Source organism: Tenacibaculum lutimaris (assembly GCF_003610735.1).
Lineage (GTDB): Bacteria > Bacteroidota > Bacteroidia > Flavobacteriales > Flavobacteriaceae > Polaribacter > Polaribacter lutimaris.
The window spans coordinates 403,101-460,771 of sequence record NZ_RAQM01000007.1; the positions used below are offsets into that span (position 1 = coordinate 403,101).

The window sequence follows — 57,671 nt, forward strand, 5'->3', positions numbered from 1 at the left end:
ATTAGTTTTAATGATGCCTTTGTTGAGGTAGTAATCAAGGTTTTTTTGATTGTTTGAAATCATAGCGTAGATACGCATTTTTAAATCACCCGATTGTTGTAAGCTGTCAATTAATTCAATAACTTCTTTATCTAAACCGGCATCGTCAACGGTTGTTAATCCTAAATCAAAACAGATTTTTTCAGCATCTTTTAACGCTTGAATCTGTTCCCTTTTTGATGGTTTCGGATTATTGATAAAATTCATTGCATTATCAATAAGTACTCCTGTTAGTTTACCATCTTTTTTTATAAACTCACCACCATCTACTTTAGAATCGGTAGTAATTCCAGCTAAATCAATAGCAGCTTGATTTACTAACATAGCATGACCATCAATCCTGCGAATAGCTACTGGGGTATTAGGGAAAATACTGTCTAACTTTTTTTTGGTAGGGAATTCTTTTACTTCCCAGTCGTTTTGGTCCCAACCACGACCTGTGATATAAGTGGTGTTTTTCTCTTTTTGAAAATCTATTAAACGTTGTAGTACTTCATCATAACTTTCTGTTCCTACCAGGTTTACTTTTTGCTGTTGTAAGCCCAAACCATAAAAATGACAATGTGCATCAATAAAGCCAGGATAAATAGCACCGTTATTTGCATCAACAGTATTTAAAGAAGTGTATTTTTCTTGAATTTCTTCATTGCTTCCTATGGCTATAAACTTTCCATCTCTTATAGCAAAGCTTTCTACTTTGTCAAAATTAGTATTCACAGTGTAAGCATTTGCATTGATGACAAGCAAGTCTACTTTTTCTTTAGGTTTACAAGAAAACAATAGGCTAAAAGCTAGTAATGGAAGTAGTACTTTTTTCATTAGTGTGTATAAATTAAATAAGCGATATATAATAGTAAAAATTGAAGAGGAACTCTTATAATAGCTGTTTTCTTAGATCCAATAGCTGGTTTTTCTCTGAAAACATCCCAAATGTGGATTGGTAAGAAAATCCACATAAGTATAAACATAGCTAAAGCTGCTTGTTTGTTGGTTTGACTGATTAGTAATCCTATACCAATTGCTAACTCTAATAAGCCAGCTATATAATTTACAACTAATTTTGGAAGAAAATTAGGGATAAATCGATTGAAAATTTTAGGCTTTACAAAGTGCATAATTCCTGCAAAGGCAAAAAATACTCCAAATAAGAATCTTAAGACTATGATAAGAGTATCCATGGATTAAGGTTTTAGAGTTTCTTCGTTGTATAAATATTTATCCATTAAATATATAATACTAGCCATAGAAGCACTTCCTAATTCTAATTCGCGTTTATTAACCTTATCAAAAGTGTCTGTAGCTGCATGATGATAATCGAAATAGCGTTGCGAATCTGGTCGGTAACCTACTAAGGTAACATGGTCGTCTTTTAAAGGGCCAATATCAGCGCCACCACCACCAGCAGTAATATCGTGTAAACCGTAAGGAGCTAAGAGTTTTTTCCAGCTTTGTACAAGCTGTAAGTTTCTTTTATTCGCATCAATAGAAAAACCTCTTGGCGTGTGTCCACCTGCATCAGATTCTAAAGCACCAATGTGTAGTTCACCATTTTCTTTTGCTAAACGAGCATATTCAGTAGCGCCACGTAAACCGTTTTCTTCATTCATAAAAAAGACAATTCGGATGGTGTTTTTAGGTTTGATATTATTCTTTTTGAATAAATAAGCAACTTCTAATGACTGTACAATTCCGGTTCCGTCATCGTGTGCACCCTCACCTAAATCCCAAGAATCTAAATGTCCGCCAACAACCATTATTTTATCAGGATATTCACTTCCTTTAATTTCACCAACTACATTGTGAGAAGGAGCGTCTGGAAGGTTTTTACAGCTTTGTTTAAAGTAAAATTGTAAGTTCGGATTTTCTTTTAAATGCTTGCTCAAATTTTCTGCAGCACGAGAACTAATAGCTGCTGCAGGAATATATTCTTCTTTTGGAATATCACCATACCCCATAGAACCTGTATGTGGATAATCGTCAATTCCGTTGGTCATAGAACGAACAATGACTGCTTTCGCTCCAAATTTCCCAACTATAGAAGCTCCTCCATAGCGTTGACTTACGCAACCTCCATAAGCTTGAAAGGTATTGATGAGTGTATTATCAAAAGCACCGTTAAAGAATACAATTTTCCCGTTAGCTTTATCTCCTAAATTTTTGGCTTCTTCAATGTTTTTAACTTCAATAACTTGTGCAGTAATTCCGTTAGTTGGAGTTGCAATTGAACCTCCTAAGGCACAAATAGGAACATTGATTTTTTCTCCGTTGAATTCATAATTAGCTATTTCTTTTTCACCTCGCACCCAATGTGGTACCATAATAGGCTGTAGCCAAACAGAATCTAAACCAACTTCTTTCATCAATTTTTCTCCCCAAATCACCGATTTTGCTGCTCCTTCAGATCCTGATAAACGGCTTCCGATATTTTGAGTTAGGTCACGTAACCACTCGTATGATTTTCCTTCAGTTAATGCGGAATTAAATAGTTGTTTTACTTGAACAGAGTCTTGTTTGTAGGCTGTTTTATTATAGGTTGTAGTTTGTAAGTCTTGCTTTTGTTCTGTTTTACAAGCAAAGCAGAAGATGCTTGCTGTAAGTAGAAAGGTTAGTTTTTTCATATTATAGTGTAAATTAGGGAGATAAATCTACACAAAAAAGAATAAAAACTTAGTTAATTTGAAGATGAATATGGTCGTCGTGTCTTACCGCTTTACATCCTTGAAATCTAATTTTAGAGCTTTTTAGATGTAAACGTGTTTTAAGATGTGGTTCAATAAATACTTTTTGAGTTTGTTGTAGATTGGTAATTATTTCTAAAAAATCTTTATTCACTTTGTTAGAAAAGGTGAGGTTTTTATTGTTAGTTCCAAGTGTTAGGTATTTAGGATAATCGTACTGCCAGTATCCTTTTTCTTTGCAAATAGCTGTAGTGTTGGTTTCTTTTTGTGAAGGAGTTTCAAAAATACCATAACCACTATTAGAAGGTTTACTGTTTGTTGCTTTTCCTGAAGAATCCTTATAAATAAAAGAAATGTCAACTTTCTTTCCGTCATTATGGCTTAAGTGAGGAAAAAGCGGGAAGCCATCAAAAAAAGGGAAGTTTGCATCTAAATAAATAACTTTAAGGTTGGGATGTTTTTTATTGAGTTGATATCCAATTTCCTTGAGCACATTATTTAACTCAGGTTTTACATAGTTTCTATTACATAAAACAGTTAATATATTATGATAATTAACTAATTGATTATTTTCAATTTTAACCCTTCCAAACGCTTTTGAAGAAACCCAAGGAACTATTGTGAGAATAGTGACTAAATAAATTGAACAAAACAAAAGAAAACTACCTAAAATTGGGAGTCTTTTTAGTTTAGCAATGATTATAGCCAAAAGATAAACAAGACCACCAATTTGTGTAAGGGTAGTTAGTACTATAAAAAGTGTTAAGTGTAGTAAAAACTTCACTTTTTTAAAATAATGTATCAAACTTCCAGGTTAAGCCTCCCATGGCTTGAAACCCTTGTACGTTAAAATTATTAAATCGTTGATAGCTGTTGTTTAGTACATTGTTAAGGTTTAAAAACACAGAAAATGAGTCGTCAAAATGATAACCACCGTTAAAGTTTACATCAAAATAGCTTTTTAAGTCTGTTGCTGTATATGTGTTGGCAGGTAAGGCGTCATACACACGTCCTTTTCTGTTTCCTACAAAGTAAAGATTTGCGCCAGCATACCATTTATCAGTTTTATAAGTTCCGAAAAGCTCTCCTTTTATTTCAGGAGTGTTCCAAGCTTCTTCTGTTTCGTTAGTTAGTGTAAATTTGTTGAATTGTGCATTGGCTCCAATGTTAAGGTTTTTGATACCATCAAAAGCAATTTCTCCAAAGAAAGTTAACAGTTTAATATCGTCATAAACTACTTTAAAAGAGTTTCCGTATTCATATCCGTAGAAAGTAAATCCATTTGTTCCGGCAATATTATCACCATCAGATTTTGATTGATTTAAAGCAAAAAATGGATTATTTTCAATATCAGCATAACTTACTTTTGTGTTATAACTAAATTGATGACTTAGCTTTCCTTTAATTCCTCCGAAAATATCAAACTTTTTGTTTGTTTGACGCATATCAAGGGTAGGAGATACATAAGGATTGTCATCGGTAAAAGATTGGAACATGTTTGTGGTTAAATCACCTGAAGCACCAACAAATACATTTGCAAAATCTTTTACGATAGGATATGAGATTTCAACATCAGGATAAATAAAAAAGTTAGATTCACTATTTTCTGTATCCATAGAAAAATAACTTTTTGCACCTAGTTTAATGGCTAAATCTTGTAGATTAAACTTGTAAGTAGGGTGTACTCCTAAAGTAATAAAGCTATAATTTATAGAAGTAATAGCATCGTAAGCATAAGCGTAGCTTCCTCCTAAATAACTAACCGTAGTGTTTACGTATAAGTCATTTAGTTGACGATGAAAATTATCTAAAGGAAAACGGAATTGTGCATTTCCATCTATCAAAAATTCTGAACTCTCAAAAGAATCAGAAAAATAAGAGATAGCTCCGTTAGCTTCATCTAAATAAGAATCATCTGGTTTTATTTGTCCGAAGATTTTAAAGTGATTATAGCTTTGAGATTCTTCAATAGTACTCAAGGTAAACTCGGTAAACGTGATGTTGGATGGTAAACCATACCAGTTGTATTTATCTTTTTCAGCGTCTAAACCAGCAGACCATTGAAAATAACGTTCTTGTTGTGTGTAATTTAAGTTTAAATCGATGTTATAAAATGTACTGCTTAGTTCAGTATCAGTAACTGGATCAGAAGATAGTAGGAATTTTACATGAGCTCCTAATTCACTGTTGTAGCTTTGGCTTCGTCTCATATAGGCTTCTAAAAAAGGTGACAATACATTTCCAAAACCAACAGACACGTAGTTGTCGTATAACTTTTCTCTTTTTCCTAAGTCTACTTTTTTCATGGTACCACTTTTAGGAATAAAAGTAGAAGCTACAGGAACAGAAAATATTTGATACTCTAATGCTTTTTTCTGAGTTTCTTTAGTGTGTTCAATTACTGGTTTTTGCTTTATTTTAAAAGCATCGGTAATTTTAGGAACATACGAAGTTACTACGTTTACAACTTCTGTTTTTATAATAGTATCTTTTGCTTTGTTAGTGACATTTTTTTCTTGTGCATTTGCATAGGCTATCACAAATAAAGCAAGTAAACTTAGGTGCTTTTTCATCGATCTAATCATTTAACTTTCGTTTGTTGTTAACAAATTTTAGTTTTGGGTAGTTACTGATTCGTTTGTTTTGGCTTCTTTGTTTTTAATGGTACGAAGCTCATTTTTAGCTTCTTCAATTACATCTTTATACTGAGTAAAGTTTTTAATAATATTCTCTAAGATGTAAGTTGCTTGGTATGCATCTTTCAAAGCATAATAGTTCTTCGCCATGATAATATAGCTTTTTACTCCCCAGTATTTGTATGAAGAATAATTGGCAATTAAGTTTTGAACAGCTTTGGTAGAAGCTTCGTATTCTTTATTCTCATGTAAAAAGAAAGCATTGTAATATAAACACTCAGCTTTTAATTCGCCTGTAGCTTTTTTGCTAGCTTCATTAAAGTATTCTTCGGCAGTTAAAAAGTCATTCTTTTTAAAAGAAGAACGTGCTAAAATTATTTTAGCATCTTCTGCAATATTAGTGTCAACTTTACCTGTAGTTAAAACTTTTTCAGCATAGACTATTGCATTAGTATAATCATTTTTGTTGTAATATCTTTTCATTAAATTACTTTGAGCAAAAATGATGTTTTGTGGATAATTAGCATCTTTCTCTAATTGTTGAAGTGTTAAAATACCATTATTCCAATCTTGTTTTTCTAAATAGATATTAGCAAGTTTTGTTAATGATTCCTCTGTAAATTCATTCTTATTTTGTTTTGTTACATAAGAGTAATGAGGAATAGCTTTGTCAAATAACTTAGTGTTGTTATAGGCTTGTGCTAAATAAAAATGAGCTTTTAATACATTTATTCCGTTAGGGAATGATTGTAAATACTTGTTGAATCCTTCAATAGCTTTTGGGTTGTTGTTTTCTAAGAATTTGTTCTCTGCAGATTGGTAAGTAGCATTATCTAATTCGGCGTTGGTAACATTAGCAAAAGGTATGTTTTTAACCCAAGCAGCATATTCGTCAACTTTTCCTAAATCGATATATACATTTTTAATGTTCGTAACCGCTTGTCTTGCTTCGTTAGAATTTGGATGTTTTGCAACTACTTCTTTATATTTTTCAATAGCTTTTCTATTGTTATTACTACCATAGTATAACAGACCTTGACGTAATAATACATTAGGAACGTAATTACTTGTAGGGTAATTCGCTAATAAACGCTCATAGGTTTTTTGAGCTTTTGAGGTATTGTTTGTAGTAGTATATGTAGTAGCTAATTGAAATAAAGCATCGTCTTTTAGCTGAGATTCGCTGTATTCATTAATTAATGTTTCTAGATCTTGAATTTTAATGTCATTCTTACCTAAGAAACCGTTACTCATTGCTGTTTGATATTGTGCATAATCTGACCCTACACCACCTTCTTGAATTACTTTGTTATACGCTTTTATAGCATTTGAATAATTTTTTGAAGCATAAAAAGAATCTCCTAAACGATTAGAGGCATCATCATTCAAATCATTATCATCTAAATTCTGCTCCAAGAATTGTTGAAAGTATTTTGCAGCGTTTGGATAACTTTTTAATTTGAAGTTCGTGTATCCAATTTGATAGTTAAGCATCTTAGCTTCTTCTATTTCTTTATTGGTAACAGAAAGGAAGCTATTTAAGGCTTTTTGATAGTTTCCTAAAGAGTATTCGGTTTCGGCTAACCAATAAAAACCTTTGTTACTTACAGTTGTATTTTCTGATTGAGTAGCGCTAGTAAAATAAGGCTTAGCTTCGGCAATTTTATTTTCATTAAATAACTGAATGCCTCTGTATAACGATACTTCATTAATAATACTTTTACTTTCAGGAGTTTCAGAAGTGCTTAAAAAGTCTAAAGCACCTTGATAGTCTTGTTGGTGTAAGTATGAAGTAACTAATAAATTACTAATTTCAGCAGTATTAGGTGAAGTAGGATATTTAGTTAAAAAGCCTTTCAAAACATCAGGAACACTTTCGTAAGGGTTACCTTCTTCGTAGCTTAACTTAGCGTAGTTCAACGAAGCGCTTTCTGTAATTTTAGCATCAAAATCCATTTCACTAGCATTTTTAAATGCATTTAAGGCTTCTAGTTTTTTATCTAATTCTAAATAACATTCAGCTAAGTGATAATAAGCATTTTGAGCAACTTTATTGTTTCCTCCAATAATTTTGTTGAAGTTGCTAATAGCAGTTTCGTAATCTTTTTGTTGATAATAAGCATATCCTAAATAATAATAGTCAGTATTCGTCCAACGACCATTCTTGCCTTTATATTCTGTTAAGTATGGAATTGCTTTGTCGTATTTTTTAAGGTTGAAATAACTTTCACCTACTATTTTAGAAATTTCTGAAATTTCTTTTTTGTCCTTAGTCGTTTCTAATAATTTTTCTCCAATTTGAATTGACTTATCAAATCTTCCTGCTTTAAAACTAATATCTAAAATGTAGTAATTTGCTTTTGCTTGGTAGGTAGCGTCGTTAGCTAATTGACTTAAATTGTCTTCAGCCTCCCCAAAATTTTCTTGTTTGTAAGCAATAAAACCGTAGTAATAACGAGCATCATTACCATAAATAGGATTTCCTAATAAAGTTTGAAAACGTTCTTTAGCATCTTTTAAATAATTAGATACTAAAAGCGCATACCCCATTTTATAGTTTAACTCATTTCTTTCTTCCGGATTTAGTAATTTCTCATTTACTTTTTGATACCATTTTAAAGAGTGAGCCGCTTTTCTATTAGCAAAATAGTAGTTGCCTACATTTAAGTACGCTTTTTCTGTTTTGTTATTGTAAGGGTAATTCTCAACGAATTGAATAACTCTACTGTCAGCATCATCTTGTTGTAGTTTTATAGCACACATAGCATCATAATAATCAGCATCTGCCTTTAGGTTATGATGTTTTTCTGAATTATATGAAATCTTTCGGAAAACTTCCTGAGACGCAGCGTAAGCCTTATTATTATACAAACGCATCGCTTTATGAAAATCGGCATTTGCATGACTATTAATAGCCGATTCTTGTGCTGTTATTATCGTTGTAAAGGTTAAAAAAAGAAATAAAAAGCAGCTTTTTTTGAAACAATTAAATCTCATATTTTTTAGTTATCTAGAAACTATAACGTTAGTTTTTTATTTTTGTTGGGAGACATTTTATCAAAAGTAAGAAATGTTATAGAATTACGTTATAAAATTTTAGATTTGTAAAAAACATATACTCCATGGAAAATCCTGTTTTACACCTTGAAAATGCTGATATTTATCAACAAGACAATTTAGTGTTGTCAAAAGTGAATTTTACGTTGAATAAAGGTGACTTTTATTACTTAATCGGAAAAACAGGAAGTGGTAAAAGTAGTTTGCTTAAAACCTTGTATGGCGATTTACGTTTGCAACGTGGTTTGGGTAGTATTGTTGATTTTGACTTAAAGAAGTTAAAGGAAAAAGATATTCCTTTTTTACGAAGAAAACTAGGAATCGTTTTTCAAGATTTTAAATTGTTAAATGATAGAAGTGTTTTTGAAAATTTAGAGTTTGTATTAAAAGCTACAGGTTGGAAAGATAAAACTGAGATGAAAAACAAAATTCATGAGGTTTTAGATAAAGTAGGAATGAAGGAAAAATACTACAAGCAAACCTTTGAGCTTTCAGGAGGAGAGCAACAACGTGTAGCAATTGCAAGAGCATTATTAAATGACCCGGAATTAATTCTTGCCGATGAACCTACTGGGAACTTAGACCCGAAAACATCACTTGAAGTGATGGAATTGTTGAACGAGATTCACCAGAGTGGGAAAACGATTCTTATGGCAACTCACGATTATCAATTAATTGTAAAGTTTAAACAAAAAGTGATTAAGTGTGAAGGCGGGGAGTTGTTTGAAGTAGTTCAACAAGCGGTTTAGTATAAAAAAATAAACCCACTTCAAGAGGATGAAGTGGGAAAATTGCTATGAAAAACTATGAAAAGAAACACTACTAATGTTTCTCTACTATAAAGACGTTTAGATTCTAAAAATCTTACATTAGCGTAATAACTTTAACATTTTTTTATAAAAAAATCCTGAACAAAAAATTGCTCAGGACTTTTAAAATTATGTACTCTTAACTTCTTAGAAAGTTAACGCAGCGTTGTTGTTTTTAACTGCTTCAGCTGAAGAAGTTAAAGCTTCTTTTTCTTCAGTACTTAAGTTAATTTCAACGATTTTTTCAATTCCGTTTTTACCTAATACTGCTGGCACACCGATACATAAACCAGATAAACCGTATTCACCTTCTAATAAAGCTGAACAAGGGAAAATCTTTTTTGTATCACAAGCAATAGCTTGTACCATTCCAGATACAGCAGCACCAGGAGCATACCAAGCAGAAGTACCTAATAAACCTGTTAAGGTGGCACCACCCACTTTTGTATCTTGTTTTACTTGCTCTAATCTTTCTTCTGATAAGAATTCAGAAACAGGAACAGAGTTGCGAGTAGCTAAACGAGTTAAAGGAACCATTCCTTTATCAGAGTGACCACCAATAACCATTCCGTCAACATCAGAAATAGGAGCTTCTAAAGCTTCAGCTAAACGATACTTGAAACGAGCAGAGTCTAAAGCACCACCCATACCAATAATTCTGTTTTTAGGTAATCCAGTTGCTTTGTGAACTAAATAGGTCATAGTATCCATTGGGTTAGATACTACGATGATGATAGTGTTAGGAGATTGCTCTACTAAGCTAGCAGCTACAGTTTTAACAATGCCAGCGTTGATGCCTAATAACTCATCACGAGACATTCCTGGTTTACGTGCAATACCAGAAGTAATTACACAAATATCAGACCCAGCAGTTTTGCCATAATCACCTGTAGTTCCTGTAATTTTAGTGTCAAAACCATTTAAAGAAGCAGTTTGCATTAAATCCATAGCTTTACCTTCAGCAAAACCTTCTTTAATATCTACTAAAACAACTTCAGAAGCGAAATTTTTAATAGCAATGTACTCGGCACAACTTGCACCTACAGCACCTGCTCCTACAACTGTTACTTTCATTTTATATATGTTTTTTTGTAATTAATATGTTTATAAGTGCGTATTACGCACAAGATGCACAAAAATAGGTATTTGGCTATGGATATAAAAGAAAAACCCGATGATATTTCAGCGGGTTTTTATGTAGTATTTTTTTAAGAAATGTTTTATCTAAAACTAAAAGCAATACCAGCATTAACAGAATTGTATTCTTGTAAAGTATAACTTCCGAAAAGTTTAAAGAAACCTAAGCTTAAACGAGCGCCTAATGTAGTGTTAAAGCTACCAGAGCTAGTGCTTAGCGATAATGGGTTTGTTCCTAGGTCTACTCTTTCATTACCTAATGGAGTAGAGTAATTAGCAAAAAAGCTATCTCCTCTCATATCTAGGCTTGTATTACCTCCATTGTAACCCACACCTCCGTAAATGTTAATTACAGGAAAATTTAAAGAAGCGATAGCTTGAACTGTATAAGAGTTTAATCTAAATTCAGTAATAGCATTTCTAGCTTCAATATCTCCATCAACATTACCAATAGTATAATCTACATTCATATTTGTATAGGCAGCTAGTAAAGAAATATGTAGAGGAGTTTTATCCATTGGTCCAAACCAATCAGTAATTTCTTTTTTTACACCAATACCAAATAAACCACCTTTTACATCATCTGAACCTACTTTAGGAGAATATCTAAGCATTGCTTCAAATTTAAAAGGAAGACCAAGACCAACTTGAACAGAAGGAGCAGGAACAGCGTTTGCAGGTAAATCTTCTTTAATACCTTCTGGCATGGTAAAGTTGGCTTGTGCCTGTTGTCCGTTTATAGTAGTGGTATATGTTAACTCAGCTGGAGTTGTAGAATTGCTACCAGCAACTGTAGCTGTAGTATTTTGGTTATAGGTTGTATTATTAGATAAACCTAGTTTAGTTAAATTAAACATTTCATCTTCAGAAGGGATGAAAGAGGCATTAGCTCCGATAGAAATGTCAAAACCAAACTTTTTATGAACTTTTGCAGTGTGATACCAACCATTGTTCATACTGTAAATGAATCCTTTCATGGCAGGATCTAAATAAGCGTTGGTTAGTTTGTTAGCGTCATCTTTGGCTAATAAAATAGTTTCTAATTCTTGAGCTTTAGCACTAAAACTTATAATTAAAGTAAATAGAGGTAATAGTATTTTTTTCATAATGTGGGGTTATGTTTTCAGTTGATAAAAGTATAAAATAAAAAAAAAGCTCAATAATATTATTGAGCTTTTTTAAAGTTAAGAAATCGGTTTAAGCATCAATATTTGCATATTTTGCATTCTTTTCTATGAATTCTCTACGAGGAGGAACCTCATCTCCCATTAACATAGAAAATACTCTATCAGCTTCTGTTAGGTTGTCAATAGTTACTTGACGTAATGTTCTAAATTCAGGGTTCATTGTAGTGTCCCATAATTGCTCAGCATTCATCTCTCCAAGACCCTTATAACGTTGTATAGAAACTCCACCACCCATTTTTTGAGCAATTAAGTCACGTTGGTTATCGTCCCATGCATATTCACGTTTTTGTCCTTTTTTAACTAAATATAAAGGAGGGGTGGCAATGTAGATATATCCTTGTTCAACCATTTCACGCATATAACGGAAGAAGAATGTTAATATTAAGGTAGCAATGTGAGAACCATCTACATCGGCATCACACATAATAACTACTTTATGGTAACGTAATTTTGATAAGTTTAACTCACGAGGATCTTCTTCAGTACCGATAGAAACACCAAGTGCTGTAAACATGTTTTTGATTTCTTCGTTTTCAAAAACTTTGTGTTGCATTGCTTTTTCTACATTTAAGATTTTACCTCTTAATGGAAGGATAGCTTGGAAATTACGGTCACGACCTTGTTTTGCAGTACCCCCTGCCGAGTCTCCCTCTACAAGGAATATTTCACATTCTGCAGGGTCTGTTTCTGAACAGTCAGATAATTTACCAGGTAAACCACCTATACTCATCACAGTTTTACGTTGCACCATTTCACGAGCCTTACGAGCTGCATGACGTGCTTGTGCTGCTAAGATTACTTTTTGTACAATAGTTTTAGCATCGTTTGGATTTTCTTCCAAATAATCCGTTAGCATTTCTGAAACTGCTTGAGATACAGCAGCGCTAACTTCACGGTTACCTAATTTAGTTTTAGTTTGTCCTTCGAACTGAGGTTCAGCAACTTTTACCGATACAATAGCTGTTAATCCTTCGCGGAAATCATCTCCTGAAATTTCAAACTTTACATTTTTAAGTAAACCAGAATCATCTGCATACTTTTTTAAGGTATGAGTCAACCCACGACGGAAACCTGATAGGTGTGTACCTCCTTCGTGTGTGTTAATGTTGTTTACGTATGAATGTAAGTTTTCAGCATATGAATCGTTGTATACCATTGCAACTTCTACAGGAATTCCATTTTTCTCTCCTTCCATAGAAATTACATCTTGAATTATCTGCGTTCTTGTTCCATCTAAAAATTTCACAAATTCTGATAATCCTTCTTCAGAATGGAATACTTCAACAATATCATTCCCTTCATCATCTTTATTACGTTTATCTGTTAACGTAATGGTGATACCTTTGTTTAAGTACGCTAATTCACGCATACGAGTCGCTAGGGTATCATAATTAAATACTGTAGTTTGTTGAAAGATAGATTTGTCTGGTAAAAAGGTAACGATAGTTCCTGTAAAATCAGTTTCTCCAATGGTTTTTACAGGGTATAAAGTTTTACCTCGTTCGTATTCTTGTTGCCAAATTTTTCCTTCTTTGTGTACAGTAGCAGTTAAGTGATCAGAAAGTGCGTTAACACAAGAAACCCCAACACCGTGTAATCCACCAGACACTTTATAAGAATCTTTATCAAATTTACCTCCAGCACCAATTTTGGTCATTACAACTTCAAGAGCAGAAACTCCTTCTTTTTTATGAATCCCTACAGGAATACCACGACCATTATCTTTTGTGGTAATTGAGTTGTCTTCATTTATGGTAACCTCAATGGTATCACAATGACCAGCTAAAGCTTCATCAATAGAGTTATCTACTACCTCATATACCAAGTGGTGTAAGCCACGTACCCCAACATCACCAATATACATCGACGGACGCATACGTACATGTTCCATTCCTTCCAGTGCTTGGATACTATCGGCAGAATAATTATGTTTTTTTTCTTCGCTCATTATCAAGTGAATTAAATTAAAATCTTTTCATGAAAAAATCGCCCGAAAGCGACTCTTGTAGTCTTACAAATTTACGATTTTTTGATTTTAAAATAAAGTTTTTAAGTGGTTTTAAATAGAAATTATCAACATTTGTTAAAAAGACAAAAGTGCTTTAAAACGTCTAAAAACAAGGTTAAATAAAGAGAGTTGCTTTTTGTCTTTAGCCGCTGAGGTTGATAAATGTAAAAAAGCCTTAGAAGTTGTTTTTTTTAAAGGGAAAAGGAGTTGATTTGATAAAAAATATAGAGAATAACGACTTTTAGGAGGGTTAGATATAATACGGGATGTTAAGCTCTTCTTGCTGTTTCTGTAAGGTTGTGGGAGAAATTCCAAATTTCTTTTTAAAACAATTAGAAAAATAAGAAGAACTATTGAAGCCTACCTCAATAGAGGTTTGACTTATGTCAGAAGTTCCTACTGTTATTGATTTTATAGATTTTAGGAGTCTGAATTCTTTAACTATTTGATTGATGGATTTTCCTGTTGCTGCTTTACAATTTCTATATAGTTTGGTTTTACACATCATCATAAGAGAAGCAATATCTGGAATGTTAAAATTAGGGTTTTGATAATTTTTTGAAATTGTGTCTAATAAAGAAAGTAAGAACTTTTCAGTTTCAGAGTTTAGCCTGAAGGATATATTGTCATTTTTAAAATATGTATATTCTGAGTATGCACTAGAGTTTACTATTTGTGATGAAATAATGAGTTGCTTTTTAGTTTTTATAAAATAAAGTACCTCAATAAGTTTGCTGATAGTTGAATGTGAAAAACTGGTTTCTTGATTATAATCGTAAGGGTGTAAAATAATTTTAACAGGAAAGCAATCAATTTTTTTATTTAGTCTTTTTTGAATCGAAACAGAGCAATCAAAAGCTTTTTTAAAAGAAGGGAAACAAGCTATAAAAGCCTCTTCTTTAGTTTCGATTTGACTTCCACCATATGAGTGAATTAGATTTTGAATAATTGTTTTTTTATATAATAATGTTTCATGAACTTTATGCTTTTTTAATTTACATAATAGTAATTTTTTATTGAATGCTTTTGCTAAAAATAAAACAGAATGCTCGTGAAAATTATAATTAAATTCTGACTGTATAATATTAAGTTGTTGCTCGCTTTTTAAAAGAGCATAAGCTAAATGACTGTTTACAGATGAAATTTTATAAGGATGTAGATTAATAGATTTGTAATATAGCTTTTTGATGTCATTTTTGTCAGTTGCTTTTATCAGATAAAAAACACTGTTCTTTTTGTAGTCAACCCAACAATTGATACACTTTTTAAAAAGTGTTACTTGAAGTTTGGAATAAAAAGCAATAGCTAAATCTACTGCTGTTTTGTTAGTTGTTATATGTTGAATAAGATAAACAGCCATGTGTAAAGTTAATAAATAGATGGGTACAGTATAGTTAACTAGATGTTAAACAGGGAAAAAACGGGTTGTTTTAGGAAAATTAAAAAAGCATTTTACAATATTGTAAAATGCTTTTTTAATTTTGAGATAAGTTTTAGTTAGCATTCAGTTTAGTGAATGTTCCCTTCATAATCAAGTTTTAGGTTTTTCTTCTCACCATCTTTTCTTATCTGAACTTTAAATACTTGTTTAGATTTGCTATTGTCTCTATAGGTAACAAGGTATACGTCTTTGTATATAATCCATCCAGGATATTTATTATTAATAGCTGTTCTAACTGTTTTTGGAAGTAAAACGTTTTTGTAACGTTCAATAGAACTCATAATTTTACCTTTAGAGTCATAAGTAGCAGTAATTAAACCAGATGTTTCATCATTTTTTGATTTAAAGATAACTTCATAAGCTTCAAATTCTTTGTCAAAAATTGGGTCTTCAGTAATATCATACCTAGCAGCTTCATTTTGTAGGTTTACAGTAAATTCAGGAGTGTCTTCACGTTGAACTTCCTTAAGGTAGCTTAAATTTAAAGGTTTGATGGTAACAGGTTCTAAAATAATGTTTTTTTGCACATCATTTTGGGAGTGTGCTAGGTTGGTTAGACCTAGAAGAAATAAACCAAATACTAATTTTTTCATGGTACTAAGTTTTATGGTTAAATAATAAAAGGGGAGAGTGAGTGATAGTTAATTTAAGGGAGTAACAAAATTAAGGACTTAACTTAGACGCGGGTATCAAAATTGTTCTTTTTAATATTAAAAATGATTCATAAAACATTAATAGATTAGATTTAACAGGATTTTAAGGTTGTTTTAGTTTTAATCTCAAATTAAAAGTTCCAGTTTATGATAGGGAGCGAGCGCTTTTCATTTTTATTCCATAAACCAATTTGAATACCTTTTAATGATTTTGTGTTGTTAATTAATCCAATTTGAACACCTTGAAGGTCTTCTGTGTAGTTCAAAACTCCTATTTGGGCTCCATTAGTTAAGTTTTGGTTTTTGTTGTTGTTATTTTGGATTCCAATTTGGATTCCATTGGTGAATTCTGAAACGTTAAATCCTCCAATTTGAGCTCCGTTTAAAGTTTGTGTATGATTTCCAATGAAGCTCCCGCTGAGACCATTCATAACGTAGCTGTCATTTCCTAAAATACTTAATGCCATTCCGTTTTGTTTTTCAATTATATTTCCTATTCCTGCAATTGCTATCCCGTTCATTTTTATGAAATACTGACCAATGAAAGCACCTGAAATACCATTAACTTGAGTTTCTGCTGTTGATCCAGATGATAGATTTATTCCATATACAATTTCTGAAGGTTCTGAATCAAGTTTATTTTCAAATTCTGTTAAACTGGTTGATAAAGGAGATTTAGGTATAAGTGGCAGAAGTATACCAAGACCGGGAATCTCTAATCGTACCCCGAATGTTCTGGTTAGTGTAGAGTCTGTAAAAATTGATTTTGGAAAAGTGCCGATTGATACACCAGCAATATCTGTGTTTTTAGAATGAGTTGTCCAAATAGGGGCTCTAAATTTTCTGCTTTGCGCTTGTGTAGTTAAGCAACAAACTAGTAATAGTAAGTAAATATTTTTCATAATTTATTGATTTTGTTTATGGTAAAATTATTGTGATTAATCAAGTTTTAATTGTTTGATTAGCGGTTTTATAAAAATATTTTTGTGATTATCACAAAATGATTATTTTTAAAAATGTTTCAGAAGGTTTTATTAGAGCGAATAAAAAAAGAGTTAAGAGGCAAATCACTTAACGATACATTGGCTGTTGTTTTACAGATTAGTTATGATGCTGCGCACAGAAGGACGAGTTTAAAAAGCAAGATTTCTTTAGATGAGGCAGTTTTGTTAGCTAAACATTTTAACTTTTCATTAGATACATTGTATGGAGAAGTAGTGAAAAATTATGTGTCAGTAGAAAAGACACTTCAAATAAAGGATGAAGATAGTTTACGAGAATATTTTGATACCTCTTATAACTTATTAGTTGAAACAGCAAAAGATAAGAGTTTTAAAATCTACTATTCAGCAAAAGACATCCCGCTGTTTTATTTAATTGATGATTCGCTATTAAGTAGATTTAAAATGTATGTTTGGATGAAGTTGCTGTGTGTAGAATTTAGAAATGTTCGTTTTGATAGTTTCTATCCTAAACTATCTACTATACAATCAGGAAAGCGGCTTGGAGATTTTTACAGCTTTTTGAATGTGTCTGAAATTTGGGATACAACAACTATCAATAGTACGCTAAAGCAGATTTACTTTTATTATGAAGCAGGGCAAATCTCTGCGATTGAAGCAATGAGTCTTTGTAGAGAGTTAAAGGTGTTGTTGAATAGTATTTCTGAAAAGGTTTTAGAAAATAAAGGATTTGAACTTTACTATAATGAACTTTTATTGATGAATAATAATGTACTGGTGTTTAACCAAGAGCAACAGCTTCTATTTGTCCCAAATTCTATGCTTTCATATTTTAAAACAGCAGATAGCGAAACATGTTTAGAAGCTAAAAACTACATGGAGAATCAAATTAAGCATTCGAAACTTTTAAATACCTCTGGAGAAAAAGAGCAAAATAAGTTCTATAATAAAATGATGCAGAAAATTAATGCTCTGATCAGTTTAATAAAAGCAGATAGTATTTTAGATTTTGAATAAAAAAACCTCACCAATTGGCGAGGTTTTACACAACTAAAATCTGAACTAAGATTTTTCTTAGTAAGCATCTTCATGTACAGCTTTGATGGCTCTACCAGAAGGTTCGTTTTGGTTTTGAAAACTTTTATCCCAAGCTAATGCAGTTGGTGTACTACACGCAATTGAAGGCACAGAAGGCACAGTTAATGCAGCAGCTTCACTAGGAAAATGTTCTTCAAAAATGGTACGATAGTAATATTCTTCTTTTGCTCTTGGTGTTTGAGTAGGGAAACGGTGTGCAGCATTTTCCATCATTTCATCAGTAACCGCAGCCTCAACAACTTCTTTTAAAGTGTCAATCCAGTTGTACCCAACTCCGTCAGAGAATTGTTCTTTTTGTCTCCAAGCAACTTCTTTCGGTAAATAACTTTCAAAAGCCTTACGTAATACCCATTTTTCCATACGTTCACCGTTAATCATTTTATCTTCAGGGTTAATACGCATAGCCACATCCATAAATTCTTTATCTAAGAATGGAACACGTCCCTCAATTCCCCAAGCCATTAAACTTTTGTTAGCACGTAAACAATCATATTGATATAGTTTATCTAATTTACGTACTGTTTCTTTGTGAAATTCTTCAGCATCTGGAGCTTTGTGGAAGTATAAATATCCTCCAAAAAGTTCGTCAGCACCTTCACCTGATAAGACCATTTTTATACCCATTGATTTAATAACACGTGCCATTAAATACATAGGAGTAGAAGCACGAACTGTTGTAATATCGTAGGTTTCTAGGTTGTAAATTACATCTTTTATAGCATCCAATCCTTCTTGAATGGTAAAGGTAATTTCATGGTGAATAGTACCTAAATGTTCTGAAACTTTTTTTGCTGCAGCTAAATCAGGAGAGCCATCTAACCCAACTGAAAATGAATGTAGTTGTGGATACCACGCGGCATCTTTGTCGTCAGATTCTACACGCTTCGCCGCATATTTTTTAGCAATTGCAGAGGTAATAGAAGAATCTAATCCTCCAGATAATAAAACTCCGTAAGGTACATCACTCATTAATTGACGATGAACAGCAGCTTCTAAAGCATCACGTACTTCATCAATAGAAGTTTGGTTATCTCTAACAGCTTCATATTCCATCCAGTCACGAGAATACCATCTTTGTAATCCATCTTCACGAGTGTAATAGTGCCCAGGAGGAAATACTTCAATCTTGTTGCAAACTCCTTCTAAAGCTTTTAATTCAGAAGCAACATAAAAGGTTCCATGTTTATCCCACCCCATGTATAAAGGGATAATTCCCATATGATCACGAGCTATTAAATATTCATCAGTCATTGAGTCATATACAGCGAAGCCGAAGATTCCGTTTAGGTCATCTAAAAACTCCACACCTTTTTCTTTGTATAAAGTTAAGATAACCTCACAGTCAGATTGTGTTAAAAACTCGTGTTGTTCTTTAAGTTGTTTTCTAATTTCTTTGTGGTTGTATATCTCTCCATTGGCAGCTAACACAAATCTACGATCATAACTAAATAATGGTTGTTGACCAGAAGCTGGATCAACGATTGCTAATCGCTCATGCGCCATTATTACTTTTTCATCGCTGTAAATTCCACTCCAATCCGGACCTCTATGACGAACTTTCTTAGCCATTTCTAAAATTTGAGGTCTTAGTTTCTCAGATTTCTCTTTCAAATCGAAAGCACATACAATTCCACACATAATTTTTGTTTTTAATTAATTATTGCAATGCAAATAAACTAATGATGTTGTTTTTTGTAAATCGTATATTGTTTATTGGTTTAAAATTTAAACTATAAATTTAAAAAATGTAATTATTTGTAATTGTTTATTGAGATAAAAGCTGTTGTTACTTAGTTTTTTTAGCAATAGATTGATGTGTATAAAGTTAGATTGTAGAAAAATAATAACATAGATTATTATTGTTAAAGTTTATGATTCTTAACTAAGACTAAAATATATTTGCCGCGGTTTTTCTTTTAAGAAAAGAAAATTAAAAGGGAATTAGGTGAAAGTCCTAAACTGTACCCGCAACTGTAAGCTACGTCTATTATAAATAGATACTTATTATTTCTTACACCACTGTTTTTTACGGGAAGGTAGTAATAAGATGTTAGTCAGGAGACCTGCCAAAATTTTATTTGTTGTTATCCTTTCGGGATTAAAAGGATTAACAATAATACACGCAAGTATTTAAAATGTATAATACTTGAAAGTGTTTTTTATTTTCTGAAATTTTAAATTAATTATAAAGATGATACGTATTTACGGTATTGCATTGTTATGTCTGTTTATGACATTTTTTTCTTGTTCAAGTGATTCAATAAAACATGAACCAACTCCAATTTATGATAACTCTTTTATAGTAGGATATGAAGGTGATAAAACAGTAATAGGGCATTTAGATGAAGACCAGGTTTTTACATCTAGTGTTTTTGAGTCGTTAAATAAAAACACAATATCTTTTTCAGAATATGAAAATAAATTGTTTGCTGTGTCACAATCAGGTCCTGATTATGTTACAAAGTTTAATTTACAGAATTTAGCTGTAGAAAAAGTAGTAACAACTTCTGCGGTAACTGATCCTTCATATTTAACAATGTTTTCTGAAACTGAAGGATTGATGATTTCAACTGCAGGGAGTGGAAGAAGTAAAACATACAGCTTGTCATTTTTTAATATTAATGAAGGAGTAAAAGATAGAATAGAAGGAATCTCTGATAAAGTACTGTTTTCGAAGTCAGGTCTTTTAGTAGATGGAGAAAATGTATTGATTGCTGATGATAAAGAGTTGAAAGTGTTAAATACGAAAGATAAGTCTTTAACAACTGCAGTAATATTTGAAGATGTTATTTCAGGAATCCTAAAAGATAAAAACAACAAAATTTGGGTTGGAACCGAAAAAAGAGTAGGAGAAAAAGCACAATTTGTAAGTCTATCGAATGATTATTCTGTGGCAGAAACAATCACTCTAGATGGGGTTAATTTATACAAAACAAGTATGCTTACAATGGATTTTTCTAGTAATACTATTTATTGGGTGGAGGTAAACACAGGTTCAATTCATCGTTTTAATACGGAGAGTAAAGAAGCTGCAGAATTTGTAAACCCGATGACAGATGGAGTAATGCTTACCACCATAGTAAGAGAGCATCCCACAACAGGAAAAATATATGTTTTAGGGGCAGAAGACTTTTTTGATACAGATAAAAGTATTTTAGTAATTTATAATGAAGATGCTTCTGTTTTTAAAACTGTAAAAGGAGTAGGAAACTCGCCAATAGATATATTTTTTTCTAAAGAAGATTTTTCAATTAACTAATTTGCTTTTTGTTGCGAGTAAATTTTTTAATCTAAAAAAATTTGTCAATTCAAAATCACTTTATACATTTGTACCATAATGATGAATCAACAATTAAATAACTGGTGGTGGAAAACTCATGACTTACGTTAGTGAGACCATCTTGTTATATCTATAATACAACGAAAAGGCTTATCTCATGATAAGCCTTTTTTGTTTTTATACATCAAACTAAAATGAAAAAAATAAAATTTAAAACGATAGCAAAAAAACAATTGGCAGATATGGTTACGCCAGTAAGTTTGTACTTGAAAATAAGAGATAAGTATGCGAATAGTTTACTGTTAGAAAGTTCAGACTATCATAGTAAAGAAAATAGCTATTCATTTTTATGTATAGAACCTTTAGTAACAATCAAGGCAGAAAATGATGAGTTGTTATTGTCTTATCAAAAAGAAGAATTGAAAAGAGAACCGATTCAAAGAGATTTTTACCAAAAGTTTGATGCATATAGTAGTTTAATAGATGTTGATTGTTCAGAGGAAATTAAATCATTCAATGGGTTGTATGGTTATACCACATTTGATGCTGTGCAATATTTTGAAACCATACAAATTAATTCTAAAAAAGCACCGTCTAACATTCCGTTATTACAATACAGTTTTTTTCGATTTATAGTAGCTATTAATCATTTTAAGAACGAAATGATTTTGATAGAAAATATTCCTGAAGGAGAAGAGTCTCGATTGTTTGAAATAGAAAACTTGGTAAATTCTCAATCTTTTGCAAAATACGACTTTGCTTTTCAAGGAGAAGAAACTTCTAATATAACAGATGAAGAATTTAAGCAAAGTGTAACCAAAGCAAAGGAACATTGTAAAAGGGGAGATGTTTTTCAGTTAGTACTTTCACGTCAATTTCAACAACAATTTAAAGGTGATGAATTTAATGTGTATAGAGCATTACGTTCTATAAATCCTTCACCTTATTTATTTTATTTTGATTACGGAAGCTTTAAGTTGATGGGGTCTTCACCTGAAGCGCAAATTAAAATAGAAGAAGGTCAGGCAATTATTAATCCAATTGCAGGAACCTTTAGAAGAACAGGAGATGACGAGAAAGATAGGGAGTTAGCAAAAGAGCTAGCAAATGACCCGAAAGAGAATGCTGAACATGTAATGTTGGTGGATTTAGCAAGAAATGACTTAAGCAAGCATGCTACTAATGTAACGGTTGAAACTTATAAAGAAGTGCAGTATTTTAGTCATGTAATTCATTTAGTTTCTGCAGTAACAGGAAAGATTACAGGAAATCCGATAGAAATTGTAGGAGATACATTTCCGGCAGGAACTTTGAGTGGAGCGCCTAAATATAAAGCGATGGAGTTGATTGATACTTATGAAAATCAAACTCGTGGATTTTACGGAGGATGTGTTGGATTTATAGGATTGAACGGAAATGTAAATCAAGCAATTGCGATTCGTTCTTTTGTAAGTAAAAATAACACCTTGTTTTATCAAGCAGGAGCAGGAATCGTGATCAACTCAAAAGAAGAAAACGAATTACAAGAAGTAAATAACAAATTGGCAGCATTAAAAAAAGCATTAGTGTTAGCAGAAGAAATATAAATTAACTTTTAGTTGTTAGTTTTTTGCTAATAACCAAGAGCCAAAAGCTAAAGAAATGAACATATTAATATTAGATAATTACGACTCGTTTACCTATAATTTGGTACATTATGTAGAAGATATCACAGGAAAATTGCCTGATGTGTATCGTAACGATGAAATTTCTTTGGAAGAGATTAAAAATTATGATGCTATTATTTTATCTCCGGGACCAGGAATTCCAGATGAAGCGGGTATTTTAAAAGAAACGATTAAAACCTATGCAGGTAAAACTCCAATTTTTGGAGTGTGTTTAGGGCTGCAAGCAATTACTGAAGTTTTTGGTGGGGAGTTAGAAAACTTAAATGATGTGTTTCATGGAGTTGCTACTGAAATGAAAGTGACTAAAAAAGACACTACAACCTTTAAAGGTATTCCAGAAGCATTTGAAGCAGCACGCTATCATTCTTGGATTGCCTCTCATAACAATTTTCCAGAGGAATTAGAAATAACAGCAATTGATGAAGACGGCAGTATTATGGCATTGCGACATAAAGAATTTGCTATTGAAGCAGTACAGTTTCATCCAGAAAGTATTTTAACTCCAGAAGGGAAAAAAATGATTCAGAATTTTATTGATTTGGCGAAAAGCCAAAAGCCAAAAGCTTAAAGCTATTCACATGAAAAAAATACTAAACACCCTATTTGAACAAAAACGATTAACGAAAGAACAATCGAAAGAAGTGTTGATGAACATTGCACAAGAAAAATATAATGCTTCGCAAATAGCTGCATTTATTACGGTGTTTTTAATGCGTCCAGTTTCAGTTGATGAATTGTCAGGGTTTAGAGAAGCTTTGTTGGAATTAGCAATAAAAGTAGATTTGTCAGATTTTAACACCATTGATTTATGTGGAACAGGAGGTGATGGGAAAAACACGTTTAACATTTCAACATTAACCTCATTTATCGTAGCAGGAACAGGACATAAAGTTGCAAAACATGGAAACTATGGGGTGTCTTCAGCTTCAGGATCTTCTAATATGTTGGAGTTTTTAGGATATAACTTTACAAACGATGAATCAACTTTAAAGCGTCAGTTAGAAGAAGCGAATATTTGTTTTTTACACGCGCCGTTATTTCACCCAGCGATGAAAGTAGTGGCTCCCATCAGAAGAGAATTAGGCGTAAAAACATTTTTCAACATGTTAGGTCCGTTGGTAAATCCGAGTCGACCACAAAACCAGTTGGTAGGCGTGTTCAATTTAGAAGTAGCCAGAGTATACAATTATATGTTACAGCAATCGAATGTGAATTATGGGGTGGTACACGCACTAGACGGGTATGATGAAATTTCACTCACAGGAGATTTTAAATTATTTACAAAAGAAGCAGAGCAACAAGTTTCCCCGTCTGATTTAGGACAACAACAAATTGCTCCATCTGCTATTTTTGGAGGAAATACAGTGAAAGAAGCTGCCGAAATATTTGTGAATATTATAAATGGAAAAGGAACAGAAGCACAAAACAATGTGGTATTAACCAATGCTGCTTTTGCTTTAAAAACCTTTGATAAAGCGAAGAGTTTTGAAACTGCTTTTGAAGAAGCAAAAGACTCTTTATTAGGGTTAAAAGCGAAAGAATGTTTAAATAAATTAATTACGAATTAGTAATTACGAATTATAAATTGTTAATTATGAAAAAGGGTAATATTATTCAGGAAAAGAGCTATGATTTTGCTGTGAGAACTGTGAACTTGTACAAACATTTATCACAAGAGAGAAAGGAGTTCGTTTTAAGTAAACAATTATTACGTTCAGGTACATCAATTGGAGCGAATATAGAAGAAGCAATTGGTGGGCAGAGCAGAAAAGATTTTTATGCTAAACTAACCATAGCATATAAAGAAGCAAGAGAAACACATTATTGGATTCGTTTGTTAAAAGACACTGGTTTTCTTTCAAAAGATACAGCACAATCATTTTTAAATGATACAGAGGAAATACTTAAAATAATAGGAAGCATCCAAAAGACAATTCGTAATTCATAATTAAAAAATCATAATTTATAATTGATATGACAATACTAGATAAAATAATAGCCTTTAAAAAACAAGAAGTAGCAAAAATAAAAGCTGAGGTTGCTGTTAAAAAACTGGTGGAGAGTCCAAATTTTAAAAGACAACCAATCTCGTTAAAAAAATCATTGTTAGAGCCATATTCAACAGGAATTATAGCCGAGTTTAAACGTCAATCACCTTCCAAGGGAATTATCAATGACAAGTCAACAGTTGCTGAAGTAACCAACGGATATTTAGATGCCAATGTAGCAGCACAATCTATTTTAACCGATACTTCTTTCTTTGGAGGAACCATGGCAGATTTAATGGAAGCGAGAGTTATCAACCAACAAAAACCAATTTTGAGAAAAGACTTTATTGTTGATGGATTTCAAATCGTGGAAGCAAAAGCTATTGGAGCTGATGTTGTTTTGCTAATAGCTACTTGTTTAACCCCAGAGCAATTGAAAAATTACGGACAGTTAGCTACAGACTTAGGTTTAGAGGTATTGTACGAAGTACATACACAAGAAGACTTAGATAAAATTGGAGATTTAGACAATAAAATTATAGGAATTAATAATAGAAACTTAAAAACATTTGAAGTTGATTTAGAGCATTCTATAAACTTAGCAAATCAAATTCCTGATACTGTTGTGAAGGTTTCTGAAAGCGGAATTTCTGATCCAAGAATTATTACGGGGTTAAAAGAACATGGTTTTCATGGTTTTTTAATAGGAGAAAATTTTATGAAAACAGATAACCCTGGACAAGCATGTCAAGAATTTATCGATCAAATTAGATAATATGAAACTAAAAGTTTGCGGGATGAAGTTTGTAGAAAATATTCAGCAAGTAGCTGAATTACAACCTGATTATTTAGGCTTTATTTTCTATGAAAAATCTCCAAGAAATTTTGAAGGTATCATTCCGAAACTACCCAAAGGAATCAAAAAAGTAGGCGTTTTTGTAAATGAATATGTAGAAATAGTAGTTTCATTAGTTGAAGAATATCAGTTAGAAGCAGTTCAGTTGCATGGAGATGAATCTGTAGCGTATATTAAAGAGTTAAAACAACATCTACCAAAAGTAGAAATCATAAAAGTATTTGGAATTAAAGGAGCATTCAATTTTGAGCTTTTAAAACCGTACGAAGAAGTAGTTGATTACTTTTTGTTTGATACTAAAGGAAAAGAGCGAGGAGGAAATGGGATAACATTTAATTGGCAAGTTTTAAAAGATTATAATTCAACAAAAGGGTACTTCTTAAGCGGTGGAATAGGTTTGGAAGAAGTGGATGAGTTAACCATGTTTTTTAAAACGTCAGCATCTAAGTATTGCTATGCCATTGATGTGAACAGCAAGTTTGAAACAAAACCAGGAATAAAATCAGTAAAAAAAATAGAACAGTTTAAGGCTTATTGCCAAAAGCTAACAGCTAAAAGCTAATCATATGAAATTTCAACCAGATAATAACGGGTATTACGGACAATTTGGGGGAGCGTTTATTCCAGAATTGTTATACCCAAATGTAAAAGAGTTAGAAGACAATTATATACAAATTATAGAGTCTGAAACTTTTCAGCAAGAATATAAAGACTTATTAAAACACTATGTTGGTCGTCCGAGTCCGTTGTATTTAGCAAAACGATTATCAGAGAAATACGGAGCGACTATTTATTTAAAGCGAGAAGATTTAAATCATACAGGAGCGCATAAAGTAAATAACACCATTGGTCAGATTTTAATAGCAAAACATTTAGGGAAGACTAAAATTTTAGCAGAAACAGGAGCAGGACAACATGGAGTGGCTACAGCAACAGTGTGTGCATTAATGGGCTTAGAGTGCGTTGTTTTTATGGGAGAAACCGATATTAAACGTCAAGCACCCAATGTAGCACGTATGAAAATGTTAGGAGCAACAGTAGTCGCTGCAACCAGTGGAAGTAAAACCTTAAAAGATGCCACCAATGAAGCGATTCGTTATTGGATTCAACACCCAGATACGTATTATTTGATAGGTTCTGTAGTGGGGCCACATCCATATCCGGATATGGTAGCACGTTTACAAGCAGTAATTTCAGAAGAAATGAAAGTACAGCTAAAAGAACAAACAGGTAAAGAGAATCCGGATACTATTATTGCTTGTGTAGGAGGGGGAAGTAATGCAGCTGGTGCTTTTTATCATTATTTAGAAGATGAAGAAGTGGAATTAATCGCAGTTGAAGCAGCAGGTTTGGGAGTTGATTCAGGAGAAAGTGCTGCGACATCACAATTAGGAGAAGTAGGAGTTATTCATGGAAGTAAAACTATTTTAATGCAAGATGAGTACGGACAAATTGTAGAACCGTATTCGATTTCAGCAGGATTGGATTATCCAGGAGTTGGTCCTTTGCATGCTTATTTACATGAAACAAAACGCGCAACATTCATGAATGCTACTGATAGGGAAGCTTTAGATGCAGCCTACGAGCTAACAAAAATAGAAGGAATTATTCCTGCGTTAGAAAGTGCGCATGCCTTGGCAGTATTACCGAAAATGAATTTACAAAAAGATCAAGTTGTGGTGGTAAATTTATCAGGAAGAGGAGATAAAGATTTAGAAACGTATATAAAACATTTAAGCTAATAGCCTCTGGCTAATGGCTAAAAGCTATTAGAAATGAATTCAATTCAAGATATATTCAATCAAAAGGAAAACGATTTACTATCAATTTTTTTTACAGCAGGTTTTCCAAAATTAGACGATACAACTAAAATTATTGATGAACTAAGTAAAAGTGGTGTGGACTTCATAGAGGTAGGTTTACCATATTCTGATCCGTTAGCTGATGGTCCAACTATTCAGCATAGTAGTGATGTAGCATTGAAAAACGGCATGAATCTCGATGTGGTTTTTCAGCAATTAGAGTCGATTAAAAATTCAAATAAAACGCCTTTAGTATTAATGGGGTATTTGAACCAGATTATTAAATATGGAGAAGATAAATTCTGTCAAAAAGTAAAAGATTGCGGAATTGATACTATAATTATTCCAGATTTACCTATGGTTGAGTTTGAAAATCATTATCAACAATTGTTTGACAGCTATGGAATCATTAATGTGTTTTTAATTACACCGCACACTTCCGAAGAACGTATTCGTAAGATTGATAGCTTAACTAAAGCTTTTATTTATGTAGTTGCTTCGGCGTCTATTACAGGAGCCAAAGGCGAAGTTTCAGAAGAACAAATAACCTATTTTAAAAGAATTCAAGCTATGGATATACAGAGCAAACTTATTGTTGGTTTTGGTATTTCTGACAATAAAACTTTTACAACTGCTTGTGAGTATATGAATGGAGCTATTATTGGATCGGCATTTATTAAAGAGTTAGATAAAAAAGGAATTGGAGGAATTGTAAATTTTATATCAACTATTAAAACTTGTTAAGAAATTGCTAAATTTTATGTGTTTATAGTCTTAAACAAGTAATTTGGTCATTTAAAATCAAACAACATGACAAAAAAAGTATTTTTAGGACTTGCACTTTTAGCGGGGAATTTCTTGTCAGCTCAAACTACGTTAATACGTAAGCCAGCGATTAGCCCTGATGCTTCTCAAATGGCATTTAGTTATTACGGTGATATTTGGCTGTACAATTTCAACAATCAACAAACAAAAAGATTAACCATTCATAAAGGATATGAAAGTGATCCTGTATGGAATGATAACGGAACAGAAATTGCATTTTCTTCTAACAGAAAAGGAAATGATAATGTATTTATAACCTCTGTAAATGGAGGAGTGCCAAAGCAATTAACGTTTTATCCAACAACAAACACACCTACGGATTGGACAAAAGAAGGAGATGTTGTGTTTACCACAGGTCGTGTATTAAGAGGTCCTGAGTGGGATAAACAAATGTATGTAGTTAATGAAAAAGGAGAAACTCCTCGTCGTTTATTAACTGCGTATGGAGAAATGGCAGTAGTATCTCCTAACGGAAAATTAATAGCTTTTACTAAAGGAGCTTGTCGTATATCTCGTGAAGATTATACGGGTTCAGCTCAACGTGATATCTGGATTTATAATACTGAGACAAACCAATACAATCAAATAACAACTAGTAATAAAAATGATCATTCACCAGCTTGGGATACTACTGGGAATTTGTATTATATAGGTGCTGAAAGTGGGCGTTATAATATCTATAAACAAACAATTTCTACAAACGGAACAACAAGCGGAACCGTAACACAATTAACAAAACATACCAAAGATGGTGTACAAACATTTTCGGTAAGTAATAATGGAACGATTGTTTATATAAGCGGAATTGACACCTATAAATTAGAGAATGGAGAAGTAGAAAAAATTGATTTAAAGATTGTTTCTGATAATCGTTTTGCAGAAGAAGAAACAAAAACAGTCTCAAATGAAATAAGTAATTATGCTATTTCTCCTGATGGGAAAAGTGTTGCTTTAGAGATTAATGGAGAAATTTTTGTAAAAGAAAATAACAAAGAGAAAAAGTACTCAAACAATGTTAGTAAGCACCCATATAGAGATGTCAATCCACAGTGGTTAGATAATAAAATGGTAGTGTTTTCTTCTGATAGAGATGGACATTTTGAGTTGTATAGTGCTGTGTCAACAGATACTTTAGTTGGTCTACACCGTAGTTTAAAAACCAAAGTAACAAAACTAACAAACAGTAAAGAAGATGTTGAATATTCATTAGTATCTCCTGACGGAAAAAAGATTGCTTATCAAGTAGGAAGAGGTGTTTTAATGATTGGTGATATTAAAAAAGGAAAAATTACGAACGCAAAAGAATACTCTAATTCTTGGGCAGAGACAGAAGGAGTTTCATGGAGTCCAGATAGCAAATACATAGCGTATTCTCAAGAAGATTTAAATTTTGATAGTGAAATTTTTATTCAATCGGTAGCAAACCCAACAATAAAAATGAATGTATCAATGCATCCAAGAAGTGATCGTAATCCTATTTGGAGTGCAGATGGTAAGAAATTAGCGTTTTTATCAAACAGAAGTGGAATCAACTATGACGTATGGATGGTTTGGTTAGAAAAATCTGACTGGGAAAAAACAAAGTTAGATCGTGAAGAAGGAGCATATTATCCTGAGAAAAAGGAAGAAGTTTCAAAAGATAAAAAGGATAAAAAAGCTAAGAAAAAGGTAGAAGTAAAAATTGACGAAGACAAAATTTATGATCGTTTAGTACAAGTTACTTCTTTACAAGACAATGAGTATAGCCCTGTGTTTAGCGCAGATAGTGAGTTTATTTATTTCTCTGCTACAGATCCTGCAACACAAAAGAGAAGTACTTATAAGGTAAAATGGGATGGAAGTAAGCCTCAACTAGTAAAAGGGGTAACTAACGCAGGTAATTTTTCAGATAATAAAGGGAAAGTTTACTTTACTTCAAGAGGAAAGTTAGCTCAGTTAGATACTAAATCAGACAAAATTACAAATCTTCCTCATAGCGCAACTTATACAGTAGATATTGAAAAGCTAAATCAACAAGTTTTTGAAGAAGGAGTACGTGCTTTAACAGCTGGTTTTTACGATCCTGAATTCCACGGATACAATTGGAATGCTTTAGTAAAAAAGTACAAACCTTGGGTATTATCAGCAACAACACACGAAGATTATACCTATATGTTTAACTTACTTTTAGGGCAGTTAAATGCAAGTCACATGGGGTATAGAGGAAGTGCTCCAAGAAATGAAAGTGACAAAGTTGGAGTATTAGGATTAGAAGTTGAAAACACTAAAAAAGGAGTAAAAATATTATATGTATTACCAAATTCAGTAGCTGATAAATCAAACAGTAAATTAAAAGTAGGTGATATTATTACTGCTGTTAATGGGCAACAGATTGAAAAGAATACAAATTTTTATAGCTTATTAAAAAACACGCAATCAAAAGAGATATTGTTAAGTTTAGATGGAGGAAATGAAGTGGTATTACGTCCAGAAAGATCTCTTAGAAATTTACAATATGAAGAATGGGTAAATTCAAGAAAGAAGTTAGTAAATGAATATTCTAACGGTCAATTAGGATATATTCATATTCAAGGAATGAACATGCCAAGTTTTGAGCGTTTTGAACGTGAATTAAAAGCCAGCGGTTATGGTAAAAAAGGGATTGTAATTGATGTGCGTTATAATGGTGGTGGATGGACTACTGATAGATTAATGGCGGTATTAAATGTAGATCAACATGCGTATACAATTCCAAGAGGAGCGGTAAATAGCTTGAAGAATCATAAGAAATTTGCTGATCATTATCCGTTTAATGAACGCGCCATTTTATCAGTAAACACAAAGCCAGTAGTAGCGCTGTGTAATGAGAATAGTTATTCAAATGCTGAGATTTTTTCACATGCATTTAAAAGTTTAGGATTAGGGAAATTAGTTGGTCAGCCAACTTTTGGAGCTGTTGTATCTACTGGAAGTAAGCGATTAGCTAACGGAATGGTTCGTATGCCTTTTAGAGCATGGTTTGTGAAGAAAACGGGAGAGAACATGGAAAATGAAGCACCAGCAACTCCTGATTATTTAGTGAAAAATGCACCAGGATGGAAAGATAGAGGAGAAGATGCTCAATTAAAGAAAGCAGTTGAGGTGTTGTTACAAGATATTAAGTAATAATAACTAAAAATAAGATCAAGCGTAGGGTTTAAACTCTGCGCTTTTTTTATTCCTATTTTTGCCAAATGATGCAGATTACAGAACAAGAATTGTTAGAAAAATTAAAGGTAAATTTTGGATACGATAGTTTTCGTTTAGAGCAACAAGCTATTATTGAAAATATATTAGCAAAAAAAGATACGTTGGTTATTATGCCAACAGGGGGAGGAAAGTCTATTTGTTATCAATTACCAGCATTATTTTTTGAAGGAGTTACTTTAGTAATCTCTCCATTAATAGCCTTGATGAAAGATCAAGTAGATAGTTTAAAGGCAAACGGAATTCCCGCAACTTTTTTTAATAGTAGTCAATCTACCCAAGAGCAGCAAGAAGTGTTCGATGCAATAGCTTCAAAAAGCATAAAACTATTATATGTAGCACCAGAAAGTTTATCATTACTCCAAAATGTATTGAACCAATCTTACATAAGTTGCATAGCAGTCGATGAGGCGCACTGTATTTCTGCTTGGGGGCACGATTTTCGTCCTTCATACAAACAATTAGCATTTCTTAAAAAGTCGCTACCAGAAACTCCAATTGTAGCCTTAACAGCAACTGCAGATAAAGCTACGCAACAAGATATTTTAGAACAGTTAGCTGTACCTTATGCTACACAGTTTATTAGTTCTTTTAATAGAGAGAATATAGCCTTAGAAGTGCGCCCTGCAAACGATAGAGTGCAGCAAATCATCAAATTTATTCAGAAAAGACCTAATGAAGCAGGAATAATTTATTGTTTGAGTAGAAAGGCTACAGAGCAACTAGCTAGTAAATTACAACAAAATAACATCGATGCAAAAGCGTACCATGCAGGATTATCATTTGAAGAAAGAGCCCAAACACAAGAAGATTTTATCAAAGATGATTGCGAGGTAATTTGTGCTACCATTGCATTTGGAATGGGAATTGACAAATCGAATGTTCGTTGGGTTATTCACTATAATATGCCTAAAAATATAGAAGGCTATTATCAAGAAATTGGACGTTCAGGTCGTGATGGTTTACCAGCAAAGGCTTTATTATTTCATAGTTATGCAGATGTTATTCAGTTACGCCAGTTTATAGAAAAAACAGGAAATAAAGAAGTGCAAGAGGCAAAATTAGAAAGGATGAAGCAATTCGCTGAAGCCACGGTTTGTCGAAGAAAAATATTACTGAGTTATTTTGGAGAACTCATAGAAGAAAATTGTGGAAACTGTGACGTGTGTAAGAATCCTCCCACATTTTTTGATGGAACGGTTATAGCTCAGAAAGGTTTATCAGCTATTTATCGATTACAAGGAAAAGAAGCTATGGGAACAGTGATTGATGTATTAAGAGGAGCCAAAAATGTGACCGTCTTAGAAAAGAATTACGATAAGCTAAAAACCTATGGTGTAGGTAATGATATTTCTTGGAGAGATTGGCAACACTATTTAATTCAGTTAACAAATCAAGGGTATTGTCAAATTGCTTTTCATTTAAATAATAGTTTGCAACTAACTGAGTTTTCAAATAAAGTGCTTTTTGAAGGTGAAAAAGTACAATTAACAACTCCTGTAGAGTTTACAAAAGAAGTAAAAACGGTAGCAAAAGAGAAAAAGAAAAAAGCAGTTAAGGATACGTTATTTGAACGTCTGCGAAAATTACGTTATCGTATTGCTCAAGAAGAAGATATAGCAGCATATTTAGTTTTTAATGATGCGACTCTTAGAGAAATAGAAAACGAAAGACCACAATCTGAGGAAGAATTTTTAGCGATCAGCGGAGTAGGACAACGAAAGCTAGAGGTGTATGGAGCTGAGTTTATGGAAGAAATCAAAACTTTTTTAAATGAGAAGAAACGAACTAAAAAAGATACAACTTTAGAAACTTTTAAACTATATAAAGAAGGTTTTACGATTGAAGAAATAGCTGAAAATCGAGGATTAAAACCTACCACCATTTTTTCTCATTTATCCAAGCTTTATTTAGAGGGAAAAGATGTGAGTTTAGACGAATTTATTGAAGCTGATACTTTAGCACTTGTTGCAAATGCAAAAAAAGTATTGAAAAACGAAACAACTTTAAAACCCTATTTTGAGTTTTTAGGAGAAAAAGTTCCGTATGAAAAAATACGAGTAGGATTAACTATTTTACAAAGGAAGCGATAAGTTTATTACATATGAGTAAAGAAAACTTTCCTACAGAATCTAAATCAGATGAAGTTTCAAGACTGCAAGAGAGAATTAAAAACCTTGAGACTGAAATTGCTTCCGTTGAAACTAAGTTATTTCCTTTTGAACAATCATTACGTAATGAGATTTCTGATTTACTTGTAGAAGAAAGGGAGTTGGTTATGTTGTTTAAGCAACAAAAAAAAGCTAAGAAAGAAAAAAGGTTAGCACAAAAAAGAAAAGGTAAAAATTATAAGGAAGTTATTCAAGTCGTTCCTGTTTCAAAAGAACGAGTAACACAAGAAAGAGAGCATCAAAAAGAGAAGAAAAGGTTGTATAAAGAGGCAATGTTGTATGTACACCCTGATAAATTTTCGATGCAAGAAAACGAACAAGAGAAAGCAACTGAAACCACCACAAAACTTATTGAAATATACCAGAACGGAAGTTTAGAAGAGTTAGAAGCTTTTCATGCGCATATTTTTGGAGGTAATACGGCTATAAGTTTTGATAAAGATATTTCGCTAATTCAAAAAACAACCAATAGTACTTCATATTTAGTGAAAGAAGTTGAGCGATTAGAAAAAGTATTGAATGATTTATTAGAGAGTTATACATATAAAGTTTTAACAACCTATGAAAATCCAATGTCATTTGTAGCCGAATTGAAAACCTATTACAACGATAGAATTTTTAAACTCCGTAAAAGAACTAGAACAAAAAAATAAACCAGAATTATTTTATTGTTTATATAAAAGCAATAAGTTATTTATTTCTTCAAGAATTTGATTTCGTAAGTTTTCTGGTTCTAAAACCTCAATTCTACTACCATATTTAAGAATTTGCTGTCGCAATTCGATAGTGTTACCAACAAACATTTTTAAAATGAAATAAGTTTCTTTTTCTTCTATTATCTCTTGGTTAGTAAAAATAGGTGTGGTTTTAATATATTCTTTTTGGTTATTGTCAATTTTTAGTTTTATAATTTGAGGTTTTATAGTACTTTCATTAAAGCTAACACCTACAACGTAATTAAGTTTTTCTTCTATACTATCTAATTTTATAGTAATGTTATTATTAGTTATCTTTAGGTTAGAAACCCTATCAAGAGAAAACGTTCTGTATCCCTTTTTAGTTTCTCCAATAACGTACCATCTATTTTGGTACTCTTTTAAGATGTAGGGTTTAAAAGTGTACTTTTTAATAGTATTGTTTTTTTGAAAATGAACATGCTCAAAACTAACTTCACGCTTTAATTGAATAGCTTTAAACATATCATTAAAAACATCAAAATTAAACTCTAATGCATTTGGTTCAAATAATATATACTGCATATATTTTTTGGGTATGTTGAGTGCTTTTTGATATGCAATTGCCATAGATTGATACTTTATAAAATGAGAATATAATTCGTTACAACCATTTAGTAATAAAGTATAATATCCTTTAGTAGTATCATCAATTTTAAAGCCACTATCCTTTAAGCTTTTTATATCATTACTTAAAGTACTTGTGCTATTACTGTGTCCTTTAAGCTTTAAATGATTTAGTAAATCAGAGCTTTTTTGAGTGCCTAATTTTAAAAAGTTAAGAATAGTTATTTGACGTTGTATTTTTTTACTAATGGTATTTTTATTGTTATTCATTGCTAAGTTTTTTAACAAAAGTAATAACATATTTTCCAAAAAAACGGGAAAATATATTGTAGTCCCATTTTCGTGGAAAATGATGGTTTTATTTTGTCGTATAATCAAAATCAAATTATTATGAATAAACATTATTTACAAAGTCAGTTAAAAGATTCAGGAAAAGCGTATTTGTTTTATTTTTTAGGAGGTTCACATTATGCCTATATGGGGAATTGGGGAATTCAAATTTTATTTTGGATCACCTTTGGAGGTATGTTTTTTTGGGCATTTATTGATATGTTTAGAATCTCAAGTGTAGTACAAAAACATAATATGCCAATTTTACAAAAAATTGCCGATTTGGAAAAAAGAGAAAAAGATGAAGACTTCCAAAAGCAAATGATGATGATGCAAGCAGTGAAAAATGGGTAGGAAATAAAGGAGAGAAATAAAAGTTAAACTAACCATTTTAACTTTTATTTCTATATTTAGAATCTAAAGTTTAGAGTTAATTAAAAATATAATAATGGATATAGAAAAATTTAAAATTGAACTTAGTGAAAAAGAAATTGAGATAGTTAATGAACTTAATGATACAAAAAGCAAAATATCTGAATTAGAAGCTAAAAAATTAAACAATGATTTACTGGAATCAATTAAAACTAAATCTATTGAAACTATTACAATAGCTTTAGGAGTTTCTGATATTTTAGAAAACACAATACATGATACTAAGGCAATAGCTTTTGAAAATGAAATGAAAAACTATCAGAAGTGGGAAAATATGCCTAAATCTGAAAGACCTATTAAATATGTAAATAAATACACTACAGGTAATGAATTTCAACAACTGATAGACAAAACTAAAAATTTGTCATATAAATCAAAAGAACACAGAAAGTTGTTAGCAGGGAGAGAATTTGATTTAAAGAAAAAAGAAGTATATAAAAATAATAGAAAAGGAGAATTTGTATGTAAATACACAGGTAAAAAGATTTATAAAGAGAGCGAAATAGAGAGCGAAAAAGTATCTTTTGAACATATAATTTCTGTAAAAGAAAATTATAATGATAAAGTTATGAATTATACTACTACTCTTGAAGAAAGAAGAGAGTTTACTAATTCTGATAAAAATTTAGTCCCAGTTAGGTTAGATGTAAATAAATCTCTTAATGATACATCTACAGAGGATATCGAAAAATGGAAAGAGAAAAAAAGTAAGAAGAATCTAGATGTATCCAATGCAGAGTATTATGAAGTAAATGATAAGTTAATGGATAAAACTATAAATGAAGCAAAGGAGGCTCGTGAAGATTTTTTAAAGAATAAAAAAAAGACAAGAATTGCCAAGGAAAAAGTTAAGGTAGCTGCATCTAATGCCTTAAAATCAGGGGCAAAAGCTGCTGTTGGTCAATTATTAACAATTACTATCACTGAGACAATAGATGAATTTAAAAATGAGAACTCAACAGATGATCTGAAAGTAAAAGTAAAAAATATCAGTGAGAGAATTAAAACAAGAGCTTCAGAATTAATAAAGACATTTAAAGATTTCTCAATCAATTCTTTCATTTCTACTTTTTTAGATGCGCTTTTAAATAGTATATTTAAAATATTTAAAAATATCCTTAAGTTTATTAAAACGGCTTTTTATTCTATCATGAAAGCTTTTAAGGTGTTGTTGTCTAGTAAATACACTAAAGAAGAAAAACTTGCTGAATGTAGAAAAATTTTAGGGGCAACTGTAGCTACGCTAATCGGTTTAGCTTTAGAAGAACTTATTCAAACAGCTTTAATCACTGCGCTACCTTTTACAGCCCCTTTTGCAGGTTATGTGTCACCTGTATTGGCAGGATTAATTGTAGGTATTGGTTCAGTATTGTTAATGCAAGGTTGGGAAGAGTACAAAGACAATATTGAGTTAACAAAACTTAAGAAAAAAGAGGGTTTATTAGAAGAGAAATCTGAAAAGTTAATCCCTATAAAAACTCAAATATCAGATATTGAAGCAACGGAGTCAATTAAAACTACATTTTCTGTTTTTCAAAATACACTCCCTTTAATTTCTTTATTTAAGGAAAATATTGAAACTTCTCTTTCTAATGTAAGAGAGATAAAAGATGATATTATTAAAAAAATTGATGAAGGGAAAAATATCAATAAAGAAAATAATGATTTATTAAATATGTTAGATTCAATATAAAAAGAACTATGAAGGATATTACAATTAGCGATACCGCAAAAGGTATTGTAAGTGCTGGTAAAATAATAAATAATTTAAATAGATTAGAGGAAAGATTAGAGTTGTCAAAAAATCAAGCTAAAAACTTATTCAAAGACTTAGACTCTTCTTCAAATTCAATTTTAAATACTGAAGAAAAATTTTTCGGGGGGTATAAAACGAGAGATCTTTTTAATTTGATTAACGAAAATCATAACACAGATGTAAAAACTACTAGAATAATCAATAACTTGATAAAGAATAATAATGAAAACATAAAAGATATGTCAAAAATGATATCTTCTTTAGCTATGCTTTCTGGACTTTCTTTTGAAAAATTATCTGAAAGTACTACTGAGTTAGAGGAAATTTCAAATCAACTTAAAAATGGTGTTAATAATTCCAGTGATAATTCAAAAAATTTAAATAGAGTTATTATTTCTCAAATAGAGAGAGTAAAGGAAGAAAAGAGAAAACAAGAAAGGAACGATTATAATTTTGGTGTTTTAAATGGTAATTTAAAAGAATTACAAATTGAATTAAATAATTATTCGGAGGATACTAATAGAAAGGTAAAGGAACTAAAAAGTCTTTATCATTCCTCTTCTGAAGATCATTTTATCAAAATTTTCAAAAGACAAAAAAAAATGATTTACATTTTATTCTTTATAACAATAACATCTATTGTTTTACAGGTTTATCAATTTTTATTATAAAAAAAGCCTCGCAGAAATTTCTGCGAGGCTTTAAATATTTATCTAAAGGCATTGCCTTTTACATGTTTCGTCTGTATTGACCACCTACCTCAAATAATGAAGCAGTAATTTGACCTAATGAACAAACTTTGGTAGCGTCCATTAATTTTTCAAAAAGGTTTTGATTGTTAATAGCAGCAGATTGCATTTCAGATAAAAGTTGTTCTATTTTATCTTCATGTGCTTTGTTTAAGTTTTCTTTCGTTTTTATTTGGAATTGTTTTTCTTCTTCCGTAGCACGAATAACTTCTTGTGGAGTTACTGTTGGAGATCCTTTAGAACTTAAGAAAGTGTTTACCCCAATAATAGGGAATTCACCTGTGTGTTTTAAGGTCTCGTAATATAGACTCTCTTCTTGAATTTTAGAACGTTGGTACATGGTTTCCATTGCTCCTAATACACCACCACGTTCTGTAATTCTATCGAATTCAGTTAATACTGCTTCCTCAACTAAATCGGTTAATTCTTCAATAATAAATGAACCTTGAATAGGATTCTCGTTTTTAGCCAATCCTAATTCTTTATTAATAATTAGCTGAATAGCCATCGCACGACGTACAGACTCTTCTGTAGGTGTTGTAATTGCTTCGTCATAGGCATTTGTGTGTAACGAGTTACAGTTGTCGTAAATCGCATATAACGCTTGTAGTGTTGTACGAATATCATTAAAATCAATTTCCTGAGCATGTAATGAACGTCCAGAAGTTTGAATATGATACTTTAACATTTGAGCTCTAGGGTTCGCACCATATTTATGTTTTAAAGCTTTTGCCCAAATTTTACGAGCTACACGACCAATTACAGCATATTCAGGATCGATACCATTAGAGAAGAAGAAAGATAAGTTTGGTCCAAACTTATTGATATCCATTCCTCTTGATAAGTAGTATTCTACATAAGTAAATCCGTTTGCCAATGTTAAGGCTAACTGTGTAATTGGATTAGCTCCTGCTTCAGCAATATGATACCCTGAAATAGACACAGAGTAGAAATTACGGACATTTTTCTCAATAAAATATTCTTGTACATCACCCATTAAACGTAAGGCGAATTCTGTAGAGAAAATACACGTGTTTTGTGCTTGGTCTTCTTTTAAAATATCTGCTTGAACCGTACCACGTACTTGTGCTAAAGTATTTGCTTTAATTTCAGCATACACATCTGCAGGTAAAATTTGATCACCAGTAACACCTAGTAATAACAAACCTAATCCGTCATTACCTTCTGGTAAATCACCGTTGTATTTTGGTCTGTCAATTCCTTTGTCGTCGTATAATTCTTTAAGTTTTGCTTCTACTTTTTTCTCTAACTTGTGTTCTTTGATGTACTTTTCACAATTTTGATCAATTGCAGCATTCATAAAGAATCCTAATAACATCGGAGCAGGACCGTTGATGGTCATAGAAACCGAAGTCATTGCATGACTTAAGTCGAAACCAGAATATAATTTTTTAGCATCGTCTAAACAACAAATAGATACTCCTGCGTTACCAATTTTACCGTAAATATCAGGTCTATGTCCTGGGTCGTTACCATATAATGTAACCGAGTCAAAAGCAGTAGAAAGACGTTTTGCAGGCATACCTAAACTTACATAGTGGAAACGACGGTTGGTACGCTCTGGTCCACCTTCACCAGCAAACATACGTGTTGGATCTTCTCCCGTACGTTTAAAAGGATATAATCCTGAAGCATATGGGAACTCTCCTGGTACGTTTTCTTGTAAATTCCAACGTAACAAATCTCCCCAAGCTTGATATTTTGGTAAAGCTACTTTCGGAATTTGTGTGTGCGAAAGTGATTCTGTATGTGTTTCTATTTTAATCTCCTTATCACGTACTTTAAACGAGTAGATAGGGTCTTTGTATTTTTTTACTTTGTCTTGCCAGTTTAAAATAACTTCCCAGTTATAAGGGTCAAGATTTAGTTTTACTTTATCAAATTGAGCAAATAATAATTTGACAAAGGGTTGCTCTTCTTCTTGAACTTGTTTCTGAATTTCATCTTGGTCAATTCCATTTTTGGTAAGGAATGATTCTGTTACTTCGTTTGGAATTACAGATAAGATAGTTTGATAGATTCCGTATAGTTTCTGAGTTACTTTTTCTTGCTCATCAACTTTTTTATCGTAAGCGCGGTTGTTTTCTGAGATTTCAGATAAATAGCGCGTTCTACTTGGTGGAATTACAAAAATCTTCTCAGACATTTCTTTCGTAATTTCAAAAGTAGAGTGTAAATCAGCTCCAGTTTTTTCAACTAACTTATCCATAATCGCTTTGTATAGCGAGTTCATTCCTGGATCGTTGAATTGAGATGCAATCGTACCAAAAACAGGCATGTCATCCATGTGAACATCCCATAAATTGTTGTTACGCATGTATTGTTTTTTTACATCGCGTAAGGCATCTAAAGCTCCTCTTTTGTCAAATTTGTTAATAGCTACTAAATCAGCAAAATCAAGCATGTCGATTTTTTCTAACTGTGTAGCCGCACCAAATTCAGGTGTCATTACATATAACGAAGTATCAGAGTGCTCAATAATTTCGGTATCTGATTGTCCAATACCTGAAGTTTCTAAAATAATTAAATCAAATTCTGCAGCTTTTAAAACTTCAACTGCTTCATTTACATATTTAGATAAAGCTAAGTTTGATTGACGAGTTGCTAACGAACGCATATACACACGTTCATTGTTAATAGCATTCATACGAATACGGTCACCCAATAAAGCTCCTCCTGTTTTTCTTTTTGAAGGATCCACAGAGATTAATCCGATAGTTTTTTCTGGGAAATCAATTAAGAAACGACGAACTAATTCGTCCACTAAACTCGATTTACCAGCACCACCTGTACCTGTAATTCCTAAAACAGGGGTTTTAGAATTTTTATTTTTTTCATGAATAGCATCTAAAGCTTCTTTAGCAACTTCTGGGAAGTTTTCAGCAGAAGAAATTACACGAGCAATGCTTCCAATTTCTTTATTTGCTAACTTGTCTACCTCACCGTTCAGTTTATCGCCTATGGCAAAGTCTGATTGTTGAACTAAATCATTAATCATTCCTTGTAATCCTAATTCACGACCATCATCAGGTGAATAAATACGAGTAATTCCGTAGTCCATCAATTCCTTGATTTCCTCAGGTAGAATTACTCCACCGCCGCCACCAAATATTTTAATATGTCCAGCTCCTTTTTCTTGCAATAAATCGTACATGTACTTAAAGTACTCATTATGCCCACCTTGATACGAAGTCATAGCAATAGCATTCGCATCCTCTTGAATAGCACAGTTAACCACTTCTTCCACACTTCTATCATGCCCTAAGTGAATCACTTCAACCCCGGTAGATTGAATAATTCGGCGCATAATATTAATGGCAGCATCGTGTCCATCAAATAGAGAAGCCGCAGTTACAATTCGTACTTTGTGTTTAGGTTTATAGGGAGTTATTTGTTCCATTCGTAAATTGTCTTAATTTTCGGGTACGCAATTTACGGAAATCTTAAAAAATAGCAGGATGTTTTAACAATTATAAATGGGATAGGAATGCCCACCTTTTTCGAGTAGTGATATAATCTAAATTATGTTCGTTTTTATAGGCTTCTCGCTCAAAACTTAAATTACTATAAGCTTTTGAAGTGTTACGGTAAATTAATAGCTTGATAAACCACTCTAAAAAATAAAATAGATAGAAGAAAACAATCAATAATTCTAATTGTTGTTTTAAATGAATTTTTTCATGGTTTATTAAAACAGGATCACCTTTTAAATCTTCTCTTTTTAAAAAGATAAAAGGATACAATGTCATTCCAGAAAATCCTTTTGGTATTATATGTTTTGAAATAAATATCATAAACCTGTTCATGCAATAAACTTACCAAAGGTACAATTTATTGTTAGCACAACAGAAAAAATACAAAAAGAAGAAAAATTTATACTTTTTAAAGATGCAGTTTTTAACTGTATAAACTTATATTTGTGCAAACTTCAAAGAAGATGGATTTTTTAACTTTAAAATATAAAAAGAGGATTGAAGCTCAGTATCACAGAGCAGATATCCGTTATCCATAGTTTCTTCATTTTTACGATTATCAACAGATTTAAAATTAATAAGTTTTCATCTTTTACTGGAAACTAAAAACCGTATAAAATGACTTTTAAAGAACAAATAAAACAAGGAATACCAACTACATTACCTCCAAAAAAGGAGTATGATACTACGATAAACCACGCACCAAAACGTAAGGAAATTTTAACTGAAGAAGAAAAGAAGTTAGCTTTACGTAATGCGTTGCGTTATTTTGATAAAAAACATCACGAAGAATTATTACCTGAATTTGCTGAAGAACTAGAGAAGTACGGACGAATTTATATGTATCGTTTCCGTCCTGATTATAAAATGTACGCGCGTCCTATTGAAGAGTATCCAGGGAAATCTGAGCAAGCGAAGGCTATTATGGTAATGATTCAAAACAATTTGGATTATGCAGTAGCACAGCATCCTCACGAATTAATTACTTACGGTGGTAATGGAGCAGTATTTTCTAACTGGGCACAATACTTATTAACCATGAAGTACTTGTCTGAAATGACAAATAAACAAACCTTGGTAATGTATTCAGGACACCCAATGGGGTTATTCCCATCACATAAAGATGCTCCAAGAGTTGTAGTTACAAATGGAATGATGATTCCTAATTATTCTAAACCAGACGACTGGGAAAAATTCAATGCTTTAGGAGTTACTCAATATGGGCAAATGACGGCGGGGAGTTATATGTACATTGGACCACAAGGAATTGTACATGGAACAACCATTACAGTATTAAACGGATTTAGAAAAATAGGAAAGTCTCCAAAAGGTAATTTATTTGTTACCGCTGGTTTAGGAGGAATGAGTGGAGCACAACCAAAAGCAGGAAACATTGCAGGTTGTATTACAGTTTGTGCTGAGGTAAACCCAAAAATAACGCAGGTTCGTTTAGATCAAGGGTGGATTGATGAGAAGATGACTGATTTAGATGAGTTAGTAGCACGTGTTCGAAAAGCAAAAGAGAATGAAGAAGTTGTTTCGTTAGCATACTTAGGAAATATAGTGGATGTTTGGGAGAAGTTTGCTGAAGAAGATGTGCATATCGATTTAGGTTCAGATCAGACGTCGTTACATAATCCTTGGGCAGGAGGTTATTATCCTGTAGATATGTCGTTTGAAGAGTCAAATGAGATGATGGCAAACAATCCTGAATTGTTTAAAGAGAAGGTGCAAGAAACTTTACGCCGTCATGCAAAAGCGATAAATAAACATACAGCAAAAGGAACCTATTTCTTCGATTATGGAAATGCCTTTTTATTAGAAGCAAGTAGAGCAGGGGCCGATGTAATGAATCCAAATCCAACTTTAGGAAGAGAGTTCAAGTACCCTAGTTATGTACAAGATATTATGGGACCTATGTGTTTTGATTATGGTTTTGGTCCTTTCCGTTGGGTATGTACTTCAGGAAAACCAGAAGATTTAGCTAAAACGGATGCTATTGCTTGCAAGGTGTTAGAGAAAATCATGAAAAAATCTCCTGAAGAAATCCAACAGCAAATGGCGGATAACATTCAGTGGATTAAAGGAGCACAAGAAAATAAGCTAGTAGTAGGTTCGCAAGCACGTATTTTATATGCGGATGCTGAAGGACGTATGAAAATAGCCGAAGCTTTTAATAAAGCTATAAAGAAAGGAAAAATAGGTCCAGTAGTATTAGGTCGTGATCATCACGATGTTTCAGGTACCGATTCACCATACCGCGAAACTTCAAATATTTATGACGGATCTCGTTTTACAGCAGATATGGCAATTCATAATGTAATTGGAGATAGTTTTAGAGGAGCTACTTGGGTTTCTATCCACAACGGAGGTGGAGTAGGCTGGGGAGAAGTAATTAATGGTGGATTTGGCATGCTTCTTGATGGTTCTAAAGATGCATCAAGACGCTTAAAATCAATGCTTTTCTGGGATGTAAATAACGGAATAGCAAGACGTAGTTGGGCGAGAAATGACGAAGCTGTTTTTGCTATTAAACGTGCCATGGAAGCTGAAAAGAAACTAAAAGTAACACTTCCTAACTTAGTAGATGATGCATTATTAGAAAACATGTAAATCCTAAGAAAATGAAAAATTTAAAATTACTTTTTTTGCCAATCGTAGCTTTACTAATTACTTCATGTAGTTCGGTAAGAGTAGTTACTGATTATGATACTCAAACTGATTTTAATCAGTATAAAACATTTGCGTTTTACAAAACAGGAATAGATAAAGCTCCAATTTCTGATTTAGATAAGAAACGTATTATGCGTGCTATTGAAGCTGAGTTAATGGCTAAGGGAATGACCAAATCAGCAACGCCAGATGTTTTAGTGAGTTTGTTTACCAAATCTCGTGAGCGTATTAATGTAAATGATAATTATTATGGAGGGTTTTACTATCCATGGTATTATGGTCCGAGTCCAGTAACAGTTTCTCAATATACAGAAGGAACCTTATTTATTGATTTGTTAGATGCTGATAAAAAAGAGTTAGTTTGGCAAGGAATAGGGACAGGAGCTTTGAGTACAAGTAGTGTAGAAAGAAAAGAAGCTCGTATTAAGGAGTTTGTAGCAGAGATAATGGCGGAGTATCCTCCTAATGCTAAAAAGTAAGATTTAGTTTTTTAAGATAAATATAAATACGTTAAGCAGAAATACAAAGTCTGTTTAACGTATTTTTTTATGATATTTGTAGTATGAAAAACAAGATATTAAAGCCTACGCCCGATGAGTATTATACGAATGAACAAGGGTATAGGGTTTTTAAAGAAGCGTATCATTTACGACGAGGATATTGTTGTAAAAGTGGATGTAAACACTGTCCGTATGGATATGATAAAAATACCGACAGCTTCAAATAAATGTGACAATAATTAGTTTATTGTTTCTAAAGTATAGATAAAATCAAACAAGTAAAATGAAAAAAATTACAGTATTCTTTATTGCACTTACTTTTATAGGATGTGCAGAGTTGCAAAAAGTAGTAAATCAATTACCTCAAGGAGGCGTGTTAACACAAGAACAAATTGGTAATGGTTTACGTCAAGCGTTAGATAATGGTATTCAACATCAGGTAACCAAGTTAACAGCTACGGATGGGTTTTATAAGAATGATCTTGTAAAAATTTTATTACCAGAAGAATTGCAAGCGGTTGATAAAGGATTGCGTAGTATAGGTTTAGGTAATTTAGCTGATGAAGGTTTAAAAGCGATTAACAGAACTGCTGAAGATGCTGTAAAAACGGCTACACCAATTTTTGTAAATGCTGTTAAGGAAATTACGTTTGCAGATGCCAAAAATATTCTATTAGGGGCAGATAATGCAGCTACTTCTTATTTAGAAGGGAAAACAACAACGGCTTTATATAGTGAGTTTAATCCAGTAATTAAAAACTCATTTGCTAAGGTTGGAGCTGATAAAATTTGGTCAAACTTAATATCAAAATACAATAGTATTCCATTTGTAAAAAAAGTAAATCCAGATTTAACAGACTACGTAACTACTGAAGCATTAGAAGGGGTATTTACAATGATTGCTGTTGAAGAGAAAGGTATACGTAATAAAGTAGGATTACGCGATACAGCGTTATTACGACAAGTTTTTGCTTTGCAGGATAATAAATAACATAAAAAGAGCTCTTGAGAAATCTAGAGCTTTTTTTATTATCAGTAATAGTCAAAATAGGAATTTTCCCTATTTTAAATTTCAGTTTGTTTTCATGTTGTTGTAAATCAAATATTTGTGTATATTTATAATCCGCTTAAATTTTAATAGAAATGTCAAGAATTAATCAATTACGAAGATATAAAAAGCATCTTGAAGAAAGATATCGTAGTTTGGTTGAGACGGCTAATGATTATAAATATGAAGATGAGTGTAAAAGTGACCGCTCAGCATTCAAAGCAATGAAGATATTAGAAAAGCTAAATAGAATAAAATATTTAGATGAAGATATGTCAAACCCTGTTGTGTAACTCCTTAAAGTAATCAAAAGCTTTTAACAGTCTACTACCGTACCAAGAAAAGTACTCGCCATCCACTAAAACAGGAGTGCTGTTGTTTGTGTGCTCTTTTATTTCAGTAATGTGTTTTTCTTTAAAAGGGAAAGGTTCTGAAGAGAGTAAAATAAGCTCGGTCTTTCTTTGTTTTATAGAATCAAGTGTAATTTCAGGATAACGTTCTAAATCAGCGTAAACATTTTCAAACTTGTTAAGTTCTAGTAGGTGGTTTATAAACGTATTATTTGCAGCAACCATCCAAGGATTCCTCCAAATAAAATAAGCCACTTTTCTACTTTGTTTATTTTGAATAAAATTTTTAAAGTCAATTATTTTTGACTTTAATTCATAAATCATTTTATCAGCTTCTTTTTGCTTGTCAAAAAAGTTTCCGTACAAAGAAATTATGTCAATAGCGTCGGTAAGTGTAAAGATATCAGAAACGTGAGTGTATGCTATTTGTTGACAAGCTTCAACTATTTCTTTGGTGTTTTCTTCCTTATTACATAAAATAATATCAGGCTGAAGTTCTTTTATTTTTTCAACCTTTATGTTTTTTGTACCACCAACAATGGTTTTTGTTTTTGTAAGGTGATTAGGATGGATACAAAACTTTGTAATACCAATGATATTTTCTTCTAGCCCTAAGTCCACTAAAAGTTCTGTTTGACTTGGTACTAAAGAAATAATTCGAGTATATTTTTTGGAGTTATCCATTACACAAAAGTAATGATTCAAAACTACTATTTAACCCCCATTAATTCTTGAAAATCTTTTTTGTAGCTCTTACTAACTCTAAAGGTTTTATTATCGTTCGTTTTCACGTCAGTTTCACCGTAGTTAGAAGTGATTATTTCGTCAATAAAATTTGAGTTAATTATGGTAGATCGATGAATTCTAACAAAAAGATTTGAGTTTAATCTTTTGATAATGCTAGATAATGACTCTCTTAATAGATATTTCTTATTGTCTGTAGTGAAAATTTCTACATAGTAACCTGATGCAGATATATATTTGATCGTATTACGCTCTAAAAAGATTATTTTATTTCCAGACTTAATGTTGATTTTGGTTCCTTTTACAGGTGTTTCAACAGGGGATTTGTCTTTTACAAAGTCTAAAATATTGTCTAAGTTAGAGAGTTCTTTTATTTTTTTGTAATCAATCACTTTTTTTATTGAAGCATAAAATCTATCTTCTTCTAAAGGTTTTAATAAATAGTCAAAAGCAAAATAGTCAAAAGCTTTTACAGCATGTTCGTTCGAAGAGGCAGTAAAAATGAATATAGGCTTTTTGCTTAGGGTGATTTTTTCAATAATATCAAAACCTGTCATATCATTAATTTTAGTATCAAGATAGACTACATCTGGAACTAAGATGTTGATTTTTTCTATAGCATCCTCACCATTAGAGCATTCACCAACAATATTTATAAAACTATATTCACTCACTAATTTTTTAAATCTAGCTCGAGCGGTCTTATTGTTATCAACGATTAGGATTGATATTTTCATTTGTACTTTGTTTTCTGGTAACTATAACAATTAAAAAAGGGTATCCCCTAGTCTAAAGTCTGTTTAATTTTAGTTAAAGTTTTATAAAATTAGTGTTATGTGTTAAAAGTCAGATTAGTAATTATTAAGAATGGTTGAAGGTTGCCATGTTTATTAAAAATTAGTTGATTTGTGTTGCAAAAATAAAGAAGAAAACCTTCCTAATACTAGAGAAATAAAGGGTTTTGAAAAAATTAATAATACTTAATAAGTGTTGTTAATGGGGGATTTGTTGTTTGCTTCTTAAAAATGTTTTTTCACATCAATTTAAAGGTGTTTAGCTTCAAATAGGTGTTGCTGATGATTTATTGCTTTTAGTTTTACAAATGTTAATTAATAAAAATTTAATAATTTATGAATCTACATTTAAAAAATGTGATCTGTGTATTATTCTTCTTTAGCTTTATGCTAAATATTAATGCACAGGAGAAAAAAATCATAGGGGTAGTGTCCGATAGTGCAGGCCCTTTACCGGGTGTAAGTATTGTGATTAAAGGTACTGTAAAAGGTACTGAAACTGATTTTGATGGTAATTATACCATGAATGTTAAAACAGGTGATGTACTTGTTTATATGTTTTTAGGTTATGCCAAAGTAGAAAAGGTTGTAGGAGAGTCATCTACAATTAACGTAGCTATGAAAGAAGACGCTAATATCTTGGATGAGGTAGTGGTGTCTGTAGCATATGCAGCAAAAAAGAAAAAGGATATTATTGGGGCGGTAAGTGTCGTGTCTGCTAAAGAGGTTGGAGACTTAAAAGTTACAACTGTAACTGAGGCATTACAAGGTACTTCAGGTTTATCTATGGTAAATGCCTCTGGGCAACCAGGAGCAAGTCCTACAATTAGAATTAGAGGTGTGGGGTCTTTACAAGGAAATGTAGACCCATTAATCATTGTTGATGGAGCTCAATTTGCAGGTAACTTAAACTCTATTAACTTCAATGATGTTGAGTCTTATTCTGTATTAAAAGATGCTGATGCAGTTTCTTTATATGGTAACAGAGGAGCAAACGGAGTTATTATTATTAAGACAAAATCAGGTGTGAATACTAATGGTGAAGGTATCATCGAAATTAATACAAGTTATGGTTTCTCTGATAAAGCTACAGATGATTATAGTTATTTAAGTGCAGAACAAATTGTAACTACTTCTTGGCAAGCAATTAGAAATGAAAGATTAGATCAAGGAGATGCTGCTGAACAAGCAGCAATATTTGCTTCTTCTAATGTTATGACAGATTTAGCTGTAAATCCATATAGTATAAATGAACCAGTAGATACTAATGGTAAAATTAAGAGTAATGCAAGGTTACTTTATGAAACAAACTATTATGACATCTTAACTCAAAAAGCAACAAGACAAGATGTATCTTTAGTGTTAAGAGGAGGAAATGAAAAAACAAGATATTTCGTTTCAGGTGCATTTTTAGATAGTGAAGGATTTAGTTTAAATTCTAAATTTAGAAGGTATAACGGAAGAGTAAACCTTTCTTCTGATGTTAAATCATGGTTATCTGTAGGTGCTAATGCCTTTGTTACAATTAGTGAGTCAAATGTGCCAACTCAAAGCGGTAGTACGTATGCTAATAATATACAGTATGTAAGATCTGTTTCTTCTATATATCCATTATATAAGAGGAATGCTGATGGTAGCTTCATTTCAGATAATAATGGTAACAAGCAGTATGATTTTGCTGAACAAAGAGGTTTTTTTGGAAACTATAACCCTTTAGCAGAAACTTATGGTAGTGTAAAATTATATGAGAGAAATACATTTAACTTTTCCCCATATCTTACAGTTAAATTTAATGATAAGATTAACTTAAAGTCTCAATTTAACTACACTAACTATTTATATGAAGGCAACTTATTTAATAATCACTTTGTAGGAACGCCTAAAGAACAAGTAGATAATAGGTATAGTACAAAAGAAAGAAATACTACAAAAACATGGAATGTTATTAATACATTGTCATATAAAAATACATTTGATGAAAAGCATACACTAACAGGGCTTTTAGGACAGGAAATGTATGATAATACATATAACAGGGTTTCAGCTACTTCAACAGGTTATGCTTTTGCCAATTTACCTGAGCTAGATAATGGAGTATTACCTACAGGAGCAAGTTCTATTACGGAAAAGAATAGATTGTATAGTTTCTTTGGTAGATTGGATTATAACTTTGATGAAAAATACTATTTTGGAACTGGTGTTCGTAGGGATGCATCTTCAATCTTTGCAAAAGAGAATCGTTGGGGAACATTTTGGTCTGTTGCTGCAGGATGGAGTATTTATGATGAGTTCTTAAAAGGTAATGGTCTTGTAAATTCATTAAAATTGAGGGCTAGTTATGGTACAGTTGGTAATCAGAATATAAATCAACAGTTTACTTTCCTTGATCAAAACGGATTAGGTTTTAATATTTTAGCAAATCCCGGTTTGGTACCTACAGCAATTGCAAACCCTGATTTAAAATGGGAGACACATAATAAATTGAATATAGGTGTAGATTTTGCATTTTTTAATAGTAAAGTTTATGGTAGTTTAGAGTATTATGATAACAGAGTAACAGACTTATTATATTTTGATGTCCCAGCACCATCAACAGGTTCAGAAGGAGCAGGTATAGATGGAAACAACGAGTCAAGAGCTCTAGGAAAATGGAGAAACTTTGGAGAAATGAGTAACAAAGGTTTTGAATTTAATGTGAATTCTGTTAATGTTGAAAATGATAAATTTAGATGGACGAGCTCATTCGCTATTTCTACAAACCAAAACAGAATAGAAGATATTAAACAAATCGAAAATCGAGGTTCTTTCCGTTGGGAAGCAGGTAGAGATCGTTACGAATTCTATATGAGAGAATGGGCGGGAGTTAATCCTACAACAGGGGCTCCAGAATGGTACAAAGATGTGGTAGATACAAGCGGGAAAGTAACAGGAAGGGAAAAAACTTCTACTTACTCGGAAGCTACAAGGTATTATACAGGTAAATCAGCATTGCCAGATTTTGAAGGTAGATTAGGAACTAAGTTTGAATATAATGGTATTGATTTAACATTAAACTTTAACTATAAGTTTGGAAATTATATCTATAATACTGATTTCTCTTCTTTAATGAAAGCTAGAAATTTAGGAGAACAATCAAGTTCAGAAACATTAAAAGCATGGCAAAAGGAAGGAGATATTACAGATGTACCAAAGTTAACTACAGAAGCTGATGATTTTAACTCTAGATCTACAAGATGGTTGCAAAGAGGGGATTTCATACGTTTAAAAAACATTTCTTTAGGATATAATTTGAACCAAGAAATGTTAGATAAACTTAAAATAAGAAAGTTAAGAGTTTATTTATCAGCAGACAATTATTGGACATGGAAAAGAGAAAATAATTTAGATGATCCTGAACAAGCTTTTAATGGTATTACAGATAACAGATCTACAGTTTTGAAAACTTTGTCTTTAGGAGTTAATATTTCACTATAAAAGAGAATAAGAAATGAAAAATATATTAAAATATACATTAATAGGAGCTTTATTGATAGGATTTACATCGTGTAGCAATGAATTCCTTGATGAACCAGTACCAACAGGTTCTGTTTCAGATAAAGTAACTTATACCACTGAGTCAGGAGTAGATGCAGCTTTAACAGGTATGTTCGCTGTGTTGAGAGACTATAGGGCAAGTCATGATACTTGGGGAGGAAAGGCTTATTATTTAGGAGCAGATGTTATGGGGACAGATTTAATGGTCCCTGGGTTTAACTGGTATATTTTTGAACATAGATGGGATGTTACAGAGAACTCGAATGGAAGAAGAGCTAATTGGGCATGGGAACTTTTCTATTCAGTAGCAAATATTTCAAGAACTCATGTAATTGGGGTTACTAGTTCAACATTACCAGAAGATAAGAAAAAAGCTTATATAAGTGAATTAAAAGCAGTAGAAGCATATTGTTATTTTAACTTAGTAAGATATTATTCTGGTTCTTACCTGTTAGGTGACAGTAAACCAGGAATACCTTTATATACAGCTACTATAAACTCAGATGTAAAACCAACGGGTAGAGGTACTATTAAAGAAACATATGATAGGATTATAACTCAGTTGGAAGAAGCTGTTCCAAATATGTCAAATTCGCTTTCTAAATATAGGTTTAATAAATCTGTAGCAGAGGGGCTTTTAGCAAGAGTATATTTAGAGGTTGGTAATTGGGCTAAAGCAGCAGAATATGCGGCTAAAGCTAAGAGAGGTTATACACTAATGGATACTAAAACCTATACACAAGGCTTTAATACAATTAATAATGATGAATGGATGTGGGCGTTACCATTTAATGCATCACAACAACCTGGAGCTCCAAGATTCTTTTCTTTTATAGATCATAATACATCTGGATACAATGATATATACGTAAGTAAAGATTTTCAAGCGTTATTTACTAGTGATACTGATATTAGAAAATCATTAATTGTTTCTACAGGATCTACAAATAGTACTACATCATTTGTAACTGAAAAGTTTAGAGATTTAGCAGATAGGTCAGGAGATTTAGTGTTTATGAGAGCTTCAGAAATGTATTTAATAGAGGCAGAAGCAAAAGCAGAAATGAATGATTTACCTGGGGCAAAGAATGTTTTATTAGAACTTTTAAAATCAAGAGATACTGCAGCTGCTTTATCTTCGGCAGCTACTAAAGAAGCATTAGTAGATGAAATTTTAATAGAAAGAAGAAAAGAATTGTATGGAGAATTAGGAGTATCATGGTTTGATTTAAAAAGAAGAAATCAAGCTATTTCTAGAAAAGGAGAGGCTCACAGATGGCCTGTTGAATTTGAAGCTGGAAATGCAAGATGGAATTTTAAAATACCACAAGCAGAAATAGATAAAAATCCGAATATTTCTGAAGCAGATCAGAACTAAATAATTCTTAATCTACTTTTTTATAAGTAAGAAATGTCTTGCTTGTAAAAACAGATGATTCCCCTGATAAATAGAAAAGCTGAGAGTACACTCTCAGCTTTTTTACTTTTAAGATATTGTTTTTTCAAATCAAAAATAAGGTGATTCAAATCAAAGTTGTAAGTATGAAGTATTAAGCTTAATACTTTTGCACTACTTACATCAAACTTTGTTTTCATTGATGTAATTATTTGAATTAGTTATACAAAGTCAAGGAGTCATTAACCTTGACTTTTTTTATTTTTATCGCTATTGAAGAAGTTTTTTCTTTGTTTAATATTGTTATTGTTTGTTTTTTTTTTCTTTTCAAAAATGCTTTTTGTTTTATTTCAATTTTTTAAATGTTAAAAAAATAGATATAATGTTATGTTATAGTTAATTTTTTAATTTTATAAAGTTAATTTTTTAAAATCATTGTAAAATAATGGTTTATAATTCAAATAATTTAATTTATGAAATTAAAAAACTACTTAACGCTAATGTTCTTGCTTATGAGCATGTCAATTTTAGCACAAGAAAAAACAGTCACAGGAACTGTGACAGATCAAACAGGACCTTTGCCTGGTGTAAGTGTGGTAATTAAAGGAACTAACAAAGGAGTGGAAACAGACTTTAATGGTAAGTATATTATTAAAGTAAGTCAAGGAGAAGTACTAGTCTTTAGTTTTGTTGGGCTCAAAACTCAAGAGAAGAAAGTAGGTGCATTATCGGTTGTCAATGTTAAACTAGAAGATGACAGTAGCTTGTTAGATGAAGTAGTAGTTGTAGCATATGGTACTACGACAAGAGAAGCTTTAACAGGAGCAGTAAACACTTTAGGGGTTGAAGAACTTGCAACGCGAAACCTAACTTCTCCAATTGCAGCAATAGAAGGAAGGGCTACAGGTGTTCAATTTACGTCTACTAATGGTCAACCAGGTTCCACTCCAAGTATTGTGATTAGAGGAGTTGGTACCCTAAATGGAAATACAGATCCTTTGTTTATAGTAGATGGGGTGCAGTATGAAGGATCTCTAAATTCTATTAATCAGGAGGATATAGAGTCTCTTACAATATTAAAGGATGCAGCTTCAACATCTCTATACGGAGCTAGAGCTGCAAATGGTGTTGTAATTATTACTACTAAAAGTGGGACTAGAGGAGCTATAAAAGTAAATGCTTCTATACAAGGGGGTATGGTTTCTAGAGCCAATTCATTATACGACCAAGTTACTCCAAGTCAATATTATGAAGTAATGTGGGAAGCTTTAAGGAATACATCAGCTGCTGGTGGTAGCGCAAGTTATGCTTCAGATAATATTTATAGCCAGTTAGGGTATAATCCTTTTAATGTTCCAAATGATCAAATTGTAGGGGTAGATGGAAAAATTAATCCTAATGCTAAATTAATGTATAAAACATTAGATTGGTTTGAATTTATGGAGCGTACAGGATACAGAAAAAATTATAATATTAATGTATCTGGAGGAGGTGAAAAACATAGAGTGTTTTTTTCTACTTCTTATTTAGATGAAGAAGGGTATGTGGTAAAATCTAATTTTGATAGACTTACTACCCGTTTAAATGCAGATTTTGATGTTAATGATAATATTAAGATTGGAGGAAGTGCAAATGTTACTATAACAGAAGCTGTAGGTCCTAGTTCTGCAGGAACAGGAAGTATTGTAAACCCTTTTGGTTTTGCTCAGAATATGGGGTCTATTTATCCAGTTTATGTTAATGATCGAAATGGAAACATCGTAAAAGATCAAGCAGGAAACCCTATTTTTGATAGTGGTAGCGGATTTCCTCAATACAACATAGGTACAAGACCTATTTATCAAGAGCGTCATGCTTTACAAGAGCTTTTATTAAATGATGAAAGAGATAAAGATAACACCTATGGTTTTAGATTTTTTGGAGATTTTAAAATTTTAGAAGGGCTTCGTTTACGATTAGATTATGGTAGGGATATTAATGAAAGCTTAGAAAAAGAATACGAAAATGCTATCATTGGTGATGCTCAAGGAAACCCACCAGTAGATCCAGGAGGGAGATATAGTGAAGAAAGATCTAGGAGAGAAGTGCAAAACTTTACTCAAGTTCTAACATATGCTAAAAGTTTTGGTAATCATAATTTCGATTTAACTTTAGGGCACGAAAGTTACAATAGATTGTATTCTGAAAATAGTGGATTGGCTATATCTCAAACCACTTCAGGTATATATGAGTTTGACAACTTTCCTAGTTTAGTTAGTTTGAATGGATACTCAAGCAGAAAATCAGTTGAAGGTTATTTGTCAAGGTTGAACTATAATTTTGATAGTAAATATTATTTAAGTGCTTCGTTTAGACGTGATGCTTCTTCTGTGTTTTCTCCAGAGTCTAGATGGGGAAACTTTTATTCTGTAGGTGCTTCATGGAATGTTCATAAAGAAAAATTCATGAAAAATTTACCATTTATTAACAGGTTAAAGTTAAGAAGTTCATGGGGGGAAGTAGGAAATGATGATTTGAACGATTTTTTCTTATATCAAGCAAGATTTGGTCTTACCTCAAATGCAACGGATGGTGCGTTTATTTTATCTGATTTAGGAAATTTAAACTTACAATGGGAAACTATTGAAAACTTTAATGCTGCGATAGAGTTTACTATGTTTGATAACTTCTTAGACGGATCAGTAGAGTATTATAAGCGCAATTCAACAGATTTATTATATAATGTTCCGATTGCCCCAAGTATCGGTATAAATGTTCAACCAGATAATATTGGGGATATGTATAACTCAGGATGGGAAGTAGCTTTAACAGGACATTTATTTAAAAGGAAGGATTTTAAATGGGATTTAACTTTACAAGGATCTACATTTAAAAATGAAATTACGTTCATACCTTCTCCATTTATTAATGGATCTAAGAGGTGGGTAGAAGGAAGATCAAGATTTGATTTTTTCTTATATAGAACAGCAGGTGTAGACCCTAATAATGGAGATCAATTGTATTATATGTATGAACAAGATGAAAATGGAGAAACTGTTCCTGTTTTAGATGTAAATGGAAACCATGAAACAACAAATGATTGGGAAGAAACTGAAAGAGCTTATACAGGAGACTCTTCTATACCAGATTTACTAGGTTCAATATACAATAGTTTAAGCTATAAAGGAATTACTTTAGATTTCTTAATCAACTACGGAATAGGAGGAAGCATTTTAGATAATGGATATTCATCTATGATGCATAGCGGACGTTATGGGCGTTCTATGCATCCAGATATTTTAAGAGCTTGGAGGCAACCAGGAGATATAACAGATGTTCCAAGATTAGAAAATGGTAGTACAACTTTAGTTACAGGTAATTCAGACAGGTTTTTAACAGATGCATCATTTTGGGCTCTAAAGAATGTTAGTCTTGGTTATGAATTTGATAAAGAGTTGTTAAATAAATATGGTGTAGATAATTTAAAATTATCGTTAACAGGAGAGAACTTATACTTAAAAAGTAAAAGGAAAGGTTTAGATCCTCAATACAATTTTGCAGGTACACAGTCAGGTAATGATTTTAGCCCAGCTAGAACAGTTTCTCTAGGTTTAAGTATATCATTTTAAATAGAAAAAAGTACAAATTATGTTAGATAAAATAAAAATATTACTAGTTGTAGTTTTATTTTCAATCTTCATTTCGTGTAATGAAGACTTTCTTGAAACTACACCAACTGACGCAGTTACTCCTACAATAGCTTTGTCGTCCGCAGAAGATATGCAAAAAGTTCTGAATGGAATTCATAGAACTTTATATGCACAATTACAAACAGTTATTCCAGGAGGAAGCTCTAATAGATCAGGGAATCACTACTGGATTCCATTAGGAGATAACTTAGCAGGTCATTTAATTCATTCAGCAGATGCTGATAATTTAGGATGGAGAACAGAAATGCAATGGAATTCTCATACAGTTCCTACTTCATTGACAAATGAGTTATTATGGTATCATAGGTATAATACCATCTTACATGCAAACCTTATTATAGGAAAGATTAATGAAGGAACTTTGCCTGTAACTTCAGACCTAAAAGCTATAGAAGGACAAGCATATGCCTATAGGGCTTATGCTCTATTGTCACTTGTTCAACATTATGCTAAAGGTTATTTGATAGGAAATCCAACAACAGATGCAGGAGTACCTATAATATTAACACCTCAAGCTACTGGTCCTAGAGCTACAGTTGAAGAGGTGTATAAACAAATAGGGGATGACCTTGATGCTGCAATATCGGCTTTTTCAAATGCAACACCGAGGTTAACAGGAGATCCTAAGTATAAATCTCAATTAAATATTAATGTAGCTCATGGCTTAAAAGCAAGATGGGCTTTGTCAAAAGGAGAGTGGAAAACAGCAGCAGATGAGGCTGTCTTAGCTAGACAAGGTTTTCCTTTAATGAATGAGGCTGATTGGAAGTTAGGATTTAATACAAATGATTTACCAGAAGTTATTTGGGGGAGTAATGTAGTAGATACAGAAACAACATTTTTCCGATCTTATTTTTACTTAGCTAGTAATACTTTTAATGGAGCCCAAATTAGAAGTAATCCAAAAATTGCTGATAAAAGATTAATTGATGCAATTCCTGATACAGATTATAGAAAAGATGTATTTATTATTGATGCACCTAATACAAATTCATCAGCAGCAAACCAGCAAGGAGGTCTTGATGATCAAGGTCAACCTAAAGATCCAAATTATGCGAATGATTTGGCAGGTTATGATGCCAGAAAAGCAGAGTTATATAATGAGTATGGATTAACAACTAGGTTTAACTTACACCCTTACATGCATTTTAAATTAAAAAATAAAAATCCAGGGTCTACTGATCCAGATGATATAATTTATATGCGTACTTCTGAAATGTATTTAATAGAAGCTGAGGCAAAAGCAATGATGGATGATGTAATTGGAGCGCAGAATGCGTTAAGACCTCTTGGGGAAGAACGAGACAGTGCTTATGATGTAACTATTTATAATACTAAAGAGACTTTAATGGAACATATTAA

44 protein-coding genes and 1 riboswitch (2 of these 45 cut by a window edge) are annotated in these 57,671 nt (G+C 32.1%); of the genes, 26 read left to right on the forward strand and 18 right to left on the reverse strand.

What is annotated here, in order from left to right; all coding sequences use genetic code 11:
- The 6 genes in view from C8N26_RS05555 to C8N26_RS05580 are tightly spaced (at most 49 nt apart) and all read right to left on the reverse strand, a layout consistent with a single transcriptional unit that may run on beyond the window.
- Nucleotides 1-858, reverse strand: partial view of an amidohydrolase gene (locus C8N26_RS05555; protein ID WP_120186402.1) — the 5' portion only. 756 nt of this gene lie to the left of the window's left edge; only the first 858 of its 1,614 coding nucleotides appear in the window; its start codon is at nucleotides 856-858; its stop codon lies beyond the left edge, outside the window.
- Nucleotides 858-1,217: a DoxX family protein gene (locus C8N26_RS05560; RefSeq protein ID WP_120186403.1), complete on the reverse strand. Its 360-nt coding sequence runs from the start codon at nucleotides 1,215-1,217 to the stop codon at nucleotides 858-860. The genes C8N26_RS05555 and C8N26_RS05560 overlap by 1 nt, the downstream gene beginning before the upstream one ends.
- Before the next feature lie 3 nt (nucleotides 1,218-1,220).
- Nucleotides 1,221-2,657 carry a M20/M25/M40 family metallo-hydrolase gene (locus tag C8N26_RS05565; RefSeq protein ID WP_120186404.1) on the reverse strand — a complete coding sequence of 479 codons (1,437 nt, stop codon included), beginning with the start codon at nucleotides 2,655-2,657 and terminating at the stop codon, nucleotides 1,221-1,223.
- Nucleotides 2,658-2,706: 49 nt separating this feature from the next.
- Entirely contained in the window at nucleotides 2,707-3,501 is a 795-nt protein-coding gene (locus C8N26_RS05570; protein WP_120186544.1) for a hypothetical protein, read from the reverse strand.
- A gap of 4 nt (nucleotides 3,502-3,505) precedes the next feature.
- Nucleotides 3,506-5,290, reverse strand: a complete 1,785-nt coding sequence (locus C8N26_RS05575) for a TonB-dependent receptor (RefSeq protein WP_120186405.1) — start codon at nucleotides 5,288-5,290, stop codon at nucleotides 3,506-3,508.
- Nucleotides 5,291-5,329: 39 nt separating this feature from the next.
- Nucleotides 5,330-8,350 carry a tetratricopeptide repeat protein gene (locus C8N26_RS05580; protein ID WP_245962526.1) on the reverse strand — a complete coding sequence of 1,007 codons (3,021 nt, stop codon included), beginning with the start codon at nucleotides 8,348-8,350 and terminating at the stop codon, nucleotides 5,330-5,332.
- A 125-nt stretch (nucleotides 8,351-8,475) separates the two neighbouring features.
- Here C8N26_RS05580 and C8N26_RS05585 point away from each other — a divergent pair, with 125 nt between their 5' ends.
- Nucleotides 8,476-9,159 carry a cell division ATP-binding protein FtsE gene (locus C8N26_RS05585; RefSeq protein ID WP_028890583.1) on the forward strand — a complete coding sequence of 228 codons (684 nt, stop codon included), beginning with the start codon at nucleotides 8,476-8,478 and terminating at the stop codon, nucleotides 9,157-9,159.
- Between the two features lie 207 nt (nucleotides 9,160-9,366).
- Here C8N26_RS05585 and mdh read toward each other — a convergent pair whose 3' ends face one another.
- The 6 genes from mdh to C8N26_RS05615 form a co-directional block, all read right to left on the reverse strand.
- On the reverse strand, nucleotides 9,367-10,293 hold the full coding sequence (gene mdh, locus C8N26_RS05590; RefSeq protein WP_028890584.1) for a malate dehydrogenase: 927 nt from the start codon (nucleotides 10,291-10,293) through the stop codon (nucleotides 9,367-9,369).
- A gap of 146 nt (nucleotides 10,294-10,439) precedes the next feature.
- A complete protein-coding gene (locus tag C8N26_RS05595; RefSeq protein ID WP_028890585.1) occupies nucleotides 10,440-11,462 on the reverse strand; it encodes a DUF6588 family protein in 1,023 nt (340 codons plus the stop codon).
- Between the two features lie 91 nt (nucleotides 11,463-11,553).
- Nucleotides 11,554-13,491, reverse strand: a complete 1,938-nt coding sequence (gene gyrB, locus C8N26_RS05600) for a DNA topoisomerase (ATP-hydrolyzing) subunit B (protein ID WP_028890586.1) — start codon at nucleotides 13,489-13,491, stop codon at nucleotides 11,554-11,556.
- A gap of 310 nt (nucleotides 13,492-13,801) precedes the next feature.
- On the reverse strand, nucleotides 13,802-14,911 hold the full coding sequence (locus tag C8N26_RS05605) for a helix-turn-helix domain-containing protein (RefSeq protein WP_120186406.1): 1,110 nt from the start codon (nucleotides 14,909-14,911) through the stop codon (nucleotides 13,802-13,804).
- 149 nt (nucleotides 14,912-15,060) lie between these two features.
- On the reverse strand, nucleotides 15,061-15,585 hold the full coding sequence (locus C8N26_RS05610) for a hypothetical protein (protein WP_120186407.1): 525 nt from the start codon (nucleotides 15,583-15,585) through the stop codon (nucleotides 15,061-15,063).
- Between the two features lie 191 nt (nucleotides 15,586-15,776).
- The gene (locus C8N26_RS05615) at nucleotides 15,777-16,547 is read right to left on the reverse strand and encodes an LA_2272 family surface repeat-containing protein (RefSeq protein ID WP_120186408.1); all 771 of its coding nucleotides are present in this window, start codon (nucleotides 16,545-16,547) and stop codon (nucleotides 15,777-15,779) included.
- Between the two features lie 114 nt (nucleotides 16,548-16,661).
- On the opposite strand from C8N26_RS05615, the gene C8N26_RS05620 reads away from it, so the two are divergent.
- Complete coding sequence (locus C8N26_RS05620) at nucleotides 16,662-17,624, forward strand: hypothetical protein (protein ID WP_120186409.1); 963 nt, start codon at nucleotides 16,662-16,664, stop codon at nucleotides 17,622-17,624.
- A 57-nt stretch (nucleotides 17,625-17,681) separates the two neighbouring features.
- On the opposite strand, the gene asnB is transcribed toward C8N26_RS05620, so the two are convergent.
- The gene (asnB, locus tag C8N26_RS05625) at nucleotides 17,682-19,343 is read right to left on the reverse strand and encodes an asparagine synthase B (RefSeq protein WP_120186410.1); all 1,662 of its coding nucleotides are present in this window, start codon (nucleotides 19,341-19,343) and stop codon (nucleotides 17,682-17,684) included.
- A 250-nt stretch (nucleotides 19,344-19,593) separates the two neighbouring features.
- Nucleotides 19,594-19,790, forward strand: a riboswitch (cobalamin riboswitch).
- A 106-nt stretch (nucleotides 19,791-19,896) separates the two neighbouring features.
- Here asnB and C8N26_RS05630 point away from each other — a divergent pair.
- The 12 genes from C8N26_RS05630 to C8N26_RS05685 all read left to right on the forward strand — a co-directional run bounded on the left by C8N26_RS05630 (nucleotide 19,897) and on the right by C8N26_RS05685 (nucleotide 34,172).
- The gene (locus C8N26_RS05630; protein ID WP_147418484.1) at nucleotides 19,897-20,964 is read left to right on the forward strand and encodes a hypothetical protein; all 1,068 of its coding nucleotides are present in this window, start codon (nucleotides 19,897-19,899) and stop codon (nucleotides 20,962-20,964) included.
- A gap of 215 nt (nucleotides 20,965-21,179) precedes the next feature.
- A complete protein-coding gene (locus tag C8N26_RS05635; RefSeq protein WP_120186412.1) occupies nucleotides 21,180-22,571 on the forward strand; it encodes an anthranilate synthase component I family protein in 1,392 nt (463 codons plus the stop codon).
- Between the two features lie 55 nt (nucleotides 22,572-22,626).
- A complete protein-coding gene (locus tag C8N26_RS05640) occupies nucleotides 22,627-23,220 on the forward strand; it encodes an anthranilate synthase component II (protein ID WP_120186413.1) in 594 nt (197 codons plus the stop codon).
- A 10-nt stretch (nucleotides 23,221-23,230) separates the two neighbouring features.
- Entirely contained in the window at nucleotides 23,231-24,220 is a 990-nt protein-coding gene (gene trpD, locus C8N26_RS05645; protein ID WP_120186546.1) for an anthranilate phosphoribosyltransferase, read from the forward strand.
- Nucleotides 24,221-24,246: 26 nt separating this feature from the next.
- Nucleotides 24,247-24,600, forward strand: a complete 354-nt coding sequence (locus C8N26_RS05650; RefSeq protein ID WP_120186414.1) for a four helix bundle protein — start codon at nucleotides 24,247-24,249, stop codon at nucleotides 24,598-24,600.
- A gap of 26 nt (nucleotides 24,601-24,626) precedes the next feature.
- Nucleotides 24,627-25,415, forward strand: coding sequence for an indole-3-glycerol phosphate synthase TrpC (trpC, locus tag C8N26_RS05655; RefSeq protein ID WP_120186415.1), 789 nt, complete (start codon nucleotides 24,627-24,629; stop codon nucleotides 25,413-25,415).
- A gap of 1 nt (nucleotide 25,416) precedes the next feature.
- Nucleotides 25,417-26,058 (forward strand): phosphoribosylanthranilate isomerase, encoded by a 642-nt coding sequence (locus C8N26_RS05660; RefSeq protein ID WP_120186416.1) that lies wholly within the window; start codon nucleotides 25,417-25,419, stop codon nucleotides 26,056-26,058.
- Between the two features lie 4 nt (nucleotides 26,059-26,062).
- On the forward strand, nucleotides 26,063-27,238 hold the full coding sequence (trpB, locus tag C8N26_RS05665) for a tryptophan synthase subunit beta (protein ID WP_120186417.1): 1,176 nt from the start codon (nucleotides 26,063-26,065) through the stop codon (nucleotides 27,236-27,238).
- Nucleotides 27,239-27,271: 33 nt separating this feature from the next.
- On the forward strand, nucleotides 27,272-28,042 hold the full coding sequence (gene trpA / locus C8N26_RS05670; protein ID WP_120186418.1) for a tryptophan synthase subunit alpha: 771 nt from the start codon (nucleotides 27,272-27,274) through the stop codon (nucleotides 28,040-28,042).
- A gap of 66 nt (nucleotides 28,043-28,108) precedes the next feature.
- Nucleotides 28,109-31,267: a S41 family peptidase gene (locus C8N26_RS05675; RefSeq protein WP_120186419.1), complete on the forward strand. Its 3,159-nt coding sequence runs from the start codon at nucleotides 28,109-28,111 to the stop codon at nucleotides 31,265-31,267.
- 68 nt (nucleotides 31,268-31,335) lie between these two features.
- Nucleotides 31,336-33,441: a DNA helicase RecQ gene (gene recQ / locus C8N26_RS05680; RefSeq protein ID WP_394342637.1), complete on the forward strand. Its 2,106-nt coding sequence runs from the start codon at nucleotides 31,336-31,338 to the stop codon at nucleotides 33,439-33,441.
- An 11-nt stretch (nucleotides 33,442-33,452) separates the two neighbouring features.
- Nucleotides 33,453-34,172 (forward strand): hypothetical protein, encoded by a 720-nt coding sequence (locus tag C8N26_RS05685; RefSeq protein ID WP_120186420.1) that lies wholly within the window; start codon nucleotides 33,453-33,455, stop codon nucleotides 34,170-34,172.
- Between the two features lie 12 nt (nucleotides 34,173-34,184).
- Here C8N26_RS05685 and C8N26_RS05690 read toward each other — a convergent pair whose 3' ends face one another.
- Nucleotides 34,185-35,090, reverse strand: coding sequence for a WYL domain-containing protein (locus C8N26_RS05690; protein ID WP_170141627.1), 906 nt, complete (start codon nucleotides 35,088-35,090; stop codon nucleotides 34,185-34,187).
- 120 nt (nucleotides 35,091-35,210) lie between these two features.
- Between C8N26_RS05690 and C8N26_RS05695 the strand changes: the two genes are divergently transcribed.
- The 3 genes from C8N26_RS05695 (at nucleotide 35,211) to C8N26_RS05705 (ending at nucleotide 38,009) form a co-directional block, all read left to right on the forward strand.
- On the forward strand, nucleotides 35,211-35,504 hold the full coding sequence (locus tag C8N26_RS05695) for a TM2 domain-containing protein (RefSeq protein ID WP_211327787.1): 294 nt from the start codon (nucleotides 35,211-35,213) through the stop codon (nucleotides 35,502-35,504).
- Between the two features lie 94 nt (nucleotides 35,505-35,598).
- Entirely contained in the window at nucleotides 35,599-37,275 is a 1,677-nt protein-coding gene (locus C8N26_RS05700) for a hypothetical protein (RefSeq protein ID WP_120186422.1), read from the forward strand.
- 8 nt (nucleotides 37,276-37,283) lie between these two features.
- The gene (locus C8N26_RS05705) at nucleotides 37,284-38,009 is read left to right on the forward strand and encodes a hypothetical protein (RefSeq protein WP_120186423.1); all 726 of its coding nucleotides are present in this window, start codon (nucleotides 37,284-37,286) and stop codon (nucleotides 38,007-38,009) included.
- Between the two features lie 58 nt (nucleotides 38,010-38,067).
- On the opposite strand, the gene C8N26_RS05710 is transcribed toward C8N26_RS05705, so the two are convergent.
- Together C8N26_RS05710 and C8N26_RS05715 are read right to left on the reverse strand one after the other, a co-directional pair.
- A complete protein-coding gene (locus C8N26_RS05710; RefSeq protein ID WP_120186424.1) occupies nucleotides 38,068-41,508 on the reverse strand; it encodes a methylmalonyl-CoA mutase family protein in 3,441 nt (1,146 codons plus the stop codon).
- 70 nt (nucleotides 41,509-41,578) lie between these two features.
- Entirely contained in the window at nucleotides 41,579-41,902 is a 324-nt protein-coding gene (locus C8N26_RS05715) for a hypothetical protein (protein ID WP_211327788.1), read from the reverse strand.
- 297 nt (nucleotides 41,903-42,199) lie between these two features.
- Here C8N26_RS05715 and C8N26_RS05720 point away from each other — a divergent pair, with 297 nt between their 5' ends.
- The 5 genes from C8N26_RS05720 to C8N26_RS05735 all read left to right on the forward strand — a co-directional run bounded on the left by C8N26_RS05720 (nucleotide 42,200) and on the right by C8N26_RS05735 (nucleotide 46,095).
- A complete protein-coding gene (locus C8N26_RS05720) occupies nucleotides 42,200-44,194 on the forward strand; it encodes a urocanate hydratase (RefSeq protein ID WP_120186426.1) in 1,995 nt (664 codons plus the stop codon).
- 11 nt (nucleotides 44,195-44,205) lie between these two features.
- Nucleotides 44,206-44,733, forward strand: a complete 528-nt coding sequence (locus tag C8N26_RS05725) for a DUF4136 domain-containing protein (RefSeq protein ID WP_120186427.1) — start codon at nucleotides 44,206-44,208, stop codon at nucleotides 44,731-44,733.
- An 83-nt stretch (nucleotides 44,734-44,816) separates the two neighbouring features.
- Complete coding sequence (locus tag C8N26_RS13480; protein WP_170141628.1) at nucleotides 44,817-44,981, forward strand: DUF5522 domain-containing protein; 165 nt, start codon at nucleotides 44,817-44,819, stop codon at nucleotides 44,979-44,981.
- A 56-nt stretch (nucleotides 44,982-45,037) separates the two neighbouring features.
- Nucleotides 45,038-45,745, forward strand: a complete 708-nt coding sequence (locus C8N26_RS05730) for a DUF4197 domain-containing protein (protein WP_120186428.1) — start codon at nucleotides 45,038-45,040, stop codon at nucleotides 45,743-45,745.
- Nucleotides 45,746-45,897: 152 nt separating this feature from the next.
- Nucleotides 45,898-46,095, forward strand: a complete 198-nt coding sequence (locus tag C8N26_RS05735; RefSeq protein ID WP_120186429.1) for a hypothetical protein — start codon at nucleotides 45,898-45,900, stop codon at nucleotides 46,093-46,095.
- On the opposite strand, the gene C8N26_RS05740 is transcribed toward C8N26_RS05735, so the two are convergent.
- Together C8N26_RS05740 and C8N26_RS05745 are read right to left on the reverse strand one after the other, a co-directional pair.
- Complete coding sequence (locus tag C8N26_RS05740) at nucleotides 46,078-46,836, reverse strand: ABC transporter substrate-binding protein (RefSeq protein WP_120186430.1); 759 nt, start codon at nucleotides 46,834-46,836, stop codon at nucleotides 46,078-46,080. The two genes, C8N26_RS05735 and C8N26_RS05740, sit on opposite strands and share 18 nt — an antisense overlap.
- 26 nt (nucleotides 46,837-46,862) lie before the next feature.
- Nucleotides 46,863-47,633: a LytR/AlgR family response regulator transcription factor gene (locus C8N26_RS05745; RefSeq protein WP_120186431.1), complete on the reverse strand. Its 771-nt coding sequence runs from the start codon at nucleotides 47,631-47,633 to the stop codon at nucleotides 46,863-46,865.
- 393 nt (nucleotides 47,634-48,026) lie between these two features.
- Here C8N26_RS05745 and C8N26_RS05750 point away from each other — a divergent pair, with 393 nt between their 5' ends.
- The 4 genes from C8N26_RS05750 to C8N26_RS05770 all read left to right on the forward strand — a co-directional run.
- Nucleotides 48,027-51,164 carry a SusC/RagA family TonB-linked outer membrane protein gene (locus tag C8N26_RS05750; RefSeq protein WP_120186432.1) on the forward strand — a complete coding sequence of 1,046 codons (3,138 nt, stop codon included), beginning with the start codon at nucleotides 48,027-48,029 and terminating at the stop codon, nucleotides 51,162-51,164.
- 13 nt (nucleotides 51,165-51,177) lie between these two features.
- Nucleotides 51,178-52,602, forward strand: a complete 1,425-nt coding sequence (locus tag C8N26_RS05755; RefSeq protein WP_120186433.1) for a RagB/SusD family nutrient uptake outer membrane protein — start codon at nucleotides 51,178-51,180, stop codon at nucleotides 52,600-52,602.
- Between the two features lie 530 nt (nucleotides 52,603-53,132).
- Entirely contained in the window at nucleotides 53,133-56,228 is a 3,096-nt protein-coding gene (locus C8N26_RS05765) for a SusC/RagA family TonB-linked outer membrane protein (protein ID WP_245962528.1), read from the forward strand.
- Nucleotides 56,229-56,247: 19 nt separating this feature from the next.
- Nucleotides 56,248-57,671, forward strand: partial view of a RagB/SusD family nutrient uptake outer membrane protein gene (locus C8N26_RS05770; RefSeq protein ID WP_120186436.1) — the 5' portion only. The gene runs 229 nt beyond the window's last position; 1,424 of the gene's 1,653 nt are visible here — the first part of the coding sequence; the start codon lies at nucleotides 56,248-56,250; its stop codon lies beyond the right edge, outside the window.

Coding starts and splice junctions, on each gene's coding strand:
- C8N26_RS05565 (WP_120186404.1), bottom strand. CDS start 2,657: ATGAAAAAACTAACCTTTCTACTTACAGCAAGCATCTTCTGCTTTGCT.
- C8N26_RS05695 (WP_211327787.1), top strand. CDS start 35,211: ATGAATAAACATTATTTACAAAGTCAGTTAAAAGATTCAGGAAAAGCG.
- C8N26_RS05725 (WP_120186427.1), top strand. CDS start 44,206: ATGAAAAATTTAAAATTACTTTTTTTGCCAATCGTAGCTTTACTAATT.
- C8N26_RS05730 (WP_120186428.1), top strand. CDS start 45,038: ATGAAAAAAATTACAGTATTCTTTATTGCACTTACTTTTATAGGATGT.
- C8N26_RS05675 (WP_120186419.1), top strand. CDS start 28,109: ATGACAAAAAAAGTATTTTTAGGACTTGCACTTTTAGCGGGGAATTTC.
- C8N26_RS05640 (WP_120186413.1), top strand. CDS start 22,627: ATGAACATATTAATATTAGATAATTACGACTCGTTTACCTATAATTTG.
- recQ (WP_394342637.1), top strand. CDS start 31,336: ATGATGCAGATTACAGAACAAGAATTGTTAGAAAAATTAAAGGTAAAT.
- C8N26_RS05755 (WP_120186433.1), top strand. CDS start 51,178: ATGAAAAATATATTAAAATATACATTAATAGGAGCTTTATTGATAGGA.
- asnB (WP_120186410.1), bottom strand. CDS start 19,343: ATGTGTGGAATTGTATGTGCTTTCGATTTGAAAGAGAAATCTGAGAAA.
- C8N26_RS05650 (WP_120186414.1), top strand. CDS start 24,247: ATGAAAAAGGGTAATATTATTCAGGAAAAGAGCTATGATTTTGCTGTG.
- C8N26_RS05735 (WP_120186429.1), top strand. CDS start 45,898: ATGTCAAGAATTAATCAATTACGAAGATATAAAAAGCATCTTGAAGAA.
- C8N26_RS05580 (WP_245962526.1), bottom strand. CDS start 8,350: ATGAGATTTAATTGTTTCAAAAAAAGCTGCTTTTTATTTCTTTTTTTA.
- C8N26_RS05560 (WP_120186403.1), bottom strand. CDS start 1,217: ATGGATACTCTTATCATAGTCTTAAGATTCTTATTTGGAGTATTTTTT.
- gyrB (WP_028890586.1), bottom strand. CDS start 13,491: ATGAGCGAAGAAAAAAAACATAATTATTCTGCCGATAGTATCCAAGCA.
- C8N26_RS05705 (WP_120186423.1), top strand. CDS start 37,284: ATGAAGGATATTACAATTAGCGATACCGCAAAAGGTATTGTAAGTGCT.
- C8N26_RS05610 (WP_120186407.1), bottom strand. CDS start 15,585: ATGAAAAAATTAGTATTTGGTTTATTTCTTCTAGGTCTAACCAACCTA.
- C8N26_RS05750 (WP_120186432.1), top strand. CDS start 48,027: ATGAATCTACATTTAAAAAATGTGATCTGTGTATTATTCTTCTTTAGC.
- C8N26_RS05715 (WP_211327788.1), bottom strand. CDS start 41,902: ATGATATTTATTTCAAAACATATAATACCAAAAGGATTTTCTGGAATG.
- trpB (WP_120186417.1), top strand. CDS start 26,063: ATGAAATTTCAACCAGATAATAACGGGTATTACGGACAATTTGGGGGA.
- trpA (WP_120186418.1), top strand. CDS start 27,272: ATGAATTCAATTCAAGATATATTCAATCAAAAGGAAAACGATTTACTA.
- C8N26_RS05635 (WP_120186412.1), top strand. CDS start 21,180: ATGAAAAAAATAAAATTTAAAACGATAGCAAAAAAACAATTGGCAGAT.
- trpC (WP_120186415.1), top strand. CDS start 24,627: ATGACAATACTAGATAAAATAATAGCCTTTAAAAAACAAGAAGTAGCA.
- trpD (WP_120186546.1), top strand. CDS start 23,231: ATGAAAAAAATACTAAACACCCTATTTGAACAAAAACGATTAACGAAA.
- C8N26_RS05585 (WP_028890583.1), top strand. CDS start 8,476: ATGGAAAATCCTGTTTTACACCTTGAAAATGCTGATATTTATCAACAA.
- C8N26_RS05765 (WP_245962528.1), top strand. CDS start 53,133: ATGAGCATGTCAATTTTAGCACAAGAAAAAACAGTCACAGGAACTGTG.
- C8N26_RS05660 (WP_120186416.1), top strand. CDS start 25,417: ATGAAACTAAAAGTTTGCGGGATGAAGTTTGTAGAAAATATTCAGCAA.
- C8N26_RS13480 (WP_170141628.1), top strand. CDS start 44,817: ATGAAAAACAAGATATTAAAGCCTACGCCCGATGAGTATTATACGAAT.
- C8N26_RS05595 (WP_028890585.1), bottom strand. CDS start 11,462: ATGAAAAAAATACTATTACCTCTATTTACTTTAATTATAAGTTTTAGT.
- C8N26_RS05710 (WP_120186424.1), bottom strand. CDS start 41,508: ATGGAACAAATAACTCCCTATAAACCTAAACACAAAGTACGAATTGTA.
- C8N26_RS05575 (WP_120186405.1), bottom strand. CDS start 5,290: ATGAAAAAGCACCTAAGTTTACTTGCTTTATTTGTGATAGCCTATGCA.
- C8N26_RS05690 (WP_170141627.1), bottom strand. CDS start 35,090: ATGAATAACAATAAAAATACCATTAGTAAAAAAATACAACGTCAAATA.
- C8N26_RS05720 (WP_120186426.1), top strand. CDS start 42,200: ATGACTTTTAAAGAACAAATAAAACAAGGAATACCAACTACATTACCT.
- C8N26_RS05615 (WP_120186408.1), bottom strand. CDS start 16,547: ATGAAAAATATTTACTTACTATTACTAGTTTGTTGCTTAACTACACAA.
- C8N26_RS05700 (WP_120186422.1), top strand. CDS start 35,599: ATGGATATAGAAAAATTTAAAATTGAACTTAGTGAAAAAGAAATTGAG.
- mdh (WP_028890584.1), bottom strand. CDS start 10,293: ATGAAAGTAACAGTTGTAGGAGCAGGTGCTGTAGGTGCAAGTTGTGCC.
- C8N26_RS05740 (WP_120186430.1), bottom strand. CDS start 46,836: ATGGATAACTCCAAAAAATATACTCGAATTATTTCTTTAGTACCAAGT.
- C8N26_RS05745 (WP_120186431.1), bottom strand. CDS start 47,633: ATGAAAATATCAATCCTAATCGTTGATAACAATAAGACCGCTCGAGCT.
- C8N26_RS05685 (WP_120186420.1), top strand. CDS start 33,453: ATGAGTAAAGAAAACTTTCCTACAGAATCTAAATCAGATGAAGTTTCA.
- C8N26_RS05605 (WP_120186406.1), bottom strand. CDS start 14,911: ATGGCTGTTTATCTTATTCAACATATAACAACTAACAAAACAGCAGTA.
- C8N26_RS05630 (WP_147418484.1), top strand. CDS start 19,897: ATGATACGTATTTACGGTATTGCATTGTTATGTCTGTTTATGACATTT.
- C8N26_RS05620 (WP_120186409.1), top strand. CDS start 16,662: ATGTTTCAGAAGGTTTTATTAGAGCGAATAAAAAAAGAGTTAAGAGGC.